At 59.4% G+C, this 57,671-nt stretch carries 52 protein-coding genes and 1 riboswitch (1 of these 53 only partly in view); of the genes, 21 read left to right on the top strand and 31 right to left on the bottom strand.

Annotation, left to right across the window (positions count from 1 at the left end; all coding sequences use genetic code 11):
* The 7 genes from GVK95_RS10000 to GVK95_RS09970 all read left to right on the top strand — a co-directional run.
* A protein-coding gene (locus GVK95_RS10000; protein ID WP_159949050.1) for an ABC transporter substrate-binding protein crosses the window boundary here: on the top strand, positions 1-810 show its 3' portion. The gene continues 834 nt to the left of window position 1, outside the view; only the last 810 of its 1,644 coding nucleotides appear in the window; its start codon lies off the left edge, out of view; the stop codon is at positions 808-810.
* Positions 811-949: 139 nt separating this feature from the next.
* Positions 950-1,906 carry an ABC transporter permease gene (locus GVK95_RS09995; protein WP_159949048.1) on the top strand — a complete coding sequence of 319 codons (957 nt, stop codon included), beginning with the start codon at positions 950-952 and terminating at the stop codon, positions 1,904-1,906.
* Position 1,907: 1 nt separating this feature from the next.
* Positions 1,908-2,870: an ABC transporter permease gene (locus GVK95_RS09990; RefSeq protein WP_159949046.1), complete on the top strand. Its 963-nt coding sequence runs from the start codon at positions 1,908-1,910 to the stop codon at positions 2,868-2,870.
* A complete protein-coding gene (locus GVK95_RS09985; protein ID WP_159949044.1) occupies positions 2,867-3,874 on the top strand; it encodes an ABC transporter ATP-binding protein in 1,008 nt (335 codons plus the stop codon). The genes GVK95_RS09990 and GVK95_RS09985 overlap by 4 nt, the downstream gene beginning before the upstream one ends.
* The gene (locus GVK95_RS09980) at positions 3,874-4,866 is read left to right on the top strand and encodes an ABC transporter ATP-binding protein (RefSeq protein ID WP_159949042.1); all 993 of its coding nucleotides are present in this window, start codon (positions 3,874-3,876) and stop codon (positions 4,864-4,866) included. Before GVK95_RS09985 ends, GVK95_RS09980 begins: the two co-directional genes overlap by 1 nt.
* Positions 4,863-5,969: a four-carbon acid sugar kinase family protein gene (locus tag GVK95_RS09975; RefSeq protein ID WP_159949040.1), complete on the top strand. Its 1,107-nt coding sequence runs from the start codon at positions 4,863-4,865 to the stop codon at positions 5,967-5,969. Before GVK95_RS09980 ends, GVK95_RS09975 begins: the two co-directional genes overlap by 4 nt.
* A complete protein-coding gene (locus tag GVK95_RS09970) occupies positions 5,956-6,717 on the top strand; it encodes a FadR/GntR family transcriptional regulator (RefSeq protein WP_159949038.1) in 762 nt (253 codons plus the stop codon). Before GVK95_RS09975 ends, GVK95_RS09970 begins: the two co-directional genes overlap by 14 nt.
* Positions 6,718-6,798: 81 nt before the next feature.
* On the opposite strand, the gene recX is transcribed toward GVK95_RS09970, so the two are convergent.
* From recX to repA, 4 genes are all read right to left on the bottom strand, one after another.
* Positions 6,799-7,356, bottom strand: coding sequence for a recombination regulator RecX (gene recX / locus GVK95_RS09965; RefSeq protein ID WP_159949036.1), 558 nt, complete (start codon positions 7,354-7,356; stop codon positions 6,799-6,801).
* A 121-nt stretch (positions 7,357-7,477) separates the two neighbouring features.
* Complete coding sequence (repC, locus tag GVK95_RS09960; RefSeq protein ID WP_159949034.1) at positions 7,478-8,695, bottom strand: plasmid replication protein RepC; 1,218 nt, start codon at positions 8,693-8,695, stop codon at positions 7,478-7,480.
* A 299-nt stretch (positions 8,696-8,994) separates the two neighbouring features.
* The gene (gene repB, locus GVK95_RS09955) at positions 8,995-10,083 is read right to left on the bottom strand and encodes a plasmid partitioning protein RepB (RefSeq protein ID WP_159949032.1); all 1,089 of its coding nucleotides are present in this window, start codon (positions 10,081-10,083) and stop codon (positions 8,995-8,997) included.
* Entirely contained in the window at positions 10,080-11,336 is a 1,257-nt protein-coding gene (repA, locus tag GVK95_RS09950; RefSeq protein WP_159949030.1) for a plasmid partitioning protein RepA, read from the bottom strand. The genes repB and repA overlap by 4 nt, the downstream gene beginning before the upstream one ends.
* A 539-nt stretch (positions 11,337-11,875) precedes the next feature.
* On the opposite strand from repA, the gene GVK95_RS09945 reads away from it, so the two are divergent.
* Positions 11,876-13,525 (top strand): phosphoethanolamine--lipid A transferase, encoded by a 1,650-nt coding sequence (locus GVK95_RS09945; RefSeq protein WP_159949028.1) that lies wholly within the window; start codon positions 11,876-11,878, stop codon positions 13,523-13,525.
* A gap of 36 nt (positions 13,526-13,561) precedes the next feature.
* Here the strand turns inward: GVK95_RS09945 and GVK95_RS09940 are convergent, their stop codons facing one another.
* Positions 13,562-13,828, bottom strand: a complete 267-nt coding sequence (locus tag GVK95_RS09940) for a PepSY domain-containing protein (protein ID WP_159949026.1) — start codon at positions 13,826-13,828, stop codon at positions 13,562-13,564.
* Between the two features lie 190 nt (positions 13,829-14,018).
* Here GVK95_RS09940 and GVK95_RS09935 point away from each other — a divergent pair, with 190 nt between their 5' ends.
* From GVK95_RS09935 to secD, 4 genes are all read left to right on the top strand, one after another.
* Entirely contained in the window at positions 14,019-14,681 is a 663-nt protein-coding gene (locus tag GVK95_RS09935) for a response regulator transcription factor (protein ID WP_159949024.1), read from the top strand.
* Positions 14,678-16,027: a histidine kinase dimerization/phospho-acceptor domain-containing protein gene (locus GVK95_RS09930; protein ID WP_159949022.1), complete on the top strand. Its 1,350-nt coding sequence runs from the start codon at positions 14,678-14,680 to the stop codon at positions 16,025-16,027. Before GVK95_RS09935 ends, GVK95_RS09930 begins: the two co-directional genes overlap by 4 nt.
* Before the next feature lie 194 nt (positions 16,028-16,221).
* Positions 16,222-16,560 (top strand): hypothetical protein, encoded by a 339-nt coding sequence (locus GVK95_RS09925; RefSeq protein WP_159949020.1) that lies wholly within the window; start codon positions 16,222-16,224, stop codon positions 16,558-16,560.
* 105 nt (positions 16,561-16,665) lie between these two features.
* Positions 16,666-19,179 (top strand): protein translocase subunit SecD, encoded by a 2,514-nt coding sequence (gene secD / locus GVK95_RS09920; protein ID WP_159949018.1) that lies wholly within the window; start codon positions 16,666-16,668, stop codon positions 19,177-19,179.
* 112 nt (positions 19,180-19,291) lie between these two features.
* On the opposite strand, the gene mnhG is transcribed toward secD, so the two are convergent.
* The 6 genes from mnhG to GVK95_RS09890 are packed head-to-tail and all read right to left on the bottom strand — an operon-like array spanning position 19,292 to position 25,283.
* Entirely contained in the window at positions 19,292-19,645 is a 354-nt protein-coding gene (mnhG, locus tag GVK95_RS09915) for a monovalent cation/H(+) antiporter subunit G (RefSeq protein ID WP_200844255.1), read from the bottom strand.
* Positions 19,645-19,926 (bottom strand): K+/H+ antiporter subunit F, encoded by a 282-nt coding sequence (locus tag GVK95_RS09910; RefSeq protein WP_007601146.1) that lies wholly within the window; start codon positions 19,924-19,926, stop codon positions 19,645-19,647. Before GVK95_RS09910 ends, mnhG begins: the two co-directional genes overlap by 1 nt.
* A complete protein-coding gene (locus GVK95_RS09905; protein WP_159949003.1) occupies positions 19,923-20,399 on the bottom strand; it encodes a Na+/H+ antiporter subunit E in 477 nt (158 codons plus the stop codon). Before GVK95_RS09905 ends, GVK95_RS09910 begins: the two co-directional genes overlap by 4 nt.
* A complete protein-coding gene (locus GVK95_RS09900; protein WP_159949001.1) occupies positions 20,399-22,027 on the bottom strand; it encodes a monovalent cation/H+ antiporter subunit D in 1,629 nt (542 codons plus the stop codon). The genes GVK95_RS09905 and GVK95_RS09900 overlap by 1 nt, the downstream gene beginning before the upstream one ends.
* 5 nt (positions 22,028-22,032) lie before the next feature.
* Positions 22,033-22,362: a Na+/H+ antiporter subunit C gene (locus GVK95_RS09895; RefSeq protein ID WP_007601124.1), complete on the bottom strand. Its 330-nt coding sequence runs from the start codon at positions 22,360-22,362 to the stop codon at positions 22,033-22,035.
* A complete protein-coding gene (locus tag GVK95_RS09890) occupies positions 22,362-25,283 on the bottom strand; it encodes a monovalent cation/H+ antiporter subunit A (protein ID WP_348532453.1) in 2,922 nt (973 codons plus the stop codon). The genes GVK95_RS09895 and GVK95_RS09890 overlap by 1 nt, the downstream gene beginning before the upstream one ends.
* Positions 25,284-25,439: 156 nt before the next feature.
* On the opposite strand from GVK95_RS09890, the gene GVK95_RS09885 reads away from it, so the two are divergent.
* Together GVK95_RS09885 and GVK95_RS09880 are read left to right on the top strand one after the other, a co-directional pair.
* Positions 25,440-25,697 (top strand): helix-turn-helix transcriptional regulator, encoded by a 258-nt coding sequence (locus GVK95_RS09885; protein WP_159948999.1) that lies wholly within the window; start codon positions 25,440-25,442, stop codon positions 25,695-25,697.
* 190 nt (positions 25,698-25,887) lie between these two features.
* Entirely contained in the window at positions 25,888-26,121 is a 234-nt protein-coding gene (locus tag GVK95_RS09880; protein ID WP_159948997.1) for a BrnA antitoxin family protein, read from the top strand.
* A 42-nt stretch (positions 26,122-26,163) separates the two neighbouring features.
* On the opposite strand, the gene GVK95_RS09875 is transcribed toward GVK95_RS09880, so the two are convergent.
* The 5 genes from GVK95_RS09875 to GVK95_RS09855 form a co-directional block, all read right to left on the bottom strand.
* The gene (locus GVK95_RS09875) at positions 26,164-26,973 is read right to left on the bottom strand and encodes a DeoR/GlpR family DNA-binding transcription regulator (protein WP_159948995.1); all 810 of its coding nucleotides are present in this window, start codon (positions 26,971-26,973) and stop codon (positions 26,164-26,166) included.
* 95 nt (positions 26,974-27,068) lie between these two features.
* Positions 27,069-28,136, bottom strand: a complete 1,068-nt coding sequence (locus GVK95_RS09870) for an ABC transporter permease (RefSeq protein ID WP_159948993.1) — start codon at positions 28,134-28,136, stop codon at positions 27,069-27,071.
* The gene (locus GVK95_RS09865) at positions 28,133-29,662 is read right to left on the bottom strand and encodes a sugar ABC transporter ATP-binding protein (protein ID WP_159948991.1); all 1,530 of its coding nucleotides are present in this window, start codon (positions 29,660-29,662) and stop codon (positions 28,133-28,135) included. The genes GVK95_RS09870 and GVK95_RS09865 overlap by 4 nt, the downstream gene beginning before the upstream one ends.
* Positions 29,659-30,303 carry a DUF2291 domain-containing protein gene (locus tag GVK95_RS09860; protein ID WP_200844254.1) on the bottom strand — a complete coding sequence of 215 codons (645 nt, stop codon included), beginning with the start codon at positions 30,301-30,303 and terminating at the stop codon, positions 29,659-29,661. Before GVK95_RS09860 ends, GVK95_RS09865 begins: the two co-directional genes overlap by 4 nt.
* 71 nt (positions 30,304-30,374) lie before the next feature.
* Positions 30,375-31,316, bottom strand: coding sequence for a D-ribose ABC transporter substrate-binding protein (locus tag GVK95_RS09855; protein WP_159948989.1), 942 nt, complete (start codon positions 31,314-31,316; stop codon positions 30,375-30,377).
* A gap of 418 nt (positions 31,317-31,734) precedes the next feature.
* Here GVK95_RS09855 and GVK95_RS09850 point away from each other — a divergent pair, with 418 nt between their 5' ends.
* From GVK95_RS09850 to ribB, 5 genes are all read left to right on the top strand, one after another.
* Positions 31,735-32,715, top strand: coding sequence for a TIM barrel protein (locus GVK95_RS09850; RefSeq protein WP_159948987.1), 981 nt, complete (start codon positions 31,735-31,737; stop codon positions 32,713-32,715).
* A gap of 41 nt (positions 32,716-32,756) precedes the next feature.
* A complete protein-coding gene (locus GVK95_RS09845; protein ID WP_244618723.1) occupies positions 32,757-33,584 on the top strand; it encodes a transketolase in 828 nt (275 codons plus the stop codon).
* Positions 33,584-34,546 carry a transketolase C-terminal domain-containing protein gene (locus GVK95_RS09840; protein ID WP_159948985.1) on the top strand — a complete coding sequence of 321 codons (963 nt, stop codon included), beginning with the start codon at positions 33,584-33,586 and terminating at the stop codon, positions 34,544-34,546. The genes GVK95_RS09845 and GVK95_RS09840 overlap by 1 nt, the downstream gene beginning before the upstream one ends.
* The gene (locus GVK95_RS09835; protein WP_159948983.1) at positions 34,543-36,015 is read left to right on the top strand and encodes an FGGY family carbohydrate kinase; all 1,473 of its coding nucleotides are present in this window, start codon (positions 34,543-34,545) and stop codon (positions 36,013-36,015) included. Before GVK95_RS09840 ends, GVK95_RS09835 begins: the two co-directional genes overlap by 4 nt.
* A gap of 137 nt (positions 36,016-36,152) precedes the next feature.
* Positions 36,153-36,299: riboswitch (FMN riboswitch) on the top strand.
* Positions 36,300-36,426: 127 nt separating this feature from the next.
* Positions 36,427-37,071, top strand: a complete 645-nt coding sequence (gene ribB, locus GVK95_RS09830; protein WP_159948981.1) for a 3,4-dihydroxy-2-butanone-4-phosphate synthase — start codon at positions 36,427-36,429, stop codon at positions 37,069-37,071.
* Positions 37,072-37,190: 119 nt separating this feature from the next.
* Here ribB and GVK95_RS09825 read toward each other — a convergent pair whose 3' ends face one another.
* The 9 genes from GVK95_RS09825 to GVK95_RS09785 all read right to left on the bottom strand — a co-directional run bounded on the left by GVK95_RS09825 (position 37,191) and on the right by GVK95_RS09785 (position 48,085).
* A complete protein-coding gene (locus GVK95_RS09825) occupies positions 37,191-38,291 on the bottom strand; it encodes an RHE_PE00001 family protein (protein WP_159948979.1) in 1,101 nt (366 codons plus the stop codon).
* A gap of 147 nt (positions 38,292-38,438) precedes the next feature.
* A complete protein-coding gene (locus tag GVK95_RS09820) occupies positions 38,439-39,698 on the bottom strand; it encodes a glycerate kinase (protein WP_159948977.1) in 1,260 nt (419 codons plus the stop codon).
* Positions 39,699-39,822: 124 nt separating this feature from the next.
* Positions 39,823-41,478: a GMC family oxidoreductase N-terminal domain-containing protein gene (locus GVK95_RS09815; RefSeq protein ID WP_159948976.1), complete on the bottom strand. Its 1,656-nt coding sequence runs from the start codon at positions 41,476-41,478 to the stop codon at positions 39,823-39,825.
* 14 nt (positions 41,479-41,492) lie between these two features.
* Positions 41,493-42,272, bottom strand: a complete 780-nt coding sequence (locus GVK95_RS09810) for a 3-ketoacyl-ACP reductase (protein ID WP_159948975.1) — start codon at positions 42,270-42,272, stop codon at positions 41,493-41,495.
* Positions 42,269-43,777 (bottom strand): GMC family oxidoreductase, encoded by a 1,509-nt coding sequence (locus GVK95_RS09805; protein WP_159948974.1) that lies wholly within the window; start codon positions 43,775-43,777, stop codon positions 42,269-42,271. The genes GVK95_RS09810 and GVK95_RS09805 overlap by 4 nt, the downstream gene beginning before the upstream one ends.
* 20 nt (positions 43,778-43,797) lie before the next feature.
* Entirely contained in the window at positions 43,798-44,913 is a 1,116-nt protein-coding gene (locus GVK95_RS09800) for an ABC transporter ATP-binding protein (RefSeq protein ID WP_159948973.1), read from the bottom strand.
* Between the two features lie 4 nt (positions 44,914-44,917).
* Entirely contained in the window at positions 44,918-45,802 is an 885-nt protein-coding gene (locus tag GVK95_RS09795) for a carbohydrate ABC transporter permease (protein WP_159948972.1), read from the bottom strand.
* Positions 45,802-46,680 (bottom strand): sugar ABC transporter permease, encoded by an 879-nt coding sequence (locus tag GVK95_RS09790; protein WP_159948971.1) that lies wholly within the window; start codon positions 46,678-46,680, stop codon positions 45,802-45,804. Before GVK95_RS09790 ends, GVK95_RS09795 begins: the two co-directional genes overlap by 1 nt.
* A gap of 184 nt (positions 46,681-46,864) precedes the next feature.
* Positions 46,865-48,085, bottom strand: coding sequence for an ABC transporter substrate-binding protein (locus tag GVK95_RS09785; protein WP_244618742.1), 1,221 nt, complete (start codon positions 48,083-48,085; stop codon positions 46,865-46,867).
* A gap of 356 nt (positions 48,086-48,441) precedes the next feature.
* Between GVK95_RS09785 and GVK95_RS09780 the strand changes: the two genes are divergently transcribed.
* Positions 48,442-49,500, top strand: a complete 1,059-nt coding sequence (locus GVK95_RS09780; protein ID WP_159948969.1) for a LacI family DNA-binding transcriptional regulator — start codon at positions 48,442-48,444, stop codon at positions 49,498-49,500.
* 64 nt (positions 49,501-49,564) lie between these two features.
* On the opposite strand, the gene GVK95_RS09775 is transcribed toward GVK95_RS09780, so the two are convergent.
* The 5 genes from GVK95_RS09775 to GVK95_RS09755 are packed head-to-tail and all read right to left on the bottom strand — an operon-like array spanning position 49,565 to position 55,517.
* A complete protein-coding gene (locus GVK95_RS09775) occupies positions 49,565-51,073 on the bottom strand; it encodes an aldehyde dehydrogenase family protein (RefSeq protein ID WP_159948967.1) in 1,509 nt (502 codons plus the stop codon).
* A complete protein-coding gene (locus GVK95_RS09770; RefSeq protein WP_159948965.1) occupies positions 51,073-51,852 on the bottom strand; it encodes an enoyl-CoA hydratase/isomerase family protein in 780 nt (259 codons plus the stop codon). Before GVK95_RS09770 ends, GVK95_RS09775 begins: the two co-directional genes overlap by 1 nt.
* Positions 51,845-53,458 (bottom strand): acyl CoA:acetate/3-ketoacid CoA transferase, encoded by a 1,614-nt coding sequence (locus GVK95_RS09765; protein WP_159948963.1) that lies wholly within the window; start codon positions 53,456-53,458, stop codon positions 51,845-51,847. The genes GVK95_RS09770 and GVK95_RS09765 overlap by 8 nt, the downstream gene beginning before the upstream one ends.
* A gap of 11 nt (positions 53,459-53,469) precedes the next feature.
* On the bottom strand, positions 53,470-54,474 hold the full coding sequence (locus GVK95_RS09760) for a Gfo/Idh/MocA family oxidoreductase (RefSeq protein ID WP_159948961.1): 1,005 nt from the start codon (positions 54,472-54,474) through the stop codon (positions 53,470-53,472).
* Positions 54,471-55,517, bottom strand: a complete 1,047-nt coding sequence (locus GVK95_RS09755; protein WP_159948959.1) for a LacI family DNA-binding transcriptional regulator — start codon at positions 55,515-55,517, stop codon at positions 54,471-54,473. The genes GVK95_RS09760 and GVK95_RS09755 overlap by 4 nt, the downstream gene beginning before the upstream one ends.
* A 259-nt stretch (positions 55,518-55,776) precedes the next feature.
* Between GVK95_RS09755 and GVK95_RS09750 the strand changes: the two genes are divergently transcribed.
* Positions 55,777-56,943 (top strand): dihydrodipicolinate synthase family protein, encoded by a 1,167-nt coding sequence (locus GVK95_RS09750; RefSeq protein ID WP_159948957.1) that lies wholly within the window; start codon positions 55,777-55,779, stop codon positions 56,941-56,943.
* A 554-nt stretch (positions 56,944-57,497) separates the two neighbouring features.
* Here the strand turns inward: GVK95_RS09750 and GVK95_RS09745 are convergent.
* Positions 57,498-57,644 (bottom strand): DUF1127 domain-containing protein, encoded by a 147-nt coding sequence (locus tag GVK95_RS09745; protein WP_159948822.1) that lies wholly within the window; start codon positions 57,642-57,644, stop codon positions 57,498-57,500.
* Positions 57,645-57,671: the final 27 nt, after the last annotated feature.

Genomic DNA, 57,671 nt, shown 5'->3' with positions numbered 1-57,671 from the left:
ACCGAACTGATCACCTCGACGATCATCAAGGATCTGGGTGCGGACTTCTCGTCCGGTCCGACCATTCCGACAAGCCAGCATTTCTGGTTCAACACGGCGCGTGCGCCGATGGACGATCCGAAGGTGCGCCAGGCGCTGATCATGGCCGTCGACCGCGAAGGGCTGATCAAGGCATCCTATCCGGACGGCCCGCACAAGAAGACGGATCAGGTGCTGAACTCGGTTCCCGGTGCGGACGGTTCCGGCTTCGAGCCTTTCCCCTATGATCCAGAGGCTGCCAAGAAGCTTTTGTCGGAATCCAGTTATGGCGGCCCCGAGCGTCTTCCTAAACTGCTGTTTGTCGGCGTATCGGGCCCGGCCATCGAGGCTGCCGCCCAGTATATCGCCGAGCAATGGCGGCAGAACCTCGGCATTACCGCCGTGGATATGAAGCCGCAGCAGGATGCCTATGCCGGTCCCGACCAGAACGCCGTGCAGATCTTCCGTGATGACGTCGGCACGCGCGTTCCCGACGCCGTCTCCTATCTCGCCGGCTCGATCGCCTCGACCTCGTCGAATGCCCAGAACAAGATGGGCGGCTACAAGAATGACAAGGTCGACAGCCTGCTGACGGAGGCTGCCTCCAAGGCAGCGGACGACCCGCAGCGTGTCGCCCTTGCGCAGGAAGCCCAGAAAGCCTTCCGCGAGGATTGGGCCTTTATCCCCTGGTATGCCCAGACGATGTCGCGCTGGGCCGTCGCAGAGGTCAAGGGCATCGACAAGAACCTCGACTGGCAGGTTGTCGCTCCCTGGGAGATCTCCATCGGCTGACGGTTCTGGCGGACCGCTGTCAGCGACAGATTTGACGCGTACCGGGGCCATCAGGCCCCGGTACATTCTGGAGGAATAAAGGGCAGTCCGCAGCCTTGGCAGGCGGCCATGAGACCCGAACAAGAGATGGGAGGCACCGTTGCTTCGCTACGTGCTCACGCGTTTCGCCATCTGGATCCCGTCCGTGCTGCTTGTCATGCTGGCGGTCTATGCTCTGGCCTTTTATGGCGCAGGCGATCCGATCAAGCTGATCTTTCTGAGGGCGCCCGGCGATGTCGCCTATAATCCGGCCAAGATCGAGGCCATTCGCGAGAGTGCTGGCCTCAACCGGCCGTTTCTCGAACAGTTTGCCAGCTATGTCCTCAACCTGCTGCAAGGCAAGTTCGGCAATTCGCTGACGTCTGGCCGCTCGGTCTGGGCGATGGTGTCGGCGGCTGCCCCCGTCTCCTTAAAGCTTGCACTCTGTTCGATCGCGCTCACCGCCATCGTCGCCATTCCACTTGGCATGATAGCAGCGCTGAAGCAGAATTCCCGTCTCGACTATATCATTCTCGGCACGGCGCTGTTTCTCTGGGCCATTCCAGCCTATGTCGCCGGCCCCCTGCTGATGGTCGGCCTGATCTTGCTCTTTCCCGGCGCCGACGTGCCTTACGGCTGGGGCGGCATCTTCGATGTGCGCATCCTGCTGCCCTTGCTGGTCCTGTCCTTCCAGCCGATCGCGCTGATCGTGCGCCAGACGCGGGCCGCCGTGATCGAGGTGCTGTCGGAGGATTTTGTCCGCACCGCCCGCGCCAAGGGCGTTCCGGAAGTGATCGTCGCCATCCGCCATATCCTGCGTCCCGTCCTGACGCCGGTCGTCACCCAGCTCGGCCTGATCATGATCACCATCGTCAACGGGGCGATCTTCGTCGAACTGGTCTTCGGCCTTCCCGGCCTTGGCCGTCTGACCGTGCAGGCGCTGATCAATTCCGACTATCCGGTGATCCTTGCCATCACGTTGATCGGCTCCTTCCTGGTGATGATCTCCAATCTCCTGGTCGATGTTCTCTATCCGATGCTCGACCCACGCGCCCACGACACCACGAGGAGCCGCTGATATGTCGACCCTATCGGCCCCGCCGCTTGCAAAATCTCATGATGAACCTGCCGTCAGCCTGTGGCGAGACGCCTGGTACCGGCTGAAGCGCAACAAGCTTGCCGTCTTTGGCCTGGCCATGGTCATGCTTCTGGCCTTCACCGCGCTTTTTGGTCCGATGCTGACGCCGTACGACTATCTCAGCCAGAGCCTTGAGAGCCGGAACCTGGCGCCGTCGCTGTCTCATCTGTTCGGCACGGATGATCTGGGGCGCGACGTCTTCAGCCGCGTCGTCTATGGCACACGCACGGCCTTTCTCGTCGCCGTCATCGTTACGTTCATCGCCGTCCTGATCGGGGTCACGCTCGGCGCCATCGCCGGTTTCTTCGGCGGTGCCTGGGACCGGATCATCATGTGGCTCACGGACATGACCATGTCTGTGCCCAATCTCCTGCTTGTTGTCGTCATCAATGCTTCGCTCAAGACACCCATCGCGACATGGATGGAAAGCCGCTACATGGCGACACTCAATCCATTCTACCGCGAAACGGTGTGGATCGATTTCCTCCTCGTCTTCGGCTCGATGGCACTTATCTCCTGGCCTCCTTATGCGCGCCTGGTCCGTGCCCAGGTCCTGTCGATACGCTCGCGCCCCTATGTGACCGCCGCCCAGGCGCTGGGCCTGACCAACTGGATCATCATCCGCCGCTATATCGTGCCGAACTCGCTCGGACCGCTGATCGTCTCGGTCAGCGCCGGCCTCGGTACCGCCATGGTGCTGGAAAGCGCGTTCTCGTTCCTCGGCGTCGGTGTCAACCCACCCACACCCAGCTGGGGCAACATGATCTCCGATGGCTTGCGCGTCTGGCAGCACTATCCGCATCTTCTGGCAGCCCCTGCAGCCGTTCTCGGCCTGGCATCCGTCGCCTTCAGCTTCCTCGGTGACGGTCTGAACGACGCGCTCAATCCGCGAGGCAACAAATGACCGAGCTCAAAAGCATGATCCCACTTCTCGATGTTCGCGGCCTGACGATCGATATCGATGGCCGCAACGGTCCGGCCACCGTGGTCGATGGCATCGACCTGCATGTCAATCGCGGCGAAACGCTGGGCGTGGTCGGGGAATCCGGCTGCGGCAAGAGCCTGACAATGCTCTCCCTGATGCGGTTGCTGCCGAACAAGATCAAGGTCACCCAGGGCACCGCCATGTTCGACGGCCGTGACCTGCAGACCATGTCGAACAGGGAGCTGCGCAAGGTTCGCGGCGGCGACATCGGCTTTGTTTTCCAGGACCCGATGACCTCGCTCAATCCGGTCATGCGCATCGGCGATCAGATCTGCGAGCCGTTGCGCTATCACAGCGGCATGAACAAGCATGAGGCAAAAACCCGCGCCATCGAACTCTTGCGCCTCGTCGGCATCCCTGGCCCCGAACAGCGCTTGCTGGCCTATCCGCACGAATTGTCAGGCGGCATGCGCCAGCGGGTGATGATCGCGATTGGCCTTGCCTGCAATCCGAAACTGCTGATTGCCGACGAACCTACCACCGCGCTCGATGTGACAATTCAGGCGCAAATCGTCGACCTGGTCAAGGATCTGCGCACCAAGCTCGGCATGTCGATCGTCTGGATCACCCATGACCTAGCGCTGATTGCCGGCCTCGCCGATCGTGTCGTCGTGCTGTATGCCGGTACCGTCGTCGAGGATGCGCCGGTCGACACGCTCTACAGCAAACCACTGCATCCCTATACACAAGGGCTGCTCGCCTCGATCCCGCAGATCGGTCATGCCGCCACCAGCCGGCTGAGCTCGATTGGCGGAACGCCTCCCGAACCCGGTCGCCGACCAGCAGGGTGCCCCTTTGCACCCCGCTGTCCGCAGGCCATGGCCATTTGCCGCGAACGGGTTCCACGTCTCGAATATGCCAATGAAACAGACGGCCACCGCGTTGCCTGTTTCGCAGCGCAAACTGCGAAGGAGGCCGCATGATGACCGGCGAACCACTGCTCAGGATTGAGAATCTGGTCAAGCACTTCCATGTGCGGCTCGGCGCCTTCGGCGAACGCGAAGCGACCGTGCATGCCCTTGACGACATCGATCTCGACATCATGCAGGGCGAGACGCTGAGCCTTGTCGGCGAATCTGGTTGCGGCAAGTCAACGACCGGTTTCACCATCCTCAATCTCTACCGTGCAACCAGCGGCAAGATTCTCTACAAGGGCCAGGATCTCTCCAAGCTGAACGAAGATCAGATGCGACCATTCCGTCGCGACCTGCAGATCGTTTTCCAGGATCCCTATTCAACGCTCAACCCGCGCATGACCGTTGGCGAAGCGATCAGCGAACCGATGCTGTTTCACAAGCTGGCAACCAAGGCCCAGCTGAAGGACAAGCTGGATTCGCTGCTTTCCGATGTCGGATTACCGACCCGATTTGCCCAGCGCTATCCGCATGAGCTGTCCGGCGGTCAACGCCAGAGGGTCGTCATAGCCAGGGCCCTTGCCTGCCAGCCGAAGTTCATTGTCTGCGACGAGGCAATTTCAGCACTCGACGTTTCGATCCAGGCGCAGATCATCAATCTTCTGCTCGATCTGCAGGACAAATACGGCCTGACCTATCTGTTCATCGCGCATGACCTGGCTGTGGTCCGCCATATCTCGACCCGCGTCGGGGTCATGTATCTGGGCCGCCTCGCCGAGCTTGCACCACGCGACGAGATATTCGCCAATCCCTTGCATCCCTATACCCGCGCTCTTCTGTCGGCCGTGCCGGAAATCGATCCGGCGCATGAACGGACCCGCCAGCGCCAGATCCTGCAGGGCGATGTGCCGAGCCCGCTTGATCCGCCGACCGGCTGTCGTTTCCATACCCGCTGCCCGATTGCCATGGATGTCTGCCGGACTGACGTTCCGGCCTGGCGCGAAGCGCGGCCTGGTCACAAGGTTGCCTGCCACGCCGTTCCCGTGGAGGTTCATGCATGACGCTCAAGGCCGCGATCCTTGCCGATGATCTGACGGGTGCCCTCGATACCGGCACTCCATTTGTTCAAAACGGTTTGAAGGTCGCGGTCGCGGTTTGCTGCGAAGGCCTGGACAAGGCGATTGCGACAAACCCGGACGTGCTGGTGGTCAACACAGCATCACGAGCACTGTCACCACGCGAAGCCGCCAGTCGCGTTGGCGATATCGCTGCCCGGCTGAAAGCACATTCACCAGACCTGGTGATGAAAAAAATCGATTCCCGGCTGAAGGGCAATGTGGCTGCCGAAACGCTGGCCGTTGCCGATGCGCTTGGCCGTCGCCGCATTGTCATCTGCCCGGCAATTCCCGACCAGCAGCGCCTGACCCGCGATGGCCATGTCGTCGGCCGCGGCGTCGATCAGCCGATATCGATCGCCGCCCTGTTCGGCCAGACATCTGTCACGATCTGTGATGTCGAAAGCGCTGCCGACCTCGACAAGATCGCCGATACGCAAGACTGGCAAAATGGGCTTGCTGTCGGCGCACGCGGCCTTGGCCTCGCTTTGGCCAAGCGGATCGGCACTGGCGCAATCGGTTCCGCGCAGTCATCGACCCTGACACTGACCGAGCAGACACTTTTCGCCTTTGGTTCACGTGATCCCATCACTGTTTCGCAGATGAACCGGCTTGATCGACAGGATCGTCTCGCCGTGCTCGCGGATGCGCCACATGGTCAACTTGACGATCTTGATGCGCCCCTGCGCCTCCCTGCATTGCTACGTTGCACCGGCGATATCCGCGAGGATGGCACGATGGTCGCGGAGCGATTTGCCGAAGGCGTACGCAAAGTGGTGGCCACCAGCCACATCGAGATGCTGATGATCGGCGGCGGCGACACGGCGCTTGCCGTTCTCACCGCACTCGGCATAGATGTGCTCTTCCCGATGGGAGAAGTCGAGCCCGGAATTCCCTGGTTCGAGGTGACGTTGCAGGACGGCAAGGGCCTGCGATGTGCCGTCAAATCGGGAGGGTTCGGGACCGTCGACAGCCTGATTGCAGTGTTGCCGGCCAAACCGGATCAGAAATCGACGGACAGCAAGGAGACCTCCATTGGCCGAAGCTAGCGACGCTGTACTCAATACAGTTGTGACACCGGCAAAGCCCGAGCGTGTCAAACCGGTCAAGCTGGTCGATCGCGTCTTCGACCAGTTGATGGAGCGCATCCGCGCCGGCAATTATCCAGCGGATTCCCGCCTGCCCGGCGAACATGAATTGTCTTCGATGCTGGGCGTATCCCGGCCTGTCGTGCGTGACGCCCTTGCGCGCCTGAGAGAACAGGGCATTGTCTACGCCCGGCAGGGTGCCGGTACATTTGTCAGCGCCCAAGGCTCGTCTTCCGCCCAGCTGTCCTACTCCCCGGTCAAGACGATCGCCGACATCCAGCGCTGCTACGAATTCCGTCTGACCATCGAACCTGCCGCCGCCTATTTTGCCGCCAAGCGCCGAGATGAAACCGCGATCCAGAAGATTGCCGCGGCTCTGGCCGAATTGCGCGAAGCGACAAGTCATCAGCTGCATCGCACCGACGCGGACTTCGTCTTTCACCGTGCCGTGACCGAGGCTGCGAACAATCACTATTACACAGCCTCGCTGGACGCCTTGAAGGCGCATATCGCCGTCGGCATGCATTTACACGGTCTGTCCCTGCTCGGTCCCAAACTCGGCCTCGAAAAGGTGTATGAAGAACACAACACGATTTACCGTGCCATTGCCGAAGGGCGGGCCGAAGATGCCAAGAGCGCCATGCTGAAACATCTGGAAGGATCTCGTGATCGTCTGTTCGAAGGCCGCGCGCTCGATCTCTCTATCTAGTTGATCGATACGTGCCCAACTCCTTGAATTTGCCCGGTAACAACTGTCGCCATGACCTCAAGGACACGGTAGCGTCTATGCTCAAGGATTTGCGTAGAGGATTTCCTCGGCTTCCTCGAGCTCCATCTGCATGACCCGCCGGCCCAGTTCGAAACCGAAACCATTGCGGGCGAACGAGGAAAATTCCTTTGCGCGCTGCTTTTCATCCGCCTCGCCTTTGCGAAACGGACCGAAAGCGCGCTTGCGGGCAAGAACGACGGCTGCACGCAGATCGTCAGCCTCATCTAGCACGGTTGCGACGATCTCCCGATCGACGCCCTTTTCCTGGAGCTTGCGAGCGATTGCCCGTTTGGACTTGCCGCTGCGTGCCGCAGAACTGGAGCGGATTTCCGCATAGGCCTGATCGTCGAGCACCTTCATGTCACGGCCAAACCCAACCGCGAACGCACCGAGCGCCCTAAGTTGCGCCTCGGAAATCCCTTCAAACTTCTCTTTGGCCTTGCGAATAATTGCGTCGGACAATTCACGCTCTGTCATCATGCGTTTTGCCAGACGGTAGGCGGCGGAATTGCGAGCCCAGGACAGCATTCTGGTCGTGGGCACCTCAATCTCATCCGCCGGGCTCGTCATCGCATCCATCAAATCATACTACCGAAACGCCGCGCTGGCGAAAAGGCCGCCACACATGCCCGTCAACTTTCGTTGACAGCTGTCAACGTTTGCATGTCATCGGCTGCCGCCGTCACTGTCCGCCCGGCGTTCATTCCGTTTGTCGCTCAAGCGCCTGCAGCATCGGATAGACACTGAATGCCGATTTCTCAGCCTTGCGGGTCAAGTCGCGCAGGTAACCACCCGGCGAGCGGATCTCATCGGCACGCTCCAGCATGATCGCTACAACAATTGATGCTGCCTGTTCGCCCATCGCAGCCTTGGCTTTCTGCCAGGCATCAGGCGAAACGCCGAGCATGGAGCGAACCAGATCGGCCGCGCGGATCAAATCCTGCCATCCGCTCATGCCGCCGCGGGCATAATCGGCGATTTGCGGGCAAATCCGCTTCATCCGCTCGAGACTGACCGCCATCTTGCGGTTTGGTGCCAATGTCGGCTCCACCGGCGCTGCCTTGTCTATGACTCTTTGGCCTTCTAATTCAAATGGTAGGTCTGTATTTGAATTCTGTATATGACGCTCGTTATGGTCGTCATTGCCGCTCATTTCTTCTTCAGAAAGTGATGAAAGATAAGCATTTTCCACCTTTGTCCTGAATACGATGAGTTTGTTCCGCAGGGCTGCAAGCAAGGCTGGATCGTAGCCGCGCGGGAGGCTGCCGAAAGACATCTCCTGGAACTCTGTTGCAATGTCCGCCCAGCCGCCTTGGCGGCCCTCTTCCAAGGCCGTGGTGATGATCTTGGAGATATCGCGCAGATGCAGTGTCACCTCGGAGCGCTGTGCGCGGATCATACGCGCCTGGGCGCGCGCCTGCTCTGCCAGAGACAGGATCTCGGACGACTTAAGCGCTAGCGGCGCTAGGTCGAAACCAAATGCATCCTCGACGACACCATTGTCGTCCCGGCGGCAGAAGCGCTTGCCGTTGGCACTGTCGCGGCGAAACAACAGGCCTGCCTCGACCAGTGCCGTCAGATGCCGCCTGATCGTTGCCGGCGCCATGCCCCTTGCCCTCAGCGACAGTTCGCGATTGGACGGAAAGACAATGATCGGATTGGCGCCATCAAGCACACGCTCAGTGGTAAAGCTGACCAGCGCTTCCAAAAGACCTATCGCCCTGTCGCTCAGGCCAAAATGATCACGCGCTTCGGTCAATGCTCGAATGAGCTGCCACTTGTCGCTAGCGCCTCTGTCATTGCCGCCGTCACCGGCGCGCAGTTTCTCTTGCCTCTCAGCGACTGATGCCTGGCGGGCAAAAAGCCGCGCAGTCATCCGACCGCCGCCAAAAGGCGTCGTTGCCAGTCTCTCCACCATGATCAGGTCCTCTGTGAGGAGCCAAGGCGGACCCGAACACCATGAAATTTGGCAATAGTTTCAATATTCGGACTCGACATCGCTGTCGCCGACTCTTGACTTTGCCCGCTGGAAGTGATTCTCTCGGATTGCTACATAGGAGAGGGGCTTCCGGAACGTCAGGTTTTGGGGGCCTTTTTCTTGTCTCCGCGCTTCCTTTCTTGGGTTTCGCGATGTTTCACCAAGCATCGGACGGGAATTTCAGATCCCGTTCCCAACGCTCACCGTTGCAAATCAGTCGGTTGCCGAAGCAGCCCGCGTCAGTTGCCTGTTTCCTTCGCCTTCAGATGTGCCGCATAGGCCTCGCTCACATGCGCCGAAAGCGCATCGATGAAGGCCTGATCCACATCCTTGGCAAAATCAATCTTGACCGCCCTACCCTGGCGTTTGTAGGCGGCAAAAACACGACCGCCGGGCGCCAGCAACTGGTCCGGCTCCGGCTTATGCGCACCTGTATTGCGGGCCAGGCGGGCAAACAGCTGCTCAAAACGGCGATCAGTCTCGGCTTCCTTGAACGCCGCGACCTTGATCTCGTCCTGGGCTTTTTCATTGCCAGCCGGGCGGGCATAGAGCTCGACAAGTTTCATCCAGCGATCGCGGCCGGCTTTCGGGGCCGGTCCGATGGCGCGAACGATGTGCTCCGGAATGCCTTCGGCAACCTGGATGAGGCGCGAGAGTTCGGATTTCTGCACCGAAAGCGCGTCGCCTATCAGCTTGCGGTCAAACCCTCTGGTCACCAGCGTCTGAGCGAACACGGCGCGCTCGATAAACGATAGATTGCGCCGTTCGGCATTTTCCTTGCCCTGGGCCAGCACCAGTTCGTCATCGGAGAGTGCGCGAACCAGAGCCTTGACCTCGATGCCCAGGGATTGGGCAGCGCGCATGCGCCGATGGCCATAGGCGACCTGATAACGGCCGTCATCGTCAGGATGCGGACGCACCAGGATTGGCACCTGCTGGCCACTTTCGCGCATGCTTTCGACAAGTTCGATAAACTGCGGGTCGTTGACTTCGCCCTGGCTCAGGCGGTCAGAGATGAACGAGGCATCCACACGCGCGGTGTCGAGCGAGATCACCCGCTCGCCCTCTTCGAGAGCCTGGCGAAGCTGGCGTGCCTCTTCGGCCTCGCGCGCGATCGACGAGAGCGAAAGGCCCATAGCCTTGACGGCTCCCGATGCGCTGCGCGCCGGCGCTGCATTCGTTTCTGTCTGTCCCGAAGGCGTCTCATTGGCCTGACCGGTCGGCGCCGGGGCAGTTGTCGGCGCCGCGGATTTGGTTTCCGGCGCCGGGGTCAGCGCCTCGCCAAACAGGGCCTTGATCGAATTCTTGCGGTCGCGTCCTGTCGTCATGCCGGCCGCCCCCATGCTGCGTGGATAAGGGCTTCCACTTCCGAATTCACCGCGTCGAGCGATTCCATTGCCCGGTCATAGGTGCCGCGGGAGAAATTCTCCCTTCCGACCTCGTAAAGCGTCTGCTTGGTCAGGCCGGCATCCGAGACGGCGGTCGACTTCAGCATCGGTGCTGTCAGAACCCGCTCCCCGAACAGCGAGCGCAGGAAGCCGACAATCTGCGTCTGCGGCCCGTCATGCGGTTCGACGCGGGTGACGAGGTAGCGCAGAAAGTCGAAATTCAGCTGGCCACCGGCCTCGCGCACCACCGCCAAGAGGTCTGAAGTCATGAACAGGAACTGGCTCATCGACGCCACATCGAGCATCTGCGGATGTACGGTGACCAGAACCGAGGTCGAGGCGCAGAGTGCCGACAGGGTCAGATAGCCCAGCTGCGGCGGGCAATCGATGATCACGACATCATAGTCATCGGCGACCGTGGCGAGTGCCGCCTGAACGCGGGTGAAGAATAGCGAATGTGTATCGCCCGCCCGACGTTCGGCGAGCGCCCGCGGCGTTGCGTGCTCGAATTCTTGCAGCTCTAGATTGCCTGGCAGGAGATCGAGATTGTGGAAATAGGTCTTGCGGATGATGTCCTTCAGCGGCCGCACTTCGCCATCATAGCGAATTGCCCCATAGATCGTGTCATTGCCGACGAGATCGAGTTCCGGCTGGTAACCGAAGAGTGCCGAAAGCGAAGCCTGCGGATCGAGGTCAACGGCCAGCACCCGGTGACCGGTCATGGCCAGATATTGCGCCAGATGTACGGATGACGTCGTCTTGCCCGAGCCGCCCTTGAAGTTGGTCACGGAGATGATCTGCAGATGTTCGCCACGGGCCGGATCGCGCCACTTCACGTAGGAGCGCGCCTTGGCCTCATTGCCCTTGGCGCGGGCCTGGTCTGCGAGGAAATGGCGAAGCGCATCAATATCGGAAAGCGAGTAATACCGGCGTCCGCCGGAGCCGACTTTCGGCTGCGGACCTTCTCCAGCCAGCGACAGCTGGCGCAGATAGCCGTCCGACACGCCAATCAGGCGCGCCGCCTCGCCCGAGGTGAACGAGCGCAGTGTCTTTTGCGATGTCGGCGGAAACAGCCGCTCACGCATCGCTTTCAATTGGGCCGAAAGCGCCTGGGCGTCTTCAGCAATGGTCTCGTCGGCAGGGCGCAATGAAATTGCCTCTTCCTGGGTTGCCGTGATCGATGGACTGCCCATCAGACCTTCTCCATTGTCTCGTAGCGCATCCGACAACGTCGCGGCCCTCATGGTGCGCTGCTGTCGAAACGGGCAAACTGATTCTACATCTGTGATTCTCTCCGCCGTGGAAATACGCGATTGCGAGAAATAACAGACATTATAGTAATTTACGGCAAAGCCTCTCTGTTGCGGCTTTTATCCGTAACAGCGTGTTGCATCAACCGAGTCGCGTCAAGAGATTTTTGGTTGTCCGGCTATCCACTGCACGCATGGCGGCTTGCTGAACGGCTTGATTGGCGACCCGCCGCCCCAGTTTTGGCGGCGAAAGACAGCCATAGCGCACCCTACCCGGGACTAGCTTGTCTATCGCACACGCTGCAATGCGTATCGTTCAGCGTGTTGTCAGAAAATTCACGCATTGCCGATGTTACGCCGCCTGCCCTCAGGTCGGCTCAGCAGGCCTGGCCCGGTGAAACTCGGATACACGCGTTCCACACCGTCCCTGTGCTGACGATTGAGGGTGGGCTTCCTGCTTCTATTCAAGACAGGTCCACATCTTGCAAAGCCTGACCCAAACGAACGACAATGCAGCACTGCTGCGCCCACAGATCAGAAGCCTGACGCTCAGCGTCCTCACAGCCCTATTTCTTTTGTTCGCGACAAATCACACCTTCTGGGTGAAGGCCGCTGCGAATTACGCAAGCCAGCCGTTTGCCTTTGCCTCGCTGATCATCGGGTTGTCCGGCGCCTTCATCGCCGCCTGCGTCACGCCATCAGTAAAGTATCTGACCAAGCCAGTGTTCATCCTGCTTGTGCTCACCGCTGCATCTGCCTCCTGGTTCATGGACAGCTACGGCGTCATCATCGACGTTAACATGATCCGTAACGCGGCGGAGACCAATACGGCTGAGGCCGGTCATCTGGTGACAGCCGGTTTTGTCCTGCACATGATGCTCTACGGGATTATGCCAGCGGCCTTGATTGCCTGGGTCCGGATAGAGCATGACAGCTTCCCGAGAAAATTTGTTCGCAATATCGCAGCCATAGCCGCAGGCCTCTCACTTTTCGTTGTCGCCGGCATTTCCTTTGCCGGCACCCACGCCTCCCTGACCCGCGAACATCGCGACATGTTCGCAACGCTCAATCCGTTCGTGCCGATCGGCAAGGTGGTCGACTATGTGATCGCTAGCAACACCGAACGCAATCTGGTCGCCGCACCACTGGGCACAGACGCCAGGTTGCTCGGACTGCCTGCCGACAAGAGAAAGCCGCGCTTGACGATCATCGTCACAGGCGAAACCGCGCGTGCCGAGAATTTCTCGCTCGGCGGCTACAGCCGGACAACAAATCCCGAGCTCCAGGCCCGCGACATCTTCTATTTCAAGAATGCGACCAGTTGCGGCACGGCCACCGCGACCTCCGTACCCTGCATGTTTTCCAACCTGAAGCGCGAAGGCTATTCGCACAGCAAGGCGCTTGCGACTGAAAACCTGCTCGACGTCCTGTCGCATGCCGGCGTGCATGTCGAATGGTGGGACAACAATACCGGCAGCAAGAACGTGGCAAACCGGGTCAAGGAAGTCACTCTTTCAAATCATACGGACAAGCGCTTCTGCGCGGACGGGGAATGCCAGGACGGCGTGCTGCTTGACGGGCTCGATGCCTGGCTAGATGGAGTTTCCCAGGATACCGTTCTGGTTCTGCACCAGATGGGCAGCCACGGACCTGCCTATTATCTGCGTTATCCCGAGGCTTTCCGCCAATTTACTCCGGAATGCCAGACAGCGGAGTTTTCCGAATGCAGCCGCGAGCAGATCGTCAATTCGTATGACAACACCATTCTCTTCACCGATCACGTGATCGCTAGCATCATCGACAATCTGAAGGCGCGCGAAAGCAAGTTCTCACCGTCTCTATTCTACGCTTCGGACCATGGTGAATCGCTGGGTGAATACGGGCTCTACCTGCATGGTGCGCCCTATATGCTGGCCCCATCACAACAAACCCATGTGCCCATGCTTGTCTGGTTCGGCTCCGAGCAAAAGGCCGAGATGAACCTCGACTGCCTGCGCAAGGAGACCGAAGGTCCGGCTTCACATGACAACCTGTTTCATACGGCACTCGGCATGATGCAAGTGGACACGGCGGTACGGGATCCGGCGCTTGATCTTGCCTCTGCATGCCGCACGTCTGTCGCGACACAGTAGGGCTTTGGGCGCGATGCGATGTGGTGAACCTGCGCTCTAAGGTACGACGCTGGTGTCGAGGGGGGCAAAGCTCATTGGATCGAACTGCACATTCACTGCCTCGCCCTTTTCATTCACGGCATTGGCAAGATAACACCCGTCTTGCGACCTGATTGAGCGAACAGACCAGCCGGCTCGCTCCAGTTTCATCCGCAGGGCTTGCCTCGGCTGCCATTGCTCAAGGGGAGCATGGCATTTGCCGGACGCAGCGGCTGCTCCCGCACAGGCAATGCCGACAGAGACAATGACCAGAAACAACCTCATCTCGGCTCTCCTTTTACACAAGCAAGGACTTCGCTATGGGATCTCTGCCTGACGTTGACCTGAAGAGCCGTCTGTTCCACCCGGGCCACTAATGGACGTTGCGGCCTCAGTTCAGGTAAAGTGATCGCCGAGTGACGGATTCGTCAAAAATACAAACTTATCCACCCGACGAACTGACAGGGAAATGGCCTTGAGAATTCTTCTGGTCGAAGATGATGCGATCCTTGGCGAGGCGGTGCGCGATCACGTCAAGGCCGTCGGCCACGCCGTCGACTGGATGAAGCGCCTGGATGACGCAGTTGTCGCCCGCGAAACGATCGACTACGGACTGGTTTTGCTCGATCTGCGCCTTCCCGATGGCAGCGGCATAGGCTTTCTCAGACAAATGCGCACCAAAGGCGATACCACACCGGTCATCATCCTGACCGCCCATGACCAGATTTCCGACAGGATCGAAGGGCTGAACAGCGGCGCCGACGACTATCTGGTGAAACCCTTCAATCTTGACGAGCTGAGTGCCCGCGTTCTTGCGGTATCCCGGCGATATGCCGGCGCACCCCAGACGGTTGTCAAAATCGGACCCCTCTCGATCCGGCCAGCAGATCGGGCGGTCCGAAATGGCACAGAGGAAATTGCACTGTCCAGCCGTGAATGGGCGGTGCTCGACAGCCTGATTTCACGGCCCAGTGCCATTGTCTCGAAGTCCCAGATCGAAGAGGCCCTCTATGCCTTCGGCTCGGAGGTCGAAAGCAATACTGTCGAGGTCTATGTCAGTCGCTTGCGCAAAAAACTCGGTAAGGACATTGTCGAGACCGTTCGGGGCATCGGCTATCGCTTGGGGAAAGACGGATGACCGGCTACAGCATGACCCGCCGCCTGGTCATCTGGCTGACGGTCGCCATCTCCTGCTTCTGGTTCGTGGCAGCCGGTCTCGGCGTCATGGTGATGCAGGATGAATTTGGGGAAATCTTCGATAGTTCGCTTCAGCAGACGGCCGAACGGTTGATGCCACTGGTGGTCGACGACCTGTTTCAGCGACCGGAAACGGACACGCCGCTCAGCCTGCAGACAAGCAAGGCCGTCGCACCAGAGGATGAGCTGACCTATCAGGTACGCGATGCGACCGGGCGGGTGATCTTACATTCGCATGACAGCACAAAAGAACCCTTCAGGGCACCGCTGGTGCCAGGCTTCTGGGAGGATGAAGAGCACCGTATCTTCACCACATCGGCCGTCAGCAACACCATCTTCCTGCAGGTCGCCGACAATATGGCCCATCGACGCGAGGCCGCACTAGAAGGAGCCGGCGCGCTCCTCTTACCAATCCTGATCCTTGTACCCGGCAGCATCCTGCTTGTCTGGCTGATCGTCCGTCGTCTCGTTGCACCCGTCAGTGATCTGCGCAATGCGATCGCCGGCAAGGACAGCGGCAATATGGCCGATATCGAATTATCCTCGCTGCCGCAAGAACTTCAGCCGATCATGGCATCGGTCAATCTGCTGCTTGCCCGGTTGCGTTCAGCGCTCAGTGCCGAGCGCGAATTCACCTCCAACAGCGCCCACGAGCTGCGCACGCCGCTTGCCGGAGCGCTGGCGCAGACACAATTGCTGATCGGCGAGCTGGACGTGGGATCCAGCCAGCAGCGCGCCCGCCAGGTGGAAACATCGCTCGTCAAGCTGACAAAGCTGACCGAGAAGCTGCTGCAGCTCGCCCGCGCTGAAGCCGGGATCGGTGCGACGGACAGTGCCGTGGACCTCGTTCCTGTTCTGGATCTCGTGGTTCTCGATGCAAAACGATCCACATCGCAGCCAGAGCGCATCCGCTATCATCGCCGGCCTGGCAGCACGCTGCTGTGGCAGGGGAGCGCGGACGCTTTCGCCATCGCCATTCGCAACCTCATCGAAAACGCGGTGATCCATGGCCTGCCGGACCAACCGGTCGACATCCATATCAACGCCGACAACCACATCAGCATCACCAATGGTGCTCAACCTTTATCAAAGACCGAGATAGCCGATGTTCGGCAAAGGTTCGGAAGGGGCAAGACCGCAGCGCCCGGTTCAGGTCTGGGCCTGTCGATTGCCGAACGCCTTTTGACTCAGATGGGCGCCAGCCTGACACTTCACTCGCCGGCGCACGGGCGCGAGGATGGATTTGAGGCCCGCATTCATTTCGGACAAACGCCGTCGGAACAATAGGGCATGCTTTGCGCGCTACTTCCAGGCAACATTTGCAAGACATTACGATTGCGGCCACGACACGCATGCGTTTTCCTGATAGATCACCGGCAATGAAGATTGCAAGCAACACCCATTTGTCTGGGAAACACGGTCGAGCGGATCGACACGTTTGCGCCAGTGATCGGCGCGCGCTTGGTCTTTTCATTTCGGCCATGCAATCTTTGCTGTTTCTCCTGCTGCTCGTGCAAGGCGACTGGGGACAGACCCTGCAGCGCCATGCTGGCCATGGCCAGGCGCTTGCAGACGCACAAGACCCCAGCAACTTTCTCGCCAACCGCACGGAGACGACAAGAGCACTGGTAGCCAGTGCCGACCGTCAACGTTTCAAGGCGCGCTTCGCCGATGCGCCTGATGCAGCGCCGCCTCGACAGGCAGGCACGATTTCCGGCCGCGACGGACATAGTCCGCATGCTGCGCCAGATCCCGGTCAACTGGCCCATAGCATTGGCTCTGCGTACAGGGCACGCGCGCCACCGCTGCGCATCGCCTGACGCTTCCCCGCCCATAAAATCAAAAGCGGCGTCGCACTGTATCCTCCGACCTGGCTCCGGCTTTGTCGTAGATGGGCAGTCGCGCCCCTTGTAGGAAACACGATCTTGAGAAACTCACCCTGGAAGGTGCTGACCTATGCGGTCATCATCGTCATGGGCGTGCTGATTGCACTGCCCAATATCCTTTCCGAAAAAACGCTGGCGGCCTGGCCATCCTGGCTTCCTTCAAGCAAAATTTCACTCGGCCTCGATCTGCGCGGCGGATCGCATCTCGTTCTCGAAGTGGATCGACCGTCACTGGAAGCTGAGTGGCTGCAGAACCTGACCCAGGATGCGCGCAACACCCTGGAAACGGCCAAGATCCCCACGGCGTCCATCCGTCGCGAACAAAACAATGTCGTGGTGACCGTCAAGGACCCAGGCCAAAGACAGGCGGCCCAGACAGAATTGACCAAACTGGTCAATCAGGTCACCTGGGGCACCTCGATCGGTGTGTCGGACCTAGACATTGCCCAACGCGGCGACAGCGCGATCACGCTGCGTCCGTCCGAAATCGGCCTTTCCCACCGGATCAGCGGCGCTGTCGATCAGAGCCTCGAGATTATCCGTCAGCGTGTCGACCAGGTGGGCGTTGCAGAACCGACGATCCAGCGCGTTGGCGCGGATCGCGTGCTGGTGCAGCTTCCGGGCGAGCAGGATCCCTCGCATCTCAAACAGCTTCTCGGCTCTACCGCGAAGATGAGCTTTCATCTGCTCGGACGCACCGGGGAGCGCGGAGTATCAGCACTTCAAGACGAAGAAGGACAGACATATCCCGTCGAGGACCGGGTCCTGCTGTCGGGAGATCGCCTGACCGACGCCCGTGTCGCCTTCGATCCCAACAACAATCAGCCGGTTGTCAGTTTCCGTTTCGACCAGACGGGCGCCACACGTTTTGCCGACATCACGCGTCAGAATGTCGGAAATCCGTTTGCCATCGTTCTCGACGGAAAAGTGCTCAGCGCGCCGGTCATCCGGGAACCAATCACCGGCGGCGCCGGTCAGATTTCGGGCTCCTTCACCGTTGAAGGCGCCAATACGCTTGCGGCCCTGCTCAGAGCCGGCGCCCTGCCCGCCAAACTGAACGTGATCGAAGAGCGCACGGTCGGCGCAGATCTCGGTGGCGATGCGATCGAGCGCGGCATTCTCTCCGGCCTTGCGGGCTTTGGCCTTGTCATGGGTTTCATCCTTCTGCTTTATGGCACCTGGGGCCTGCTGGCGGTTGTCGCTCTCGCCCTCAACGTCATTCTGACATTTGCCGGCCTCAGCATCATCGGCTCGACATTGACCCTGCCCGGCATTGCCGGCATCGTGCTCGGGATCGGTCTTGCCGTGGATGCAAACGTTCTGATCAATGAGCGGATCCGCGAAGAAAGCCGCAAGGGACGTGGTGTCCACGCGGCCATCGACCAGGGCTTCCAGAAAGCCTATTCCACCATCATCGACAGCAATGTCACCGCGCTGATTGCAACCGTGCTGCTGTTCTGGTTCGGCTCCGGACCAGTTCGCGGTTTTGCCGTGACAATGGGGCTTGGCATTGCCATCTCGATGTTCACGGCAGTATCCGTTGTCCGCGTCGCGATGATTTGGATCACGACGCGCTTCAAGCTGAAGACGATCAGCATCAATGCGCTTCTGCCGATCCGCCTGATCCCGGACGGGACCAAAATCGACTTCATGAAGGCACGGCTGGTCGGGCTTGGTATTTCCGCCTTTCTGTCGATCTCATCGGTCATCCTGTTCTTCACGCCGGGATTGAACTACGGCGTGGATTTCAAAGGCGGCATCCAGATCGAAGTGTCGACGGAAAAGGCCGCCGATCTTGGCGCGTTCCGTGCCGGATTGGAGAGTCTCGGTCTCGGCGAGATCGCGCTGCAGGAGTTCGGCGACAGCAACCACATCCTGCTGCGTGTCGAGCGTCAATCAGGCCCGGAATCGGCACAAAATGAAGCTGTCGAGAAACTCAAGACGGAAATCCAGACCATCGATCCGACATCCCAGATCCAGCGCACGGAAGTCGTTGGCCCGAAGGTCAGCGGTGAACTGGCAACGGCCGGCTTCCTCTCGGTCATCCTCGCCAGCATCGCGATGCTGATCTATATCTGGAGCCGGTTCGAATGGCCGTTCGCGGTGGGCGCGATTGCGACCCTCATTCTCGACGTCACCAAGACGATCGGCTTCTTTGCCCTGACCGGTCTCGACTTCAACCTGACGGCTATCGCAGCCTTGCTGACGCTGGTCGGCTATTCGGTCAATGACAAGGTCGTGGTCTATGACCGCATGCGGGAAAACATGCGTCTCTACAAGTCGATGCCGTTCCGCGACCTGATCAACCTGTCGATCAACGAAACCCTGGCCCGCAGCATCTTCACATCGGCCACTGCCTTCCTCGCCATGTTGCCGATGGCGATCTGGGGCGGAAGCGCCGTCGAGAGCTTTGCAATTCCGATGGTCTTCGGGATCTTCATCGCGGCCTCGTCCTCTGTCTTCATCGCGGCACCGATCCTGCTCTTCCTAGGCGACTGGCGCACCAGACGCCGGGCCGCAGCCGACGTGGCAGCACAGGCAGAAGCAGCCTGAACCTTACGCGACAAACAAAAAGGCACCCGGCTCGTCCGGGTGCCTTGGCACTGGGGTGAAAAATCAGGGCCGGATAACGCCGACAACAACGCGTCCGGCAGGGGCTCTCGCGTCAGGGACCTTCCTGTTTGGCCGGTGCCTTGCCATTTTTGGCGACCCGGTCTCGGTGAAGGGCTGCGCGCGCCAGAAGCATGAAGGTCACCGGCGTGGTGACCGTGACGAAAATTCCAATCAAGACCTCATGGATCACCAGGCGCTGTGAGGTGATCGTGAAAAAGATCATCGATGCCAACATCACGCCGCCTATGCCCCAGCTGGTGCCAAGCGTAGGCGCGTGCAGCCGCTCATAGAACGTCGGCAGGCGCACAAAGCCGACAGCGCCAATCAACGCCAGCGACGCGCCGATCAGAAGAAAGAAGGACACGAGTATCGCCGCCCACAGCGGAAGGTCGGCCGTTGCCTGCATCATTCGATCACCTCACCACGCATCAGGAATTTGGCAAGTGCCACGGTCGCCACGAAACCGATCATGCCGATCACCAGCGCCGCTTCGAAATAGATCACCCGCCCCGTGCCTATGCCGAACGTGACCAAAAGCAGCATCGCGTTGATGTAGAGCGTATCCAGGCCGATGATGCGGTCCTGCGCCCGCGGCCCGCGAAACATCCGGATGGAAGCGATCGCCATGGCGCAGGCAAGCAGCATCTGCGAGAGAGACACCGCGGTGAATAGGATGACGGCGCTCATGCAAAGATCTCCATCAGCAGTTTCTCATAACGGTTCTTGATGGTGCTGACCCAGGCCTCTTCGTCGACAAGATCGAGGACATGCAGCAACACGGTCCGCTCGCGTGAATCATATTCGAGCCAGGCCGATCCTGGTGTGCTGGTCAGGATGACCGCGAGCAAGGCAAGCGCCGTGCGGTCCTCCAACTCCAGCGGCAGGAGAAGAAACCCGGAGTGATGTCCCTTTGGCCTCCCGCCAATAATCACTCGCGCAACGGCGATATTGGAGCGGATAATATCTGAAAACGCGAGCATAAACAGTTTCGGCAACAGGTACCATTTGCGCAGACGCGGCTTTTCCGGACGCAGGGCTGCAAATGCCCAGCTGGCGAAAACGGCAACGAAGGTTCCGAGCAACAGATGGCCAAGACTGAAGCCATTGAGCAGCAGCCACATGCCAACAAGCGAGAGGGTCAGGAGTGGATAGGGAAGCATCAGTTTCCTCCTATCTCTTGTGATTGGACCCTGGAAAGCGTTTCAATCGCTGCGGCATTTTTGACCGCATCGATATAGATGGTCGGATTGCTCAACGTCCGGATGGTTGTGTCCATGTAGCGCATGGCGGGACCGGCCTGGAGCGTCAGCGCGAGCGTCAGGCACAAAAGGAACATCACCGGCACAAGTTCGATGACGAGAACACGTGGAACCGTTCCCTCGATCGACGTCCAGAAAGCGCGTATGCCGGCCCGGGTCATCGCGATCAACGCCGCAACGCCCGAGAGGATAACTAGAACGACCAGCGTCCAGACTGCGGCCGTTGGCGGCACTCCTGTGGCGCCGGCACCCATCATCGCAGACAGCATCGCAAACTTGGCGACAAATCCGGACAGCGGCGGCAGGCCGGACAAAAGAATGCCACAGGCAGCAAAACAGATACCGAGAATGGCCATGGTTCCAGGCATGGCAAGTCCTCCGCCTTCCTCCACCTCGTCATCACCCTCGCCATAGGCTTCCATGGTCACTGCGAGAACGTTCGCTCCAGCGTCCTGACCCCGCTCCACCAGTTCGATCAGCATGAAGAATGCACCAATCGTCAGGGTCGAGCTGACGAGGTAAAGCAAGGCTCCGGATGACACCGCGCCATCATTGATGCCCAGCACCATCAGCATCGTGCCCGACGACACCAGAACCGAATATCCGGCAAGCCGCCCGAGTGCCTGGGAGGCAAGCACGCCGACTGTGCCGAAGATCATGGTTGCAATACCGCCGAAAAGCAGGAGTTCGGCCCCGAAACCGGCGGAAGGACCAGCGCCAAACAAAAGCATGGTCAGGCGCAGGATGACGTAGATTGCCAGCTTGCTCAGGATCGCAAACATCCCGGCGACCGGAGCGGAGGCCGCACTGTAGGCCGTCGGCAGCCAGAAACACAAAGGCCACATGCCGGCCTTGATCAGGAAGGCAATACCGAGAACACCGGCACCCGCCTCCATCAACATGCGCCGATCGGCTTCCATCTCGGGGATGCGGGCGGCAAGGTCGGCCATGTTGAGTGTGCCGGTCGTCCCGTAGATGAGGCTGACGCCGATGAGGAAGAACAGGGCGGCAACCAGGTTGACGGCGATGTAGTGCAGCCCGGCTTTTACCCGCAGAGCACCGGACCCGTGCAGCAGCAAGCCATAGGATGCGGCCAGCATGACCTCGAAAAAGACAAACAGGTTGAACAGGTCGCCCGTCAGGAATGCACCATTGACCCCCATCAACAGGATCTGGAACATGGAGTGGAAATGCGCGCCGACCGCATGCCAGCGGGCCAGGGAAAAGACAAGCGTGGCAACCGCCAGCAGCGATGTCAGTGTCAGCATCAACGCCGAAAGCCCGTCCAGCACGAGAACGATACCGAAAGGAGCTACCCAGTTGCCGACAAGATAGACGCCGTTGAATGTTTCCGATGCATTTTCAACCTGCAGCAGCACGATCGACACACCGGCAATCAAGATCGTCGAGGCAAGGCTGATCATCGCCTTCGTGACGCGGCTGCGTTCATCGACGAAGAGCAGCGACGCTGCTGCAATCATCGGCAGAAGGATCGGCAGGATGATCAGATGGTTTTGCCAGCCGGTCATTGGCCTCAGTTCCTCCCGTCAACGTGGTCGTTGCCGGTCAGGCCGCGCGACGCAAGCATGACGACCAGAAACAGTGCAGTTGTGGCGAAGCCGATGACGATCGCCGTCAGCACCAGCGCCTGCGGCACCGGATCGGTCAGAGTTGACGGAAGGACATCATCGCCAAGGATCGGCGGCACATTGCTTTTAACGCCTCCCACGCCAAAGATGAACAGGTTAACCGCATAAGACAGAAGCGAGAGACCGACGATGACCTGATAGGTCCGCGGTCTCAGGATCAGCCAGACGCCGCAGCTGGTCATGACACCGATGGCGATCGACAAAACGAGTTCCATCACCCCTCCTCAGTTCGGTTGGCCTCGATCGTACGCAGCCGGTTGATACGGATGGACTGGTGCGCCAATGCGACAAGGATCAACACGGTCGACCCGACCACCAGCATGAACACCCCGAGATCGAACAGCAAAGCGGAGGCTGCCGGCACCTTGCCGACCAGCGGCACTTCGATGTAGCGAAAATGCGAGGTCAAGAACGGATAGCCCATTGCCCAGGCACCGATGCCCGTCGTGACTGCGGTCAGCAGACCGGCCCCCATCCAGCGCAATGGCAGAATGCGGATACGGTCCTCCGCCCAGCGCGTGCCGCCCGCCAGATATTGCAGGAGGAAGGCAATCGACAGGGTCAGCCCCGCGGAAAAGCCGCCACCTGGCATATCGTGACCACGCATGAACAGGTAGACGGAGAACGTGATGATGACCGGAAACAGCCACTGCATGATGACCGACGGCACCAGCAGATAATCGCGCACCGTGTCACCGGCCGAGCGTTCGGGGCGCTCCTCATCGAAACGGTTCTGGATCTGCTGCTGTTCCGGCATTTCAAAGCTGTCTTCAGCCGGCCGGAAACGGCGTAGCAATGCATAGACTGTCAGCGCCACGACCCCGAGAACAGCGATTTCCCCCATGGTGTCGAAGCCACGGAAATCGACAAGGATGACATTGACGACGTTACGTCCACCGCCCTGCGCATAGGCATTTTCGAGGAAATAATTGGCGATCGCGTCCGGGACCGGCATCGTCATCACGGCGTAGGCGACAAACGACATTCCGACCCCGCAGACCACGGCCAGCATCAGGTCCCGAAAGCGCCGGAACCGGCCACGAAGCGTAATATGATCGTCGACGCTCACGGTCCGCTTCGGCAGCCACCGCAGACCCAATAGGATGAGAACCGTCGTCACCACTTCAACCAGCAACTGGGTGATGGCGAGATCGGGAGCGGACAGCCAGACGAATGTTATGCAGACGATCAATCCGACGCCGCCGAGCATGATCAAGGCTGCCAGCCGGTGGTACTTGGCGAGCATTGCTGTACCGATTGCAAGGCAGATACCGAGCAACCAGATCGCCGCAAAAGCCGGGTCTATACCGGTAAACGTAATGTCGCGGATTTCGAAACGCGCAAGATAGAGTGGCAGCAGTGCTGCCAGGAAACCAACGGCCACCAGCCACCGCAATTGCGGCTGGAGATTGCGCGTTCCAAACCGTCTCTCAGCCAGTCTCGCCCAACGCCAGGAGACGTCGACCAGGACACGTTCGAAAATGCGCTGCCCTTTCAGATTGCGCAGGATCGGCGGGCCGTCATCGCAGGACGCCAGATATTTGCGCAGCACGACATAAAGAATGACCCCACCCACGATCGCGATAACGCTCATCAACAGTGGGAGATTGAACCCGTGCCAGATGGACAGACTGTATTCCGGCATGTCGCTTCCCAGCACACTGGTGGCGGCGACATGCAGAAACGGGCCGATCGACATGGCTGGAACAATGCCAACTACGAGGCAGGCAATGACCAGAATTTCGATCGGGAGCCGCATGGAATGCGGCGGCTCGTGCGGCTTGGGCTTGGGCAAGTCGGTGGGTGCCGGACCGAAAAAGACCGTATGGATGAGACGCAGCGCATAGACGACGCTGAACGCTCCAGCGAGGGTCGCCACATAAGGAAGCGCCCGATCAAGGATTGAATCGGCATGGGTCTCGACAGCTTCGGCGAAGAACATTTCCTTCGACAGGAAACCGTTCAGCAGAGGAACACCGGCCATAGCCGCACTCGCGACCATGGCAAGCGTCGCGGTAATCGGCAAGAAGCGAAACAGACCGCTCAATCGCCGGAGGTCACGCGTACCGGTTTCATGATCGATGATGCCGGCCGCCATGAACAATGACGCCTTGAAGGTTGCGTGGTTGAGCATGTGGAAGATCGCGGCGACCGTGGCCAGCGGGCTGCCCAGGCTGAGAAGCGTTGTAATCAGGCCGAGATGACTGATGGTCGAATAGGCCAGAAGCCCTTTCAGGTCCTGCTGGAACATGGCGAAATAGGCGCCCAACAGCAGCGTCAGAATGCCGGCAAGTCCAACTAGCCAGAACCATTCATAGGTACCCGACAGGACCGGCCACAAACGCACCAGCAAGAAGACACCGGCCTTGACCATGGTTGCGGAATGCAAAAGCGCTGAAACGGGCGTCGGCGCCGACATCGCATTGGGCAGCCAGAAGTGGAACGGAAACTGCGCGCTTTTGGTAAAGGCGCCCAACAGGATGAAGACGAGCGTCGGCAGGTAGAGCGGATGGCTGCGGATCAGATCGCCAGATGCCAGGATCTTGTCGAGGTCATAGCTGCCGACGATGTTTCCGAGCAGAAGCAAGCCGATCAGCAGGCTGAAGCCACCAATGCCGGTAACGGTCAACGCCATACGCGCACCGTCACGGGCCGCGGCATTGTGATGCCAAAAACTGATCAGCATGAAGGAGAAAATGCTGGTGAGCTCCCAAAAGACCGAGAGCAGGATAACATTGCCGGACAGGACGATGCCGAGCATTGCGCCCATGAAGGCCATCAGGAACGAGAAGAAGCGGGCGACCGAATCGTCCTTGCCCATGTAGTAGCGGGCATAGAGCACAACGAGGAAACCGATGACCGCGATCAGCATGGTGAAGATCCATGCAAAGCCATCCAGCCGGAGGCTGAAGTTCAGGCCCAGTTGCGGAATCCATTCGAGCGAATAACGTACCGCCTGCCCATCGGAGACCGACGGATAGAAGCCTGCGGTCAGAAGGATTGCCAGAAGCGTGACCACGCCACCGACAGCGACAGGCAGATCTCGAGATTTGTTGTTCAGCAGAAAGACGCAGATCACGCTGCCAATGAATGGCAGGGCGAGCAGGGCAATCAGAAAATATGGCTCGAACGTTATCCCAAGACCTGAAGACCTTCCCAATGACTGACTGCGCCAAAACCGCCAAGCGGATCCGGAATCGCCACAACGCGCATCTGGATATTTGCGCAAAACCACTATATTATGGTGTATAGTGACCAATATGGGTAACTTATCGCATTGGGTCAACCCGAAATGACGAAAACACTGACACCCGCACTCTGTCGAGCGGCCCGCGGCTTTCTCGACTGGACACAGGCCGACCTCGCCGAGCGATCTGGCGTTTCACGCAGCACGGTCAGAGACTATGAAGGCAATCGGCACGATGTGCATCGCGCCACGGAAGCACAGCTTTGCCTGGCATTCGAGAAGGGTGGCATCCGCTTTATCGATTGTGACGCAAACCATGTCGGTCTGTCCGGCCTCAATCAGCCCGATATGCCGCAAACCTAGTTTATCCTGGAACAAGGCGCCACAGCGCTGCCAACTCAGCCGGCATTCAGTTTTATTGATATTCGGGCAGGAAGCAACGGCGACATGACTTTCGCAACCCAAACATCGACCTCAGGACAGAGGACGCGATCGAATCATGCAGAAACCCCATCCGCGTGCTACAAAGCGCGAAGCATCAAAGGACATGAGCATGGCACAGACACCGCGCAGACCCGTTAACCCGAAAGACGCAGCCGAAGCGCTTTTCAGGCCTGTCAAAAAACCAGCCGCACCCGCGATCGAACGAGCCGCCCTTCCCAACACCAAGGAACTGGTATCGATCAAGATCGACAGCGACATCATTGCCCATTTCCAGGCAGACGGACCAGGCTGGCAGGATCGGATCAACGCAACATTGCGCAGCGCGGTCGATCAAGCGTCCTGACCGTGCACGGAACGGCGCATCGCTAATTTCTGGCGCATCGGTTCAGTGCGCGATCAGCACCTGGATCCCACGCTTTTCGAACTCCTTTGCATCACGATCGGAAATACCGTCGTCGGTGATGAAAGAGTGGATGACATCGAGCGAGCCGAGACGCGTAAAGGAGGATTTGTTGATCTTGGTCGAATCCGCCACGAGATAGACATGGGCCGCGGCTTTGATCATCGCCTCCTTCAACTGCAGGTCGGCAAAGCTCGGATAGGTCAGGCCAGCATCCAGCGCCACACCGGCTGTCGCCAGAAAAAGCTTTCCGGCGAAAATATTGCGGAAATATTCGACCGACTTGTCGCCTGAAAGCGACAGCGTCGGCGACTTGAACTGACCACCCGGCATGTGCACGGCAAATGTCGGGACCGCGCCCAGAATGATGGCGATGTTCAGCGCATTGGTGATCAGCGTCAGATCGCGCCGGCTGGTCAGCCGCATGGCGATTTCGGTCGTCGTCGTGCCTGCATCAAGGATCAATGTTTCACCGTCTTTGACGAGGCCCGCGGCAAGCGCGCCGATCCGCCGCTTCTTGTCCATGTTCTCCTGATGGTGAAGCGTCATCGTGCCGGTCTGGATCGGCACGGTATTGAGGTAGGCACCGCCATGCTCGCGGGTGATGAACCCCTCGTTCTCCAGCCGTTCGAGATCCTGGCGAATGGTGGCTTCGGAAACGTGAAAAGCAGCGGCCAGCTCCCGGACACGCGCAGACCCTTCCTCCTGCAGCCATTCCAAAATGCGCCGCCGCCGTGGCTCGGACAAAAGCCCGATCATGGTCTCGGAGTTTTCCTGTTCTGTTTTCGCATCCATGGCGATCTGCCCAAACCTAAAAATTCGCAATCAAACGAAAGCGCGTCATCCCGATTAGCCCGGGATATACAGCAACAGACGCCGATATGAAATCCTCACGCTGCCTGCTGCTGCAATATCACCCGGGCCTGCAGCTTCTGCTGGATCTGGTCGACGACCACAGCCGCAATGATGACAAGACCCTTGATCACCGTCTGCCAGAAGGACGATACACCCATCATGATCAGACCGTCGGCCAGGATGCCGATGACAAACGCGCCGATGATCGTGCCACCGATGCGCCCCCGCCCACCCGACATCGACGTGCCACCGAGCACAGCTGCGGCAATGGCATTCAGCTCGAAGGTCTCGCCAGTCGCCGGATGGCTGGCCTGCAGCTGCGACGAGATGATCAGGCCGACCAGTGCGGCGCAGAGACCGGAAAACATATAGACGAAGAGCTTGGTGCGGTCGACATTGACGCCGGACAGGCCCGCCCCGCGCTCATTGCCGCCCACGGCATAGATATGCCGGCCAAGCGGCGTGCGGGTGGCAAGGTACCCAGCCATCAGCGCGACGACCACCATGATCCAGACGGACAGCGGAAATCCGAGAAAGCTGCCGGAACCGATCAGCCTGAACGTATCCGAACCATAGGCCGGATTGCCGGCGAGATTGGGGAAAGTCCGGCCGTCGGAAAACAGCAGGGCTGCACCACGCGCCACATAGAGAACTCCAAGCGTCGCAATGAACGGCGCGACATTCAACTTGGTGATCAATATCCCGTTTATCAGACCAATGAACACGCCGACGACCAGCACCAGGAAGCAGATTTCAAGCGTGTTGAACTGGATGGTCCAGCCGATGCCGAGATCGATGCCGTAAAGCACGAGATAGCCTGCAACCATGGCGCAGAGACCGACGATCGAGCCGACCGACAAATCAATACCGCCGGCGATGATGACGAAGGTCATGCCGATCGCCAGCAGCGCATTCAGCGCCACATGCTTCGAAATGATCAGCATATTGGCATAGGACAGAAAATTCGGAGCCGCGAAAGCGAAGAAGGCGAAGACCAGGATCAGGGCGACGAAGGTCCGCATGCGCAGGAGCAGCAGCACCGCAGAAGTTCCGGACGCCTTGGATCCCGCGTTCGCGGCGGTTGCGGTATTGGTAATGCTCATGGTGTTTCAACCCTGCTCAAATTGGGCGTTGCGGCGGAAATGACTGCGGCCGCGTCGGCGCCGGCGGGGAAATCCCCGGTCAGCTTGCCATTCGCCATGACGAGAATGCGATCCGAGAGGGCGAGAACCTCCTCAAGATCGGATGTTACAAAAAGAATGCCTAGGCCTTCGGAGGCCAGGCGGCGCATGGTGCGGAAAATCTCGGCCTTGGCGCCGATATCGATGCCGCGCGACGGCTCGTCCATCAACAGGATCTTCGGCTTGGTCATTAGCGCCTTGCCGATCACCACCTTTTGCTGATTGCCGCCCGACAGGCTGGAAACCGGATGTTCGAGGCTGGCGATCTTGATCGCCATGCGCTTGACGAATTCCGCCGCCTTGGCGAGTTCCGCCTTCAGGTTGAGGTGAAAGATCCGGGTAAAATCTGGCAGCGACGATAGGGTCAGGTTTTCCCGGATGGTCATGATCTGCACCAGGCCGTCACGCTTGCGGTCCTCGGGGATCAGGGCCAATCCGCGGTTGATGCGGCCGGAGACGTTTTTCTCTCGGACCGGCTGCCCGGATATAAACAGCGCACCGGTCGATGTCGGATGCTGGGCCATGATGCATTCGAGCAGTTCCGAGCGCCCTGCCCCCATCAGGCCGTAAAGCCCGACGATTTCACCTTCACGCACCGACAGGGACATGTGGTCGACGGCATAACCGCCGGCGGGGCTTGGCAGGCAGACATTCTCGACCCTGAAGACTTCGTTGCCGAGTGCATGGTCCCCGGTCTTGGGGAACTCCTTCGAGGCGCTACCAATCATATTGGCAACGATCCATGGAATATCGACGCCCGCCATCGAGCGCGAGCCGGTGATGACGCCGTCGCGCAACACGGTGATATAATCACCGATGCGGATCAACTCTTCCAGCCGATGCGAGATATAGACAATACCGACGCCCTGGCGTTTCAGGTCGCCGATGACGCGAAATAGCACATCGACTTCAGCAGCAGAAAGCGCAGACGTCGGCTCGTCCAAAATCAGGATGCGGGCGTTTTCCGCCAGCGCTTTGGCAATCTCGATGATCTGCTGCTGACCGATGCGCAGGTTGCCGAGCAGGGTTTCGGGATCGATGTCCTGCTCAAGCCTCTTCATCAGGGCCGCTGCGGCCTCAGTCTGCGCGGCGCGATTGATATGGATGCCCGCACGGGTCTTTTCGTGACCGATGAAGATGTTCTCGGTCACCGTCAGGTTCGGAAAAAGATTGAGTTCCTGGAAAACGATACCGACACCATGGCGGGCCGCATCCGACTTGTCGGAAAACACCACCTCGGAACCGTCAAGCGTGATCGTGCCGCCATTCAGCTGTTCGACGCCGGCAATCACCTTCATCAAGGTCGATTTGCCCGCGCCGTTTTCACCGACCAGAACGTTGACTGCGCCCATGCGCAGGTCGAAATCGACATTCTTCAGCGCCTGCGTGCCGGGATAGAGCTTCGAACCACCGCGGATCGAAAGACCGATGGGATGGTTTTCGCTCATGGCGCCACCTCCAGTGAAACCGGCGTGACCATAGGCACTTCGCCGGCAGAACGGATCGAGACAGCTCCGACGAACGTGACCGTCTTGCCCTTCAGGCCCGTTTCAGGGACAGCCAGTCCAGAGACTGCCTTGTCGTTCAGGGCACGGCCAAGCTTGGCATACTCGATCTGGTCGCGGAACGTGGAGAAATCATAGATTGCCGAAGTGTCGCGGATGGCCGAACCCTTGACCACCGGCCCAAGCTGCAGCGTGGCATCGGCCGCGCCGTCACCGTCGAAATCCAGTTGCGCCACGGCAGCCTTGGAGACCAGATCGGCATCGACGACAGGTGCCGTTCCCTTCACCGCGAAATTCCAGCCACCACCGGCACCGCCGACACGCAGACCATAGGTCTTGCCGGCATCATCGAGGTTGGCCTTGATTGCGGCGAGCAAAGTCGGCATATCGACCGCCTTCTCTGTAAGCTTGGGCACAAGCTTGGCTTCATAGGTGGATGCAACCAGAGTGGCGATCCGCTCCTGATCACCGCCCGGACCGTTGGCCGCAGCTTCTTTGCCAGCCTCTTCGGTCTTGACCAGCTTGCAGCCGGACAGACACAGGGCAGCGAGCATGCCTGCGGCAAGGATTTTTTTCATATTCATGGGACAACCGAATTCGTGAGCATCAACTGATCCTCCCAAGGGAATATCCCCTGGGAGGTGTTTGCCTGGGCTCAGTTGGACAGGGCGAAGGTTTCGAGTTTCGCCGCGTTGTTTGCATCGATGAGCACGCAATCCATCAGCTGCTTTTCTTCAAGCCCGGTGGAGCCGGTCTTGATGAACTTGTCAGCCTGTTCGACTGCCAGCTGGGCCTGGCTATAAGCCGGCTGCAGCACGGTGGCCTTGATACCGCCGTTCTTGATCGAATCGCGCACATCGTTGGAACCGTCGAAACCGACGACGATGACATCCTTGCGGCCGGCCGCTTCAAGTGCTGCATAAGCACCCATGGCCATCGTGTCGTTGCCGGAGATCACGCCCTTGATGTCCGGATGTGCCTGCAGCATCGATTCCATCACCGTATAGGCTTCCGTCTGCGACCAGTTTGCCGTCTGCTTGGCAACCGATTTCAGGCCGGAATACTGGTCGATGACATCGTGATAGCCCTGCGAACGGATACCGGCATTGGTGTCGGATTCCTTACCCACCAGTTCGGCATAATTGCCTTCTTCGCCCATCAGCTTGACGAAGGCTTCCGCACCGAGCTGTGCACCCTGATAGTTGTTCGAAACGATCTGTGATACCGCAACACCCGTGGTGGTGATTTCGCGGTCGATCAGAAAGGACGGTATACCCTTGTCCTTGGCTTTCTGCACGGCAGCGACAGACGCATCGGCGCCGGCGTTGTCGAGGATGATCGCCTTGACACCGGCAGCAATGGCGGAATCGAAGAGCTCGTTCTGTTTGTTGGCATCGTCATCATGCACCAGCACCATCGTGTCGTAGCCAAGCTCCTTCGCCTTGGCTGCAGCACCATCGGCTTCCGCCTTGAAGAACGGATTGTCGTGACTGGGCGTGATGATCGCGATCGTGTCGGCAGCCATGGCGTAGCCCGGCACGACGCCCGACAGAGTGAGCATGCAAACGGACACAAGCAAACGTCGAGTGATTTTCATGAGAACCTCCCTTTCTCAACAAGTCGCCCGCTGGCGACCCTGCATATTTTCTATCGAGTATTGTCGTTTGGTGTCAATATGTTTTTGTTTTGCGCTGCACCAAGAGCAATTGCAGCGCAATAACGCCAGATGCGCTTCACATTTCAGCATATTGCTTAGTTTCAGGGCTTGAAATTGCCAAATCGGCAAAATTCCGCTTGATGAAATTTTTAAGTTATGGGAAATAACGCATACAAACGAAAATAAACAAAAGCATTCATCAACGTGTCGGAGCGTGATGTTGCAATGAAAGGGAGGCAGGATTGAACCGTATCATTCGCAAAACCATTGCGCCTGATATCGCCGGAAAGTGCCGGACATGTTCTATTCTGTGCGAGCGCGGCGACCAAACGCCCAGTCATACAAATGGAGGAAATCTATGAGCAATCAGCGTTATGGTGCCGGCATCTGGCACTTTGCCACCTATCTCGATCGCTATGCCACGGATGGCTATGGCACACCGCGCACGATCATCGACGCGATCGATCTGGCAGGTCAGGTCGCCGACCTTTCGGTGGTTGACATCAACTATCCCTTCTTCGGCGGCGATTTCAGCAATGCCCAGGTCAAGCAGGCGCTGGACCGCAACAAACTCGGCGTCATCGGTATCACGCCGGAAATCTACACACGCAAATTCGTCAAGGGCTCCTTCACCAATCCCGACGCAGGCGTTCGCCGGCGCGCGCATGAACTGGTCACCGAAGCCTGCGATCAGGTCCGTTATTTCGGCGCTGACTATGTCAAGCTGTGGCCGGGCCAGGACGGCTGGGACTATCCGTTCCAGGTCGACTACGGCACCCTGTGGCAGCATTCGCTCGACGGCGTCGGTCAGCTTGCCAGCGAAAACCCGGATCTGAAATTCGTCATCGAATACAAGCCGCGCGAGCCGCGCGTGCGCATGAGCTTCGGCTCCGTTGCCCGCACCCTGCTTGGCATCGAGAAGATCGGCCTGCCCAATGTCGGCATCCTGCTCGATTTCGGCCATGCGATCATGGGCGGTGAATCGGCTGCCGACAGCGCCCAGCTCGCCATCGACTACGGCCGCCTTTTCGGCATGGACGTCAACGACAACTACCGCTCCTGGGATGACGATCTCGTCGCAGGCAGCTTGCATCCGCTCGAACTCTTCGAATTCTTCTACGTGCTCAGGAAGAACAAGTGGGAAGGCGTCTGGCAGCTCGACCAGTTCCCATTCCGCGAAGACAGCGTGGCAACCGCCAATCACGCGATCGACTTCCTCAAGGCCGCCTCGAAGGGTCTCGACGCCCTCGACGTCGATGCATTGAAGGAAGCGCAAAGCCGCCACGACGCAATCGGCGCATTGAAGATCGCCCAGAAGGCCCTGTTCGGCGCCATGTAGGGCGCCGGCAGCAACGAGCCAAGATTGGGACTGAAAGGCTTATGAATATGTTGAAGAACGATACGGCCGTAACAATCCGGGAAAAGGCCCTCTGGATGCGCCGCAGGGCATTCCAGATGGTGTTCGACGCCCAACTCGGCCATCCCGGCGGTGACTTTTCGGCCATTGATATCATCGCGACGCTCTATTTCGGCGTGATGCGCTACGATGCGACAAAGCCGGACATGGCCGAACGCGACCGCTTCATCATGTCGAAGGGCCACGCAACGGGAGCGCTTTACACCGCGCTCTGTGCCGCCGGCTACTATCCGGAGGACTGGCTGCACACCTATATGCAGCCGCAGTCCAAGCTGAACGGCCACCCCAATCGCAATTATCTGCCGGGCGTGGAGACTAATACCGGGCCTCTCGGCCACGGTGTACCTGTCGCGCTCGGCATCGCCATCGCCGGTCAGATGACAAACAGCGATTACCGCACCTTCGTGCTCACCGGTGACGGCGAATTGCAGGAAGGCTCGAACTGGGAAGCGGCGATGAGTGCCGGCAACCGCAAGCTCGGCAATTTCACACTGATCGTCGACCGCAACCGCCTGCAGCAGGGCATGGGTACGGAAGAGACCAACGGGCTCGACCCGCTGGATGACAAGTTCCGCGCCTTCGGCTGGGACGTCGCATTTGTCGATGGCCACGACGTGCCGGCACTGCTTGATGTCCTGAGCCCCGCCCCCGGCGGACGCTCCAAGCCGCTCTGCGTCATTGCCAATACCATCAAGGGCAAGGGCGTGTCGTTCATGGAGAACAAGGCATCCTGGCACCACGGCGTGCCGAATGCAGAACAACTCGATATCGCAATGAAGGAACTGGTGTAATGGCCGCTGCCGCTGCAAAACAGGAAGGCTATTTCGACTGCCGTGATGCCTGGGCACAGACGCTGGAAAGCCTGGCCGAACAGGATCCGCGCATCGTCGCCGTGGTCAATGATTCCGTCGGCTCGTCGAAGCTCGGCGGCTTCCAGAAGAAGTTTCCCGAGCGCCTGATCAATGTCGGCATTGCCGAACAGAACATGGTCGGCGTCAGCGCAGGCCTTGCCAATGGCGGACGCATTCCCTTCGTCTCGGCCGCATCCTGCTTCCTGACCGGCCGCGCACTGGAACAGATCAAGGCCGATATCGCCTATGCCAATTTCAACGTCAAGCTGGTTGGCCAGTCCTCCGGCGTCGCCTATGGCGAACTCGGCCCGACACACCATTCCATCGAAGACTTCGCCTGGCTGCGGCCGCTGGATGCGATCACCGTGGTCGTGCCGGCAGACCCCTGGGAGACAGCAGAAGCGGTGAAATGGGCGGCCAGCCACGAAGGCCCTGTCTATCTGCGCCTGAGCCGCATGCCGGTTCCGAACCTCGAGATCGCCGACCGCAAGTTCCGTGCCGGCAAGGCCGAACTTGTGCAGCAGGGCTCCGACGTGACGCTGATTGCCTGCGGCACCATGGTGCATCTGGCTGCCAAGGCCGCGATTGCACTGGCGGCAGACGGCATTTCGGCCCGTGTTCTGAACATGGCCACCCTCAACCCGCTCGACGAGGCAGCCGTGGCGGCGGCGGCCCGCGAAACGGGGGCGATCGTCACCATCGAGGAGGCTGGCATTCGCGGCGGTCTCGGTGGGGCGGTCGCTGAATTCACCGCCGGCAACGTGCCGGTTCCGGTCGAGCGCATGGGCTTTCCCGGTTTCGTGCCGACCGGATCGGTGGAATGGTTGTTCGAGCATTTCGGCCTCACGGTTCCCGGCATCAAGAAAGCCGCAATCACGTCGATCGGGCGCAAACGCGGATGAACACAAGCGTCAGCCATGTCATCGCCATCGACCAGGGCACGACCAATACCAAGGCCATCCTCGTCGATGGTTCCGGCAAGGTCATCGCCAAGGCATCGGCGCCGCTGAAATCCTCCTATCCGAAGCCCGGCTGGGCCGAACAGTCGGCCGACGACATCTGGGCCAGTGTCCAGCAGGCGATTGCCGAGATCCGGGCTGCAAGCGCCGTCGAGATCAACGGCCTCGCGATTGCAAACCAGCGAGAAACACTGGTGGTCTGGGACAGCCAGACCGGCCAGCCGATTGCTCCGGCCATTCTCTGGCAATGCCGGCGCACGGCAAAAGTCTGCGCCGACCTGATCGAAAGCGGTGCAGATCCGATGGTGACGGCCGCGACCGGCCTTTCGATCAACGCGCTGTTTCCGGCGTCCAAACTGGCCTGGGTCATGGAACATGTGCCTGAGGCCAAGACGTTGTCGGCCGCCGGCCGGTTGCGGGCCGGAACCGTCGATGCCTGGCTTCTCTACAAGCTGACCGATGGCCGGGAGTTTGCCACCGACCATTCGAACGCCTCGCGCACGCAGCTGTTCAATACCGGAAACCTTGCCTGGGACGAGAGCCTTTGCAGGTTCTTCGGCGTGCCGCAGTCGGCACTGCCAATGCCAAGACCGTCTGACAGCCCGTTCGGCCACACGGCCGACGGAACGACAGCACTCGGACCGGACATTCCGATCCTTGCAATGATGGGCGACAGCCATGCTGCACTCTACGGCCACGGCGTGCGCAAACCAGGCCTGGTCAAGGCGACCTATGGCACAGGTTCGTCGCTGATGACGCTGACATCGCAGCGCATCATGTCCAATCACGGCTTGTCGAGCACGATTGCCTGGAGTGACCGCCACGGAACGGCCTATGCGCTGGAAGGCAACATCACCGTGTCGGCCCAGGCCGCCGCCTTTGCTGCAACGATGCTCGGACTCGCCGACGCGCAGGCCCTGTCGGACCTCGCTCAGACCGTTGACGATTCCGCTGGTGTCACCTTCGTCCCGGCGCTCGCTGGCCTTGGCGCGCCGCATTGGAATGACAATGCCACCGGCACCATTTCCGGTATGACACTCGCGACACAACCCGCACATGTCGCACGCGCCACCTTCGAGGCAATCGCGCTTCAGATTGCCGACGTGTTCTCCGCCATGGAAAAGGATATGGGCTCGGCTCTGGCGGGATTGCTGGCCGACGGCGGCGCATCCGCCAACAGTTTCCTGATGCAGCTGCAATCCGACATTCTTGATCGACCGGTCTCTCGCGGTGATCAGGCGGAGGTCGGCGCCATGGGCGTGGCCAGGATGGCACTGCAATCACTTGGCATCGGAGCGGAAACAGGCGGGCATGCAGGGACGCAAAATTTCATCCCGGGGCAGCTGGCGGGCGCCGAACGTGATCGGATCACCCGGCGCTGGGCAGAGGCGGTCGCCCGCGTCACGTCTTAGACTTCAAATCCAGGCGACAATCGAGTGGCCGAGAAAATCCAGCAGGCACGCAACAGTGTGTTCATTGCTGCGGCGCAAAATAGCACATCGGCGACGCGGCATGCACTTGCAATTCGACTGCGCTTGCCCCACTCTTTTACTGTTCTCAGGGCGGGGTGTAATTCCCCACCGGCGGTATCGGGAGAAATCCTGGAGCCCGCAAGCGCTCCCGATAACCTCGGGAGGTCAGCAGATCCGGTGCGATGCCGGGGCCGACGGTATAGTCCGGATGGAAGAGAGCAAGGCAACGGCTGCCGTCCGCGAGGGCGGCTGAGCTGTGTTTGTTCGCCCAAGGGAAGTTTCGCCGGCACGTGAAAACGTCCGGCACAACAGTCAGCCGGATTTCCGGCTCAACCCTTGAAAGACCGATGAATGACTATCTCTAAAATTGAAGATGCAATTGCAGCCATTGCCCGCGGGGAAATGGTCATTGTGGTGGACGATCAGGACCGCGAGAACGAGGGCGACATCGTTTTTGCTTCCGAAGACGCCACAGCAGAAAAAATCGCCTTCATGATGAACAAGGCACGCGGCCTGATCTGTGTGTCGATGCAGGGCGAACGCTTGGACACGCTGGAAATTCCATTGATGGTGCCCAACAATACAGAATCGCTGAAGACAGCCTTTACCGTCTCGGTGGACCACTTGCCGACAACATCGACCGGAATTTCAGCGGCCGACCGCGCAGCGACGATCAAGGCCCTGATCAATCCCTCTGCAAAGCCTGAGGAATTCGCCCGCCCCGGCCACATCTTCCCGCTTCGCGCCAATCCGAAAGGTGTCCTTGGGCGGCCCGGCCACACCGAAGCGGCAATCGACCTCTGCCGTCTGGCCGGCAAGGCAGAATCCGGCGTGATTTGCGAAATCGCCAAGGATGACGGCACCATGGCAAGGCTGCCTGATCTCGAACTGTTTGCCGAACAGCACAACCTGCATCTGGTCACGATCGAAGATCTGATCGCTCACCTGCAGATATCCGGTTCAAAGGTCTCAAACCTACTTGAGGTGGCAGCGTAATATCGGAGCGTTCAATTCTCCCAGGTTTCAGAAACATCGGGTCGAACCGCGTTTCATGAGACCTGGGCGGAATGGCAACGACGCATCCCGCTTTGCGTCCCGCTACAGGTAAAGAGCAATCAAAGCACGCCCCAGGCGCGAAACCGCCCCCGGCCCGTCAGTTCACGCAGGCTGAGTGATGCCGCGATCTTCAACGCACCCTGCGTCGTGACACCCAGTTCTTCGGCAATCATCCCGGCCGACACCATTGGTCTGGCAAGCACAAGCTCGATCAATTGCGGCAGTTTTGAAGAGGTGCGCCTGCCGGCAAGTCTGTGCTGCATCTGCTGGCGGGCAAGCAGCAGACGATCATGCTCCTTCAGCCCAAGTTCTGCGGCTAACTTGAAAGCATCGACGAACGCGAGCAATCGGGTATCGCGATCCCGGCTTGCACGCCTTTCCCGCTGCACCTGCTTCAAACCAAGATTGACGGCAACCAGGTGCGACATGCAAATGCCCGTCTCGCGCAACAGCGCGCCCGCCAGCAACCGGCCAAGCCAGGGGGCGTGCTGCAGCACCTGCAACTGATCCCAGGCATCGAGCAGCAGAACGGCACGCAATACCGGCGGAAGCGCCTCGGTCTCCGCCAGCACGCTCCGCCACTCCTCCAGGCGGCTTTCTTCGTCCCAGTCAGGCTCATAGATAAATGGATTGCGATCGCGACCGGCCGTGCGCATCGGCTGGTTCACACCGGACATCAATGCTTCACTGCGGGCGAGCACAGCGTCCATTTCAGCCAGTTGTTTTGCCAATGGGTCGTCGTCATCGTCTTCATCCCCATCCAGTCCATCCTCCTGCCCGGACGCCTGTACTAGAGCGCCAGTGTCCGAAGGGGCGTCAACCATGCGACCACGAAGCACGCCATCATTGCTGAGTGCCCATCCGGGTTCATTGGCGAGGATGCGGCGGCGGGTTCGCAACACGTCATGGGCAATGGTCAGTTCATGTGTCGGCGCACGTACGCCCATGCTGGCATCATGCAGAACGAGGTCTTCGAGATGGACCAGTTCACCGTCCACCCAAAGTGACGCAACAGCATCACCGAAATGCGATCGTGCAATCCAACCATCGCGCAAGGGGGAACGAGCAATGCGCTCGTCAAGACGCGTCAATGCCGCTGTCGCGGCAGAGACGGGAACAAACAAGGTCGCAATCGGTAGCTTGGCAAGATCGTATCGCATGGAGCGATCGTAGGTGACTCGACTAACGAAAGCGAGGAGGCCCTTTCGTTTCGTTCCTGGGATTTCTGCCAATCACCGGCAATTGGCATTTCTGACATAGCCCACATTGCCCAAACTCGCCGATCTCAGCATTGACGAATGCGACGCTCAATCGATCAGGAAAGCCCTGAAATCATTGACATTGGTTCCTGTCGGCCCTGATACGAACAGATCTCCGATCAGGTCGAAAGCAGACCAGGCGTCATGTCCCGCGAGAAAGCTGCGCGCGTCACCGCCTGCGGCCCTGATCCTGTCAGCGGTCGTTCCGTCACAAAATGCGCCGGCGTTGCTTTCGGAACCATCAATCCCGTCCGTATCGGCGGCCAGACCCGTGACTTCTGCCAGACCTTGCAGATCCATGGCAGCAGACAGGAGGCACTCGGAATTGCGTCCGCCCTTGCCATACTTTCCATGACCAATGGTGACCGTGGTCTCGCCACCCGACAGGAGGACTAACGGCTTCGAAAATGAACTGTTCTGCGCAAACTCACGCACCAGCGCGGCATGCATGCGGCCGATATCCTTTGCTTCTCCTTCGATACAATCGGACAGGATCAGCGGCTCGATGCCCAGATCACGGGCCTTCTCCGCAGCCGCGACCAAGGAGACACGCGCAGATGCGATCACATGAACCTCGTTGCAACGAAAGATCTCGTCCGATGGATCGGGCGCCTTTTCCCGACCGATGGCATCAATGACCGCTTGAGGCAGGTCGATGCGATAGTCGCGGATCAACCGCATGGCTTCGGCGGCATTGGAGGCGTCAGGCACCGTGGGGCCAGATGCGACCAAAGCCGGATGATCGCCCGGCACATCCGAGACAATCAGACTGATGACTTGTGCCGGATATGCGCGTGCGGCAAGCCGGCCTCCCTTGATCCGGGAAAAATGCTTGCGAAGCACGTTCATCGCCGAAATCGGCGCCCCGGATGCCAGCAGGGCTTCATTTAGAGCGATTTCGTCGGCGAGTTGAAAACCCTGCGGTGGGGCAGGCAAAAGTGCGGAGCCGCCACCAGAGATCAACGCAATGACAAGGTCATCCTTGGTCAGCCCTTGCACGTGATCCATCAGTGCTTGCGCCGCCTGCAATCCAGCAGCGTCGGGCACCGGATGCGCTGCCTGAAGGACCCTCGTCTGTAGACAGGGTTCAAGCGGGCCGTGACGATCAACCACAAGCCCCTCGAAAGGACCGTCCCAGGCGCGCTCGAACGCCGCTGCCATCTTTCCCGCCGCCTTGCCCGCACCGATGATGATCGTGCGACCCTTTGGCTTTTGCGGTAGATGCCGGACGATGGCGTCGTAGGGATCGGCAGCTGCGACCGCCGCCTGAAAAAGCGACGTGAGAAAGGTCCGCCCATCGATCGACATCTCTATCTCCTTCTATCGCATCATCATGGGCGAAACGGTTGTCCATCTTGCCGGAATTCGGATTGCTCCGGTGTCGACGAAGCTGATCAGGATTCAATGCTCGATCATTGTCAACGAAGTTTGGTCAACGCAACCCGGCGCGTGCCCGCGGTCGCGTGTCGTTGCGTTCATGAGAAAAGATCGCAGGCGGCAAAGCCGGCAGATCGCGGATCATGTCTGACGCCTTCTCTCCAACCATGATCGTTGGAGCATTGGTGTTACATGAAGGCACGCGCGGCATGACCGAACTGTCGCATACCCGCAAGCCATCAAGCCCGTGGACCCGCAAATCGAGCCCGACAACTGCGTCCGCTCCCCTACCCATCTTGCAGGTTCCGACCGGGTGATGGTCCGTCTTGGCATTCGCACAACCGTAGTCGAACAGTTCCGCCTCTGTCTGGACCTTGGGTCCCGGCAGGCGCTCTGCCTCGATAAACGGTTTCAGGGCTGCTTGCTGGAAGATTTCCCGGGCAATGCGCAAACCCTCAAGCGACATCGTCCGGTCATGCGGATCGGACCAGTAGTTCGGATCAATCAGGGGCGAACTCGAAGGATCAGCGGATGAAAGCCTGACCGTGCCGCGCGAGCGTGGATGGAGATAGGCTGAATTCAGCGTCACGCCGGCATTCTTGAGCTTCTCGACACCAGCCTCTATGCCGGAACCGAGACCAAGATGAAACTGGATATCCGGCGAGCGCGCTTGTGGATCGGCATACCAGAAGCCTCCGGTCTCAAAGAGCGAGGAGGCAACCGGCCCAGATCTGAATAGCATGTATTCGAGACCCGCCCAGACTGTACGATGCAGCTTCGCCACACCGTCATAGGTATGGTCACCAGTGCATTCGGCAATGACGAAGAGATCGAGATGATCCTGCAAATTGCCGCCGACACCGGCCAGGTCATGTTTGACATCGACGCCGACCGAGCGCAGGTGATCGGCTGGACCGATGCCTGATTGCAGCAGGAGTTTCGGCGAGCCGATAGCACCGGACGTGACAAGGACTTCGCGCTCGGCACGAACAACCTCAAGCCCCCTGGATGTGACGACTTCCACGCCAACGGCGCGCGTTGCCTCAAGTACGATGCGTGCAACCCTTGCTCCCGTGCGGATCGTCAGGTTCTTCCGGTCTTTGATCGGCGAAAGATAGGCCAGTGAAGCCGACGAGCGACGCCGGTTGCGCTGGGTCAATTGATAGAACCCGACGCCAGCCTGCTGGCTTCCATTGAAGTCATGGTTGTAGGGAATGCCGAGTTCCTGGCCTGCCCGTATATAGGCATCGCAGATCGGCAGGGCCGAAACCGGCATGGACACGCCAAGCGGACCACCATAGGCGTGATAGTCATCCGCAAACCGCTGATTGTCTTCGGCGCGCTTGTAATACGGCAGGATCGAACGATAGTCCCAGCCTTCGCAGCCGTCTTCACTCGCCCATAGATCATAATCCGCAGCATTGCCGCGCGTATAAAGCTGGGCATTGATCGATGATCCGCCACCGATCACCTTGGCTTGGGTATATCTGAGCACGCGGCCTTTCATGTGTTTCTGCGGCACTGTCTGCCAGCCCCAACTGGCCACGCCCTTGGTCATCTTGGCAAAGCCTGCCGGCATGTGAAACAGGGGATTCCAGTCGCCGCCACCGGCCTCGAGAAGCAGCACGTTGACGTCCGGATCTTCGCTGAGCCGATTGGCAAGTACGCAACCGGCCGGCCCGGCGCCCGTGATGATATAGTCGAAACGCATCTTGATCCGTCCTGTTACAAACGCGGGATTGAAAGGCCGCCATCGGCATCGATCACGCTGCCCGTGGCAAATGCGAAACTGCCGGACGCCAGTGCCGCGCAGATGTCGCCAATATCCTCGGCCTGTCCCCAGCGCCGCATCGGAACCAGGCCATTGGCAATCAGGCTGTCGTATTTCGAGGTGACGGCGGCGGTCATGTCAGTGCGGATGATACCGGGACGCACCTCAAAGACCGCAATGCCGGTTTCCGCCAGCCGCAGGGCGAGACCTTGCGAAAAGGCGGCAAGACCGGCCTTGCTGATACAGTAGTCGAGCCGTTCAGGTGAACTCGATTGGGCCGACACCGAGGTGATATTGATGATCGATCGGGCATGCGATGGCTCGGTAACGGCCAGCATCGCCTTTGCCACCGCCTGGGTGAAAAACACGGTGCCCTTGAGGTTGGTGTCTATGATCGTGTCAAAATTCGAAGGCTCAAGCGTCAGGAAATCACCGCGCACCACCGACGCAATTCCGGCGTTGTTGACCAGGCAATCGATCCTGCCGAAGCGTTCCAGTACCGCTTTGACTGTGCCTTCGTGTCTTTCGATATCGGCAAGGTCGGCATGCAGATAGAGCGCATCGCCACCCTGCGAACGCAGAAATGACAGGGTCTCCTGTGCTGCGACCGCGTCACCAATGCCGGTGACGGCTATGTCATAGCCAGCCTTGGTCAAAGCCGTTGCGATGCCAAGTCCGATACCGCGCCGGCCGCCTGTGACAATCGCCACGGGTCTGATCATTTGATCTGTCATGATGCCAAATCCCTGGATGCAATATGATCGGCGACGCGCAATGCCTGGGCGGCCACGGTCAGTGCCGGATTGACGGCCGCCGACGTTGGCAGGAAGCTCGCGTCCACCACGAACAGATTGGCATGGTCGTAAGCGCGGCAATAGACATCAAGCGGTGCAGTTGTCGGATCACTGCCGATGCGAACGGTGCCACATTGATGCGATGGCGTGCGCTTGTCGAATGGGCGCGACAGCACGATGGGAAAGCCTGCCTTTTTCAACACCGACTTCAGCTTGCGGACGAGATCGAGATGCGCCTCCCAATTGGTCCGGTGCCATTTCAAAATGATACGGTCGCCTTCCACCATGACGCGGCTTTCCGGATGGGGTACGTCCTCGCTCATCGCATAGAAGTCGACCGCATGCGCCGAGACGTGGTTGAGCAGCCATTCGGGCACTTGCGGCAGATTTGCCTTGAGGATGGCGCCGGAAATACGGCCCAGTAACTGGATGTTGCCCAGTGGCGGACCGCCATTTCCGTCGGAAAGATAGAAGTCGTTGAAGCCGAACGTCTTTTGATAGACGGAATCGTTGCGGAAAGACGGCGAGATCGCAAGCACCGCACTGGAATTGTGGTTCATGAAGTTGCGGCCGACCTGATCGGAGCTATTGGCCAGGCCTTGCGGAAAACGCACATCTGCCGAACGCAAAAGCAGCGCTGCGGATTGGACCGCGCCTGCGGCCAGGATCACGAGTTTGGGCGAGACCGATCTATCCTCGCCGTTCTGCCGGTAATGCACGGTCTGGATGGTTTTTCCATCCGCTGAGGCCTCAAGCCGGACCACCGGCGAATTTGTCTGGAGTCGGACATTTCGATGCTGCAGGGCCTTCGCCAATGGCGCTGTTTCCGCGTCCAGCTTGCCGTCGTCGCAATTGGGATGGGCATCCCATGGCGTGCGGGCCTTGTTCAGCCATTTGTCGATATCGATGGCGAGCGGCAGTGAGAAGGGATGCATCCCCACCGCCTTCAGGCGGGTTCGGACACCGGCGATTGCGGGCTCGTCCGGCACTGGGGGAAATGCATAGGGTTCGGAATGAAAAGGCTCCGTCGGATCCTGCTCTTCGGTACCGCGCACCTGAAACAGTTGTTCAGCGCGACTATACCACGGCTCGAGTTCCTCATAGGCAAAGGGCCAGGCGGGCGAAACGCCTTCGCGGTGTTGCATTTCGGCAAAGTCTTCGCGTCGGTAGCGCACCAGCACAGCGCCATAGAACTTCGAATTGCCGCCGACATAGTAATAGTTGCCAGGATTGAACGCCGAACCACCGTGTTCGTGCCACATCTCCTTCGGGCGAAAATGGCCTCGCTGAAAAATCGCCCGCTGGTCACGGTTTTCCGGCCGATCGGGCAGATGATCGCCAGCCTCCAGGATCAGGATTTCCGCCCCGGTCGCAGCCAATCCGGCCGCAATTGTCGCACCACCGATGCCCGAGCCAATGATCACGATGTCAGGTGAATTTGTCATTTCAATACGCCTGCCCTCGATCACGCGATCCGCAACTGCGTCTTCGGATCGAAGAAGACTGCCTTGTCGAGATTAAACGCAAGCCTTGCCGTTTGCCCGGCATGGATGTGGGCATCGGCGCGCAGGCGGGCGACCACTTCCTTGCCGCCGAGTTTGGTCACGGCAAACGTGTCGGAGCCAGCCGGTTCCACCACCTCAATCAGGCATTCGCCTTCCGCCACCGCCTTGGCATTGCGATCTGCACCATCCGGATCGGTCAGGGCTTCAGGCCGGATACCGAAGACGATCTGCCGGCCGGCATGAGCCTCAAGCTGTTCACGACCATTGGCGACAGGAAGCCGGATCGGATCGCCATTGGGTCGGGCAAGCGAAACCGAAAGACCGGCCGCGTCCTTTTCCAGCGTACACGCCAGAAGGTTCATGGCCGGCGAGCCCATGAAATCGGCAACGAACATATTGGCCGGGTTGTTGTAGATCTCCGCCGGTGAGCCGAACTGCTGCAGCACCCCATCCTTCAGCACCGCGATCTTTGACGCCAGAGTCATCGCCTCGATCTGGTCATGGGTCACATAGACGATCGTCGTCTTCAATCGCTGATGCAGGCGCTTGATTTCCGTTCGCATGTCCACGCGCAGCTTGGCATCGAGATTGGAAAGCGGCTCGTCGAAGAGGAAGACCTGCGGATTGCGCACCAGTGCGCGACCCATGGCAACGCGCTGGCGCTGGCCGCCAGACAGCTGGCTTGGCTTGCGATCGAGAAGATGACCGATCTGCAGTATGTCGGACACCTCCCTGATCGCCTTGTCGCGCTCGTCTTTCGGCACTTTGCGAATTTCCATGCCAAAGGCGATGTTTCCGGCAACAGTCATGTTCGGATAGAGCGCGTAGGACTGGAAGACCATTGCGATGTCGCGTTGCGACGGGGGAAGATCGGCCACATTGCGGCCATTGATGGAGATTTCCCCAGAACTGATCGGCTCCAGGCCGGCAATGGTGTTCAGAAGCGTCGACTTGCCACAACCGGACGGGCCGACAAGCACCAGAAAGCCGCCTTTCTCGATCTCGATATTGATGTCCTTCAGGATCTCCAGCGCGCCGTAGGACTTGCGCAGATGGGAAATTTTCAGGAATGACATGATCTTATCCTTTCACAGCACCGGACATCAGGCCGCGCACAAAGTAGCGACCGGAGACGATGTAGACGATCAGGGTTGGCAGGGCGGCGAGGATCGCGCCCGCAAAATGCACGTTGTATTCTTTCACGCCCGTGGAGGACGAGACGAGATTGTTGAGGGCCACGGTCATCGGTGTCGAACCCGCGCCGGAAAACGAGGCGCCGAATAGGAAGTCGTTCCAGATATTGGTGAATTGCCAGATCACCGAGACGACGATGATCGGCGCGGAAGACGGCAGCAGGATGCGCCGGAAGATCTGGAAGAAGCTGGCACCGTCGATCTGGGCTGCGCGCACAAGTTCGGTCGGAAATGCCTCATAATAGTTGCGGAAGTAGAGCGTGGTGAAGCCCAGGCCATAGATCACATGGACGAAGATCAGTCCCCAGATAGACCCGGCCAGGCCGAGCATGCCAAGAATGCGGGCCATCGGGATCAGGACGATCTGGAACGGAATGAAGCAGGACAGCAGCAGCATGCCGAAGAAGATGTTCGAACCGCGGAACTGCCACTTGGTCAGCACATAGCCGTTGAGCGCGCCGACGATGGTCGAAATCGCGACGGCGGGGATGACCATCAGGATCGAGTTGATGAAGTAGGGCTTGAGACCTGTGGGCGAGACGCCGATTTGGGCTGCCGACCAGGCCTGTCTCCAGGGTTCCAGTGTCCACACGCCGGGCAGGTTGAGCATGCCACCCTGGCGGATCTCTTCGAGCGGCTTCAGTGAGTTGACCACCATGATATAGAGCGGCAGCAGATAGTAGACGGCGAAAATGATCAATGCGGTGTAGATCAACGCTCTGGTGAGCAGACCATGCGAGATTGCATTCTGGGGATTTGCAGCGCCGCTCATCAGCGGTTACCTCCACGAACTTCCGAATAGAGATAGGGAATGATGATCGAGAAGATCATGATCATCATGATGATCGCTGACGACGCGCCGATGCCCATCTGGTTGCGGGTAAAGGTGTAGGAATACATGAAGGTTGCAGGCAGCTGCGTCGCCTGCCCCGGACCGCCGCCGGTCAAGGCGATGACAAGGTCGTAAGCCTTGATGGCAAGATGGGCGAGCACGACGAAGGCCGACAGGAAGACCGGACGCATCAGGGGAATGATGATCCGACGATAGATGGTGAAGGTCGAGGCGCCGTCCATCTGGGCGGCCTTTATCATCTCGTTGTCGACACCACGAAGGCCGGCGAGAAACATCGCCATGACAAAGCCGGATGATTGCCAGACGGCAGCAATGACGACGCAGTAGATCGCCATCGTGTTGTCCTTGATCCAGGTGAAGGAAAAGCTCTCCCAACCCCAGATATGCATGGTATTTTGCAGCCCGATGCCAGGATCGAGGAACCATTTCCACGCCGTGCCCGTGACGATAAAGGACAGTGCCATCGGGTAGAGGTAGATGGGCCGCAAAAAGCCCTCGCCCCTGATCTTCTGGTCGAGCAGGATTGCCAGAAACAGACCCAGAACCGAGCAGATCAGAATGTAGAGCGAGGCAAAGATCGCCAGGTTCGATATCGATCGCCACCAATGGGGCAAGGCCCAGAGCTTTGAATAATTGCTCAAGCCGACGAAATTGTAGGAGGGCAGCATCTTGCTGTCCGTTAGCGACAGGAAGCCGGTATAGGCGATGAAGCCATAAACAAAAATAATAATGACCACGAAGCTCGGCGCCAGGACTAGCTTGGGCAAAAACTCCTGAAGTCTGTCACGACCTTGCATCGCTCTAACCACCCTTATTGTGTCGAACAGTGAAGCGGCATGTGCCCGATCCGCGCGAGGCGGTTCTCAAGGTAGCCACGCCCGCTGCGGCGGCACATTTTGCCGTCGACATCGCTTCACTCCGGATTTCGGTATCGGCAGCATCTGTGGGAGGACATGCCCCCCACAGAGTTTACTTGCCTGCTTACTTCGCGGCCTCGACGGCTGAGACGAGTTCCTTGACGGCATCTTCGGAAGAAAGCTCGCCATTGAACTGGCGGGTCACGACGTCGTAGATCGCGTTCTTCACTGAGGCCGGATTTGCATGACCATGGGCCATGGAACCATAAAGCGAACCGGCAGTGTTTGCCTCGGCGAGATCCTTGATGGCCTTCTTGCCGCAATCATCAAACGCTTCGTCAGACACGTCCGTGCGCGCAGGGGCGGAGCCCTTGACCACATTGAACGCCGACTGGAAAGCCGGGCTTTCGATGGCGGTTGCCATTTCAAGCTGCGACGGGACCTTGGCATCGGCCACCTTGAACATGGCAAACTGGTCGGAATTGAAGGTCACCGATCCCTGTGTGCCCGGGAAGCGCATGCAGACGAAATCGGTGCCCGGCTTCTTGTTCGCCTTGATGAACTCACCCTTCGCCCAATCGCCCATGAACTGCAGGCCGGCCTTGTTCTCGATGACCATGGCGGATGCGAGGTTCCAGTCGCGACCGGAGAAATTGTCATCAACATAGGACCGCAGTTTCGTCATGCGGTCGAAGGCCTCCTTCATCTTGTCACCACCCAGCGCTGCCGGATCGAGGTCGATGAAAGCCTGCTTGTAGAAATCATTGCCGAGCGAGAGCACGACGGCATCGAAGATCGTCGCATCCTGCCAGGGCTGGCCTCCGTGGGCGACCGGGGTAATGCCCTGTTCCTTGAACTTGTCGAGCAGCGCGACTAGTTCGTCCCAGTTGGCAGGCTCCTTGCCGCCAGCCTTGTCCAGGGCCGCCTTGTTGATCCAGACCCAGTTGGTCGAATGAACGTTGACCGGCGCTGCGATCCAGTGCCCGTCATATTTCGAGAACTGCTGCAGTGCCGTCGGGATGACCTTGTCCCAACCTTCCTTGGCCGCGATGTCATCGAGATTGCCGAGTGCACCTTCCTTGGCCCAGTCGAGAATATCGAAGCCGAGCATCTGTACGGCGGTCGGCGCATTGCCGGCCGTCACACGGGCGCGCAGGACGGTCATCGCCTCGGTGCCGCCGCCGCCGGCAACCGGCATGTCGGTCCAAGCGATCCCCTTGCCTTCCAGATCCTTTTTCAGAACGTCGAGCGCCGCAGCCTCGCCGCCCGATGTCCACCAGTGCAGAACCTCTACGCCTTCGGCCGCGCGGGCACCGCCGTGCGTCACTCCCAGTGCCAATGCCATTGCTGCCGTCGTCATCAAAAACTTGCGCATCGTATCCTCCCGTTTGCAAGTCAACATGCGGGACAACTGCCCCGCTTTCCCAAGCCACCCGTCCAGATGGACAGATGGCAACTCCTCCCACGGCATAGTGCCGCCAATTAATTTAAAACGTTACAAATTACGCAGAGTCAAGATCCTCAATCGGTTCGAAAATCACATCATACAATGATAAATTTACCGCAACGCAGCAAATTCCTGTCGCCTACTTGGCAAAGGATGGAAATTGGAAACGTTTTAAATTCTAAAGAAGACGCATTGTCCAACCACTGGTCTCGCGCTATCGTCACATCAGAATTCATCCGAAAAGCAGTTCCCGCGTGCCGAAAGAAAAACCCTCCCCGACCACCAGTCAACCGACGACCGGAAGACGATCCGGCAGACCTACGCTGCGAACGATTGCCGAGCTTACCGGCCTGGCAGTCACCACCATTTCGCGGGCTCTTTCCGACGACCCGCTCATCAATCACGACACTCGCAAGCGGGTGCGTGAAGTGGCCCTCAGCGTGGGCTATTCGCCGGACAGGGCCGCGCAACGCCTGAAGACCGGCCGCACCAATGTCGTCAGCGTCCTGCTCGATCCGCATGAGGAAATCCTCGGCTTTGGCACGTCCCTGCTGTACGGCCTCACGAAGGCCCTGCAAGGTACGGCCTATCATCTGATCGTCATGCCCAATTTCGTCGACACGTCGAATGTGGAGGCGGTCGACTACATCGTTCGCAATAATCTCGCCGACGGCCTGATATTCACCCGCACGGAACAGCTCGACACCCGTGTGCGTCTGCTGCTGGAAAACAACTTTCCCTTTGTCAGCCACGGCCGCACGGAGTTTTCCACCCCGCACCCCTATGTCGACTACGACAACTATGCCTTCGCCTACGAGGCGGCACGCCGTCTGATCGCCAAGGGACGGCAGAAGCTGACGATCATCCTGCCTTCCCGACGGCTGACCTTCAGCCAGCATATGCTGCATGGGTTCATGACCGCGGTTCGCGAGGCGGGCGTCGCCTATGAACTGCTTGATACCATCACACTCGATTCCGCGGCCGGTGAAGTGCGCGACCACTTTCGCGCCCGGGCACTGCAGCCGGACAGCCCGGATGGGCTGATCTGCCCCGGCGAAGTATCTGCCATGGCGACGATCACCGGGCTCAACGAGTCCGGCTGGGCGCTTGGCCAGCACTATGACATGGTCGCGAAACAGACCTCGCGACTGCTGTCCGATATCCAGCCCGGCGTCGAGACCATTTACGAGGATCTTACGGCCGCCGGCGAACAGCTCGGCCGACTTCTGATCCGCCGTATCGCCGACCCGCATGCGAGCGACATGCAATTGCTGATGCCACCGCAGATCGGCTTTGCCACTGCCAGCCGCTGATCTGTCCGTTTCCCGTCGATTTCCCATAGATACTCCGGCCATTGCCGATCCTCCCAGAAACGCGTCAGGCGCGCGGCATCCACCAGTTGGTACGGTTGCCGATATGCATGTTCAGCGTCTTGGTCTCCGTATAGTCCTCGACAGCATGGCGACCGAGTTCCCGGCCAAGGCCTGATTGTTTGTAACCGCCGAAGGGAAGTTCCGAGGCACCATCCATGAAGGTGTTCATCCAGACGGTCCCGGCACGCACATTGCGGCCAATCGTCAGGCATGTGTCGAAATCCCGGCTCCAGACCCCGGCCGAAAGGCCGTAGTCGATGGAATTGGCAATTTTGATCGCCTCCGCCGTCGTCTCGAATGTCAGAACCGACAACACCGGACCGAAGACCTCCTCGCGGGCGACGGCCATGTCGGGTGTCACCCCCGACAGGATCGTAGGGGCCATGAACTGGCCCATGCCGAAGTCGAGCGTCTGGCCACCATGGGAGATTGCGGCACCGCTCTCTGTCGCGCCCGAGACATAGCGCGAGATCTTCTCGAGATGCTGCGGCGTGATGATCGCACCAACCTGGGTGGTCGGATCGAGCGGATCGCCAACGCGCACCTTCTTCGACAATTCGGCAATGCGAGCTACCACATCGCCGGCTATGCTCTTGTGCAGAATGAGCCTGGAACCGGCATTGCAGCACTCGCCAGCATTGAAATAGGCGCCGAAGACGGCCGCATCGACAAAAGCGTCGAGATCACAATCGGGAAAGACGATCTGCGGGTTCTTGCCGCCGAGTTCCAGCGAGACCTTTTTCAACATCTCGGCTGCGTTTCTCATCGTCAGCTTGCCGACACCGGTCGAACCGGTAAAGGACACCATGTCGACATCCGGATGCGCGGTCAGCACCGCGCCGACCTCCGGACCGGTTCCCGTCACGATGTTGACGACGCCTTTCGGCACACCCGCTTCAAGCAGGATCTCGCCCAGCACGATGGTCGATCCAGATGACAGTTCGGATGGCTTGACCACGGTGGTGCAACCGGCCGCCAGAGCGAAGGGCAGCTTCTGTCCAACGATCAGGAAGGGAAAGTTCCATGGCGTGATGATCGACACCACGCCGATCGCCTCGCGCAGCACCACGCCAAGCGTGCCGTCACCCAACGTGTTGTAGCTTTCGCCATGCAAGTCGCGGGCAAGGGCCGCGGCATAACGCCAGATGTCGACAGATCCGGCGATTTCACCGCGAACCTGGCTGATCGGCTTACCGGCCTCGATCGCATCGAGATAGGCAAGTTCTTCGGCACGCGCGGCAATAAGATCCGCGGCCTTCAGCAGGATAGCTGAGCGTTCGGATGCAGTCATTCGTGGCCATGGGCCATCATCGAACGCCTTGCGCGCAGCGGCGATGGCGCGTTCCGCATCGGCCTTGCTCCCCCCCTGGAAACGGCTGACGATGACGCCATGGCTTGGCGCAACGCGCTCAATCGGCGCACCGCTGCCCTCAACCCATTGACCATCGATCAGCATCTTGAAGTCGCGCGCAGTCGTGTCGCTCAGCGCTTTCGGGCTTACCAGGACTGTCATTACCATTCTCCCTTGAAATGTGGCGGGCGCTTCTCGCTGAATGCGGATACACCTTCTTTGAGGTCGCCGGTCTTTGCCGCCAGAATAGATCCGAGCGCCTCGACAGCCGCGCCATTGTCTTCGCCGCTCGAGGCAGCGATCATGAGCTTGACGATTTCGAGTGCTGCAGGCCCCCGTGCGGAGACGCGCCTCGCATAGTCCTTCGCGGCTTCCACCGCGTTTCCGGTCGAGGTCACGGTATCGACGATCCCGAGTGTCTGCGCCTCTTCAGCCATGAAGATTTCGCCGCCGAGCACCATGCGGCGCACCACCTGCGCGCCGAAACGCTTGACGAGCCTCTGCGTGCCGGACCAGCCGGGCACCATGCCAAGCCCGGTCTCGGGCAGACCAACCCGGATCTGCTCTTCGGCGATCCGGATATCCGCAACACCGGCAAGCTCCAGACCACCGCCCAGTGCATCGCCGTTGATCGCCGCGATCAGCGGCATGCGCAGCGTTGCCAGTCTTTCAAACACACGGTGACCGTGGCGGACCCAGGCGTGGCCGAATTCTTCCGGCCGCATGCCACCCCAGGCCTTGATGTCGCCGCCGGCGCTGAAACCCTTGCCTTCGCCTGTGAGGACGGCCGCGCGAACCTGGTCATTTGCCTCCACCTGGTCGGCGGCATCGACCAGCGCTTTCAGCATGTCGAGGTCGAGCGCATTGCGCTTTTCCGGTCGCGACACGGTGAGGATCGCCACATGCTCCTCGATATCGATCCGGACCGTACCGCTAGCCATGGAAACGCCCCTCCAGAACACGGGGCGCCTTGGCCGGCAGATCAAGGCCGATGCGGCCTTCGGCAAAGAGCGCCGCATCCATCGTCTTGAGATCCGGGGAAACCGCCAGCTGGAATTCCGACTGGTCGAGAATATCTGTCTGAAGGTCGATGCCCGGCGCGATCTCGGTCAGCATCATACCGGCCTGCGTCAGCTTCATTACACAGCGCTCCGTGACATAGGTGATGTCCTGACCCTGTTCGATCGCACGCTTGCCTGAAAAGGTGACGTGTTCGACTTCGTTCACCAGCTTTTTCAGCTTTCCTTCCTTTTCGATCACCAGCTTGCCAGCGTCGATGGCAAGCTTTGCGCCGGCGTTGAACATGCCGGAAAAGACGATCTTGCGAGCCCTGGCTGTGATATCGACAAAGCCGCCAGCCCCTGCTGTCACATGCGGGCGGAAGGACAGCTTTGAAACGTTGACGGAGCCATGCTTGTCGATCTCCAGGAAGGAAAGCAGCGAGGCATCAAAGCCGCCGCCCTGAAAATAGGTAAACTGGTAGGGCGACGGCATGTAGGCATCGGCATTCGACGCGCAGCCAAACGCAAAATCGAGAAGCGGCACGCCCCCGACAGCGCCCTGTTCGATCACCCAGGTCACAGCCCCATGCAGACCCTCCTCCATCAAGATGCGCGGCACATTGGCGGAAATGCCGAAACCGAGATTGACGCAGCTATTGGCCTGCAACTCCTGCGCCACGCGCCGGGCAATCACCTTCTGGATATTGAACTCCGGCACGCTGAACGTCTCCAGCGGACGAAATATCTCGCCGGAGATCGCCGGATCGTAGACGGTCTGCGTCGTCTGTTTCTGGTCGGGATCGACCACGATGTAATCGACAAGCATACCCGGCACACGCACGTCATGGGGTTTAAGCGATCCCTCTTTGGCAATTCGCTTGACCTGGGCGATGATGATGCCGCCATTGTTGCGGGCGGCGAGCGCCTGGTCGAGACCGCCGAGATAGGCGCCTTCATGTTCATAGGTCAGGTTGCCGTGCTCGTCGGCCGTTGTTGCCCGGATGACGGCCACCTGCGGGATGATCGACGGGAAAAACAGCCATTCCTCCCCCTCGAATTCAACGCGCTTCACCACAGGTTCGCCGGCGGCGGCCGCATTCATGGCGCATCCGTGGCGTTGCGGGTCGACGAATGTGTCCAGCCCGACCTTAGTCAAGACGCCCGGACGCTTGGCGGCCGCCTCTCGGTGCATGTCGAACAGAATGCCCGAAGGAATGTTGTAGGCCGGGATTTCGTTACCGGTGATCATCTGCCAGATCAGCGGCGGCTCTGCTGTCGAAGGGCCCGATGGATAAGAGCCGCCCAGAATCCGCTTCAGCAGGCCTTTCCTCGCGATGTGATCGACACCCTTGATACCGCTCATGTCACCGGCGGCAATCGGATGCAGTGTTGTTATGTCGCGCGGATGGCCGGTGGCCTCAAAACGCTCACCGATGGCCTTCAGCATCAGGTCAGGGCAGCCGAGGCCACTGGACGATGAGACGGACACCACGGCCCCATCCGGGATCAAGTCTGCGGCTGCGGCGGGGGTGATGTGCTTATTCATGGCGGCTCTACTCAAAGTCCGGGTTCAATGTTTACGTTGCGGCCGGACCTCGCGGCCTCGACAACCGCCAAGCCTGTCGCCAGCGACCAGATACCGTCTTCGCCGGTGGCCGACGGCCTGCCCTTGCCGGCAATCGCAGCATGGAAGGCTTCAAGGCCCGCCTCGTAGAGATTACGGTTGCCAAGCTTGAGTTCCCGTTCGCCATCGGCATTGCGAAGCATGACGGAACCAACAGGACGCTGGGTCATGACGTTGCGCGCCACAAGGGAGCCCTCCGTGCCGTGGACTTCAAAGCCGGTCTCGGCAAACCGGGCGGTAAAGCCATCATGGAACTGGGCGAGAATGCCTTCCTCGAAACGCATGACACCCATGACCGCATCTTCAAGGCCTTGCCGGCCCATGCCGCCGGACTGTGAAAATGCCGTCACCTCAACCGGATTGCGACCCAAAACGAAGCGCAGTGTGTCGGCGTCGTGCACGGTGATATCGAGAATGACCCCGCCGCCAGCCGAAGGCTTATCGAGGCGCCAGCCCTGCAGATGCGGCGGCAGATAGACGGCATGAAAGACACGGGCCGCAAGCGGCTGGCCGATCTTGCCAGCGGCAATCGCATCACGCATGGCAATGTGGCTGGACGCATTGCGCAGATGGTGATTGGTTGCCAGAACGACACCGGCCTCACGAGCGCATTCCACCATCGCATGCGCATCCGCAAGGGTCATCGCAAGCGGCTTTTCGCAAAGTACATGCTTTCCAGCCTTGGCTGCGGCAATAGCCTGCTCGCAATGCTTCTCGTTGGTCGTCGAGATGTAAACGGCGGCAATTGCCGGATCGGCCAGCAGAACATTCAGATCGGCAGTCGACTGCTCGATCCCATTTTCCCGCGCATAGGTTTGGGCACGCTTTTCATCCGAGCTCATGACCGATACGACCTGGCCACCCGTCTCGCGGATCGCGCCGATCACCCATTCGCGTGCGATGGTACTGGCACCGACCAGCCCCCAACCTATCTTCATGATGCTTTCCTCCCAGAGCCAGCTTTCGTCGCACCGCAGCTATCCCGGACGACGAGACGAACAGCCCCCACCAGGGATTCCGGTTCCGGCTTCCCGGCATTGATCTGCTTGAGGAGAAGCTGTGCGGCGCGGCGGCCCATGCCTTGCGGATCGACGGATATTGTTGTCAGCGCAGGCACCGTCGATTTGGCTTCGATGACGTCATCGAAGCCAACCACGGCAAAATCAGCACCCGGCTCCAGTCGATGGAACCTCAGGCCGTCACAGACCCCGAAGGCGACCGCGTCGTTGAACGACACGCAGGCGGTAGCCCGATCGGCTATGGACAGGGCACGCCCCAGGGCCTCCACTCCCCCGGCACGCGATGGCGCGGACGGAAAGACAAGCTCTTCGTCAAAGCCAAGACCGGCCGCAATCAAGCCGTCCCGGTAACCCGCCAGACGCTCGTCGAAGATGGACATATCAGGGAAGCCACCGAAAAAGGCGATGCGCCTGTGGCCAAGCGAGGCCAGGTGTTCGACGGCGGCATAGATGCCGGCATGATTGTCGGACGTGATCGAGGAGACCTTGGAGCCCTGAATATTGCGCACCATAAGCACGACCGGAATTCCGGCATTGACGAGGGGTTTGAAGTCCGCAGCCTTCGAGCCGCGCGCCGGCGACACGATCAATCCTGAAATGCCATGCTCGCGCATCGATGCAATCACCTCGAGCTGGCGATCGACGCTTTCATTGGTGTTGGCGAGAAACTGCACGAAACCGGCCGACTGCACGACCATATCCACGCCGACGGCGACCTCGGCAAAGAATCCATTGGTCAGGTCATTAACGACTACGCCGACGATCTTTGACTTTGCTCTCGATTGGCGAAGGTTGGCAGCGCCGCGATTATAAACATAACCCAGCTCGCGCATCACGGCCGTCACTTTGGCACGCGTTACTTCATTGACCAGCGGCGACGCCTGCAGAACCAGGGACACCGTCGATTTCGAAACACCCGCTGCTTTCGCAATATCAATGACGGTTACCCGCGCCGCACTCATCAAGCCCTCCCATGACTTCGGCAAGTTCACACTCAATAATTGGAACGTTCCAATTCGTCAAGAGAGAAACCTACACCGCGACACTTGACCATCGCACACCAGAAAAGATGATGCCCAACTGAATCAACATGCCTTTTGACAACAAACTGCTCGAAGCAGCCGTCAAAGGGCAGAATGACGCGCGAAGATGGCCGAGTATCCACCTTGAAATTTGGAACGATCTAAATTATTGCAATTGGCACGGACGAGGAGAACAGCCATGACCCTGACATTGAACCTGCCTGCTGCGGACGGAACCGCCACCCCATACAGGCTTGTCGGAACACCGATCGAAAAACCCACCAGCCGACCGAGTTTCAATCGCATCGCCTATGCCGCCGCCCATGTCGTCTCGGCACCGCTCATTGATCGTGACCCCTGGAACCGGCCCGCGATCGACTGGGATACGACCATGGCTTTCCGGCACCATCTGTGGAGCCTCGGCTTCAAGATCGCCGAGGCCATGGACACCTCCCAGCGCGGCATGGGGCTGGACTGGGTCGGCGCACAGGAACTGATCCGCCGCTCTCTCGCTGAGGCAAAGACAGTCGAGGGCGCCGATCTCGCCTGCGGTGTCGGGACCGATCATCTGGCACCAGCAGACGCCCGATCACTCGACGAGGTGATCGCCGCCTACGAAACACAACTCGAATATGTGGAAAAATTCGGCGGTCGCGCCATCATGATGGCAAGCCGCGCACTCGCCCGCGTTGCGACATCGCCGGACGACTACGCCAAGGTCTATGGGCGCATCCTGTCCCAGGCCAAGGACAAGGTTGTTCTCCACTGGCTGGGCGACATGTTCGATCCCCAACTCACCGGCTATTGGGGAAGCAGCGATTTCGAAAAAGCGCTCGACTGCGTGCTCAGCATTATCTCGCAAAACAAGGACAAGGTTGACGGCATAAAGATCTCGCTTCTGGAAAACAGCAAGGAAATCGCATTGCGCAACCGACTGCCGCAAGACGTACTTTGCTTCACCGGCGACGACTTCAACTACGCGGAACTTATCGAGGGCGACGGCACCCGCCACAGCCACGCCTTGCTCGGCATTTTCGATGCAGTGGCCCCTTCAGCATCCAAGGCGCTCGCTTGCCTCGCCAGCGGAGACACGGAAACTTTCCGCGCCGTCCTCGAACCCACAGTGCCCCTGTCGCGAAAAATCTTCGAGGCTCCGACCCAATATTACAAGGCGGGCGTCGTTTTTCTCGCCTGGCTGAACGGCCACCAGACCCATTTCAGCCTGCCTGCCGGCATGCAGACTGCACGCGGGATCCTCCACTATGCCGAGATCTTCCGCCTTGCGGACCAGGCGAACGCGCTTGACGATCCAGAGCTTGCCATCAGGCGGATGAAAAATTTCGCTGGGGTCTACGGCATAGAATAGCCCAATCACCACCAGATTCCGGCACTGACGCCACAGCAAACCAACCGGAAACGTTAGATCGGTCAGGCGGGCGAAACCCTGAGTCAATGACTTCGCAACAAGACGTGACCAGAGCCGGACCCACGCCGCCACGAACAGCTTCACCGATTTTTCCGAGAAAACCGAACAAACGAAAAAGCCTGCCGCGGGAGGAGGTGCGGCAGGCTTTTCGAAATGATGAACAGCGACTGGGAGGAGGAGTGCCGCTGTTCCTACAGGCGCCCCTGGGAGGAGGAGTGGGTCGCCTGAAACACGAAGCTCTGCGGGAGGAGGTGCATTGCTTCGTTGAAAACCAACATACAGCATCACCGTGCTTATAAAATACGCTTTGTTGCAGTGCAGCCATGCAGAATTAGCATTGCTCGAATGCGCCGGAATCATGCGCTCAAACCCGCAAGGCAGTGGCACCGAACCGGCCACAAAGCACCGACCGCATCGAGCACGAAAATCCCAAACGCAAAAACGCCCGCGTCATCAGCGGGCGTCGTGCAAACATGCGAAGATGTCTTCAGGCGCTAGCGAGCGTATGATGCACGGGCGACACTGTGGATGTCGGCGCGACTGATACCGATGTCGGACAGTTCACGGCTCGACATGCGGCCCAGTTCGGCAACCGTCTGACGATACTTGCGCCAGTTATTAAAAGAGCGTGCTACGTTCATGATGATCCCCTTTCGTGAGGTATCTTT

Origin of the sequence: Rhizobium sp. 18065, from assembly GCF_902706095.1 — a bacterium.
Taxonomy (GTDB): Bacteria; Pseudomonadota; Alphaproteobacteria; order Rhizobiales; family Rhizobiaceae; genus Allorhizobium.
This window is presented reverse-complemented; position numbering and strand designations above follow the sequence as displayed.

Bases quoted from the DNA above. Each gene is read 5' to 3' on its own strand.
- GVK95_RS09860 (WP_200844254.1), bottom strand. From the start codon at position 30,303: ATGAATATGAAAAAAATCCTTGCCGCAGGCATGCTCGCTGCCCTGTGT.
- GVK95_RS09940 (WP_159949026.1), bottom strand. From the start codon at position 13,828: ATGAGGTTGTTTCTGGTCATTGTCTCTGTCGGCATTGCCTGTGCGGGA.
- GVK95_RS09750 (WP_159948957.1), top strand. From the start codon at position 55,777: ATGACCCTGACATTGAACCTGCCTGCTGCGGACGGAACCGCCACCCCA.
- GVK95_RS09985 (WP_159949044.1), top strand. From the start codon at position 2,867: ATGACCGAGCTCAAAAGCATGATCCCACTTCTCGATGTTCGCGGCCTG.
- repC (WP_159949034.1), bottom strand. From the start codon at position 8,695: ATGGTGGAGAGACTGGCAACGACGCCTTTTGGCGGCGGTCGGATGACT.
- GVK95_RS09770 (WP_159948965.1), bottom strand. From the start codon at position 51,852: ATGGCTAGCGGTACGGTCCGGATCGATATCGAGGAGCATGTGGCGATC.
- GVK95_RS09990 (WP_159949046.1), top strand. From the start codon at position 1,908: ATGTCGACCCTATCGGCCCCGCCGCTTGCAAAATCTCATGATGAACCT.
- GVK95_RS09925 (WP_159949020.1), top strand. From the start codon at position 16,222: ATGCAATCTTTGCTGTTTCTCCTGCTGCTCGTGCAAGGCGACTGGGGA.
- GVK95_RS09850 (WP_159948987.1), top strand. From the start codon at position 31,735: ATGAGCAATCAGCGTTATGGTGCCGGCATCTGGCACTTTGCCACCTAT.
- GVK95_RS09820 (WP_159948977.1), bottom strand. From the start codon at position 39,698: ATGTCGATCGATGGGCGGACCTTTCTCACGTCGCTTTTTCAGGCGGCG.
- GVK95_RS09895 (WP_007601124.1), bottom strand. From the start codon at position 22,362: ATGGAACTCGTTTTGTCGATCGCCATCGGTGTCATGACCAGCTGCGGC.
- GVK95_RS09845 (WP_244618723.1), top strand. From the start codon at position 32,757: ATGAATATGTTGAAGAACGATACGGCCGTAACAATCCGGGAAAAGGCC.
- GVK95_RS09765 (WP_159948963.1), bottom strand. From the start codon at position 53,458: ATGAATAAGCACATCACCCCCGCCGCAGCCGCAGACTTGATCCCGGAT.
- recX (WP_159949036.1), bottom strand. From the start codon at position 7,356: ATGGATGCGATGACGAGCCCGGCGGATGAGATTGAGGTGCCCACGACC.
- GVK95_RS09810 (WP_159948975.1), bottom strand. From the start codon at position 42,272: ATGACAGATCAAATGATCAGACCCGTGGCGATTGTCACAGGCGGCCGG.
- GVK95_RS09815 (WP_159948976.1), bottom strand. From the start codon at position 41,478: ATGCGTTTCGACTATATCATCACGGGCGCCGGGCCGGCCGGTTGCGTA.
- GVK95_RS09775 (WP_159948967.1), bottom strand. From the start codon at position 51,073: ATGACAGTCCTGGTAAGCCCGAAAGCGCTGAGCGACACGACTGCGCGC.
- repB (WP_159949032.1), bottom strand. From the start codon at position 10,083: ATGACGACAGGACGCGACCGCAAGAATTCGATCAAGGCCCTGTTTGGC.
- GVK95_RS09910 (WP_007601146.1), bottom strand. From the start codon at position 19,926: ATGAGCGCCGTCATCCTATTCACCGCGGTGTCTCTCTCGCAGATGCTG.
- GVK95_RS09880 (WP_159948997.1), top strand. From the start codon at position 25,888: ATGGCACAGACACCGCGCAGACCCGTTAACCCGAAAGACGCAGCCGAA.
- GVK95_RS09800 (WP_159948973.1), bottom strand. From the start codon at position 44,913: ATGTCATTCCTGAAAATTTCCCATCTGCGCAAGTCCTACGGCGCGCTG.
- GVK95_RS09870 (WP_159948993.1), bottom strand. From the start codon at position 28,136: ATGAGCATTACCAATACCGCAACCGCCGCGAACGCGGGATCCAAGGCG.
- GVK95_RS09975 (WP_159949040.1), top strand. From the start codon at position 4,863: ATGACGCTCAAGGCCGCGATCCTTGCCGATGATCTGACGGGTGCCCTC.
- GVK95_RS09905 (WP_159949003.1), bottom strand. From the start codon at position 20,399: ATGCTTCCCTATCCACTCCTGACCCTCTCGCTTGTTGGCATGTGGCTG.
- GVK95_RS09805 (WP_159948974.1), bottom strand. From the start codon at position 43,777: ATGACAAATTCACCTGACATCGTGATCATTGGCTCGGGCATCGGTGGT.
- repA (WP_159949030.1), bottom strand. From the start codon at position 11,336: ATGGGCAGTCCATCGATCACGGCAACCCAGGAAGAGGCAATTTCATTG.
- mnhG (WP_200844255.1), bottom strand. From the start codon at position 19,645: ATGCAGGCAACGGCCGACCTTCCGCTGTGGGCGGCGATACTCGTGTCC.
- GVK95_RS09790 (WP_159948971.1), bottom strand. From the start codon at position 46,680: ATGCAAGGTCGTGACAGACTTCAGGAGTTTTTGCCCAAGCTAGTCCTG.
- GVK95_RS09855 (WP_159948989.1), bottom strand. From the start codon at position 31,316: ATGAAAATCACTCGACGTTTGCTTGTGTCCGTTTGCATGCTCACTCTG.
- GVK95_RS09865 (WP_159948991.1), bottom strand. From the start codon at position 29,662: ATGAGCGAAAACCATCCCATCGGTCTTTCGATCCGCGGTGGTTCGAAG.
- GVK95_RS09795 (WP_159948972.1), bottom strand. From the start codon at position 45,802: ATGAGCGGCGCTGCAAATCCCCAGAATGCAATCTCGCATGGTCTGCTC.
- GVK95_RS09885 (WP_159948999.1), top strand. From the start codon at position 25,440: ATGACGAAAACACTGACACCCGCACTCTGTCGAGCGGCCCGCGGCTTT.
- GVK95_RS09930 (WP_159949022.1), top strand. From the start codon at position 14,678: ATGACCGGCTACAGCATGACCCGCCGCCTGGTCATCTGGCTGACGGTC.
- GVK95_RS09835 (WP_159948983.1), top strand. From the start codon at position 34,543: ATGAACACAAGCGTCAGCCATGTCATCGCCATCGACCAGGGCACGACC.
- GVK95_RS09875 (WP_159948995.1), bottom strand. From the start codon at position 26,973: ATGGATGCGAAAACAGAACAGGAAAACTCCGAGACCATGATCGGGCTT.
- GVK95_RS09745 (WP_159948822.1), bottom strand. From the start codon at position 57,644: ATGAACGTAGCACGCTCTTTTAATAACTGGCGCAAGTATCGTCAGACG.
- GVK95_RS09825 (WP_159948979.1), bottom strand. From the start codon at position 38,291: ATGCGATACGATCTTGCCAAGCTACCGATTGCGACCTTGTTTGTTCCC.
- GVK95_RS09840 (WP_159948985.1), top strand. From the start codon at position 33,584: ATGGCCGCTGCCGCTGCAAAACAGGAAGGCTATTTCGACTGCCGTGAT.
- GVK95_RS09760 (WP_159948961.1), bottom strand. From the start codon at position 54,474: ATGAAGATAGGTTGGGGGCTGGTCGGTGCCAGTACCATCGCACGCGAA.
- GVK95_RS09785 (WP_244618742.1), bottom strand. From the start codon at position 48,085: ATGGCATTGGCACTGGGAGTGACGCACGGCGGTGCCCGCGCGGCCGAA.
- GVK95_RS09900 (WP_159949001.1), bottom strand. From the start codon at position 22,027: ATGACCGGCTGGCAAAACCATCTGATCATCCTGCCGATCCTTCTGCCG.
- ribB (WP_159948981.1), top strand. From the start codon at position 36,427: ATGACTATCTCTAAAATTGAAGATGCAATTGCAGCCATTGCCCGCGGG.
- GVK95_RS09980 (WP_159949042.1), top strand. From the start codon at position 3,874: ATGACCGGCGAACCACTGCTCAGGATTGAGAATCTGGTCAAGCACTTC.
- GVK95_RS09755 (WP_159948959.1), bottom strand. From the start codon at position 55,517: ATGAGTGCGGCGCGGGTAACCGTCATTGATATTGCGAAAGCAGCGGGT.